39 protein-coding genes and 1 riboswitch (1 of these 40 running past the window's edge) are annotated in these 57,671 nt (G+C 62.4%); of the genes, 19 read left to right on the top strand and 20 right to left on the bottom strand.

Features of this window, described 5'->3' with window-relative positions; all coding sequences use genetic code 11:
• The 3 genes from ABD837_RS07460 to ABD837_RS07450 all read left to right on the top strand — a co-directional run.
• A protein-coding gene (locus ABD837_RS07460) for a hypothetical protein (protein WP_345052333.1) crosses the window boundary here: on the top strand, positions 1–247 show its 3' end. 1,019 nt of this gene lie to the left of the window's left edge; the window shows 247 of its 1,266 coding nt (coding positions 1,020–1,266); its start codon lies off the left edge, out of view; its stop codon occupies positions 245–247.
• A gap of 160 nt (positions 248–407) precedes the next feature.
• Entirely contained in the window at positions 408–965 is a 558-nt protein-coding gene (locus ABD837_RS07455) for a hypothetical protein (RefSeq protein WP_345052331.1), read from the top strand.
• A gap of 230 nt (positions 966–1,195) precedes the next feature.
• A complete protein-coding gene (locus ABD837_RS07450; RefSeq protein WP_345052329.1) occupies positions 1,196–1,615 on the top strand; it encodes a hypothetical protein in 420 nt (139 codons plus the stop codon).
• A gap of 90 nt (positions 1,616–1,705) precedes the next feature.
• Here the strand turns inward: ABD837_RS07450 and ABD837_RS07445 are convergent, their stop codons facing one another.
• From ABD837_RS07445 to ABD837_RS07405, 9 genes are all read right to left on the bottom strand, one after another.
• Positions 1,706–8,107, bottom strand: a complete 6,402-nt coding sequence (locus tag ABD837_RS07445) for a LamG-like jellyroll fold domain-containing protein (protein WP_345052326.1) — start codon at positions 8,105–8,107, stop codon at positions 1,706–1,708.
• A 396-nt stretch (positions 8,108–8,503) separates the two neighbouring features.
• The gene (locus ABD837_RS07440; RefSeq protein ID WP_345052322.1) at positions 8,504–9,763 is read right to left on the bottom strand and encodes a homoserine dehydrogenase; all 1,260 of its coding nucleotides are present in this window, start codon (positions 9,761–9,763) and stop codon (positions 8,504–8,506) included.
• A gap of 97 nt (positions 9,764–9,860) precedes the next feature.
• On the bottom strand, positions 9,861–10,670 hold the full coding sequence (locus tag ABD837_RS07435; RefSeq protein ID WP_345052320.1) for an ABC transporter ATP-binding protein: 810 nt from the start codon (positions 10,668–10,670) through the stop codon (positions 9,861–9,863).
• A 134-nt stretch (positions 10,671–10,804) separates the two neighbouring features.
• Entirely contained in the window at positions 10,805–11,680 is an 876-nt protein-coding gene (locus ABD837_RS07430; protein WP_345052317.1) for an ABC transporter permease, read from the bottom strand.
• A gap of 36 nt (positions 11,681–11,716) precedes the next feature.
• Positions 11,717–12,760 (bottom strand): aliphatic sulfonate ABC transporter substrate-binding protein, encoded by a 1,044-nt coding sequence (locus tag ABD837_RS07425; protein ID WP_345052314.1) that lies wholly within the window; start codon positions 12,758–12,760, stop codon positions 11,717–11,719.
• 69 nt (positions 12,761–12,829) lie between these two features.
• The gene (locus tag ABD837_RS07420) at positions 12,830–13,858 is read right to left on the bottom strand and encodes a homoserine O-acetyltransferase family protein (protein WP_345052312.1); all 1,029 of its coding nucleotides are present in this window, start codon (positions 13,856–13,858) and stop codon (positions 12,830–12,832) included.
• A gap of 290 nt (positions 13,859–14,148) precedes the next feature.
• A complete protein-coding gene (locus tag ABD837_RS07415; RefSeq protein ID WP_345052309.1) occupies positions 14,149–15,528 on the bottom strand; it encodes an O-acetylhomoserine aminocarboxypropyltransferase/cysteine synthase family protein in 1,380 nt (459 codons plus the stop codon).
• A 136-nt stretch (positions 15,529–15,664) separates the two neighbouring features.
• Entirely contained in the window at positions 15,665–16,330 is a 666-nt protein-coding gene (locus tag ABD837_RS07410; RefSeq protein ID WP_345052307.1) for a peroxiredoxin-like family protein, read from the bottom strand.
• Between the two features lie 366 nt (positions 16,331–16,696).
• Positions 16,697–16,812, bottom strand: a riboswitch (SAM riboswitch).
• A gap of 321 nt (positions 16,813–17,133) precedes the next feature.
• Positions 17,134–17,412 (bottom strand): LysM peptidoglycan-binding domain-containing protein, encoded by a 279-nt coding sequence (locus ABD837_RS07405; RefSeq protein WP_345052306.1) that lies wholly within the window; start codon positions 17,410–17,412, stop codon positions 17,134–17,136.
• Between the two features lie 189 nt (positions 17,413–17,601).
• Here ABD837_RS07405 and ABD837_RS07400 point away from each other — a divergent pair, with 189 nt between their 5' ends.
• Together ABD837_RS07400 and ABD837_RS07395 are read left to right on the top strand one after the other, a co-directional pair.
• Entirely contained in the window at positions 17,602–18,021 is a 420-nt protein-coding gene (locus tag ABD837_RS07400) for a hypothetical protein (protein WP_345052304.1), read from the top strand.
• 160 nt (positions 18,022–18,181) lie between these two features.
• Positions 18,182–20,752, top strand: coding sequence for an erythromycin esterase family protein (locus ABD837_RS07395; RefSeq protein ID WP_345052301.1), 2,571 nt, complete (start codon positions 18,182–18,184; stop codon positions 20,750–20,752).
• On the opposite strand, the gene ABD837_RS07390 is transcribed toward ABD837_RS07395, so the two are convergent.
• Both ABD837_RS07390 and ABD837_RS07385 read right to left on the bottom strand, forming a co-directional pair.
• Positions 20,742–21,842 carry a lysylphosphatidylglycerol synthase transmembrane domain-containing protein gene (locus tag ABD837_RS07390; RefSeq protein ID WP_345052298.1) on the bottom strand — a complete coding sequence of 367 codons (1,101 nt, stop codon included), beginning with the start codon at positions 21,840–21,842 and terminating at the stop codon, positions 20,742–20,744. The genes ABD837_RS07395 and ABD837_RS07390 overlap by 11 nt on opposite strands.
• Before the next feature lie 142 nt (positions 21,843–21,984).
• A complete protein-coding gene (locus ABD837_RS07385) occupies positions 21,985–24,921 on the bottom strand; it encodes a TonB-dependent receptor domain-containing protein (protein ID WP_345052295.1) in 2,937 nt (978 codons plus the stop codon).
• A gap of 322 nt (positions 24,922–25,243) precedes the next feature.
• On the opposite strand from ABD837_RS07385, the gene dxs reads away from it, so the two are divergent.
• On the top strand, positions 25,244–27,190 hold the full coding sequence (dxs, locus tag ABD837_RS07380) for a 1-deoxy-D-xylulose-5-phosphate synthase (protein ID WP_345052293.1): 1,947 nt from the start codon (positions 25,244–25,246) through the stop codon (positions 27,188–27,190).
• 67 nt (positions 27,191–27,257) lie between these two features.
• Here dxs and ABD837_RS07375 read toward each other — a convergent pair whose 3' ends face one another.
• From ABD837_RS07375 to ABD837_RS07355, 5 genes are all read right to left on the bottom strand, one after another.
• Positions 27,258–27,893, bottom strand: coding sequence for a transposase (locus tag ABD837_RS07375; RefSeq protein WP_345052290.1), 636 nt, complete (start codon positions 27,891–27,893; stop codon positions 27,258–27,260).
• 48 nt (positions 27,894–27,941) lie between these two features.
• Positions 27,942–28,088: a hypothetical protein gene (locus ABD837_RS07370; RefSeq protein WP_345052288.1), complete on the bottom strand. Its 147-nt coding sequence runs from the start codon at positions 28,086–28,088 to the stop codon at positions 27,942–27,944.
• Between the two features lie 269 nt (positions 28,089–28,357).
• A complete protein-coding gene (locus ABD837_RS07365; protein WP_345052285.1) occupies positions 28,358–28,915 on the bottom strand; it encodes a hypothetical protein in 558 nt (185 codons plus the stop codon).
• On the bottom strand, positions 28,912–30,159 hold the full coding sequence (locus ABD837_RS07360) for an AAA family ATPase (RefSeq protein ID WP_345052283.1): 1,248 nt from the start codon (positions 30,157–30,159) through the stop codon (positions 28,912–28,914). Before ABD837_RS07360 ends, ABD837_RS07365 begins: the two co-directional genes overlap by 4 nt.
• A 91-nt stretch (positions 30,160–30,250) precedes the next feature.
• Entirely contained in the window at positions 30,251–30,931 is a 681-nt protein-coding gene (locus tag ABD837_RS07355; RefSeq protein ID WP_345052281.1) for a hypothetical protein, read from the bottom strand.
• Positions 30,932–31,609: 678 nt separating this feature from the next.
• On the opposite strand from ABD837_RS07355, the gene ABD837_RS07350 reads away from it, so the two are divergent.
• The gene (locus ABD837_RS07350; RefSeq protein WP_345052279.1) at positions 31,610–35,560 is read left to right on the top strand and encodes a cadherin-like domain-containing protein; all 3,951 of its coding nucleotides are present in this window, start codon (positions 31,610–31,612) and stop codon (positions 35,558–35,560) included.
• Positions 35,561–35,677: 117 nt separating this feature from the next.
• Here the strand turns inward: ABD837_RS07350 and ABD837_RS07345 are convergent, their stop codons facing one another.
• Positions 35,678–38,503 carry a bifunctional transaldolase/phosoglucose isomerase gene (locus ABD837_RS07345; RefSeq protein ID WP_345052277.1) on the bottom strand — a complete coding sequence of 942 codons (2,826 nt, stop codon included), beginning with the start codon at positions 38,501–38,503 and terminating at the stop codon, positions 35,678–35,680.
• A gap of 247 nt (positions 38,504–38,750) precedes the next feature.
• Positions 38,751–39,749 carry an SRPBCC family protein gene (locus ABD837_RS07340; RefSeq protein ID WP_345052274.1) on the bottom strand — a complete coding sequence of 333 codons (999 nt, stop codon included), beginning with the start codon at positions 39,747–39,749 and terminating at the stop codon, positions 38,751–38,753.
• Between the two features lie 94 nt (positions 39,750–39,843).
• On the opposite strand from ABD837_RS07340, the gene ABD837_RS07335 reads away from it, so the two are divergent.
• The gene (locus ABD837_RS07335; protein WP_345052271.1) at positions 39,844–40,611 is read left to right on the top strand and encodes an alpha/beta fold hydrolase; all 768 of its coding nucleotides are present in this window, start codon (positions 39,844–39,846) and stop codon (positions 40,609–40,611) included.
• A 3-nt stretch (positions 40,612–40,614) separates the two neighbouring features.
• Here ABD837_RS07335 and ABD837_RS07330 read toward each other — a convergent pair whose 3' ends face one another.
• Positions 40,615–41,340 carry an energy transducer TonB gene (locus ABD837_RS07330; protein WP_345052269.1) on the bottom strand — a complete coding sequence of 242 codons (726 nt, stop codon included), beginning with the start codon at positions 41,338–41,340 and terminating at the stop codon, positions 40,615–40,617.
• Between the two features lie 243 nt (positions 41,341–41,583).
• On the opposite strand from ABD837_RS07330, the gene ABD837_RS07325 reads away from it, so the two are divergent.
• The 6 genes from ABD837_RS07325 (at position 41,584) to ABD837_RS07300 (ending at position 51,259) form a co-directional block, all read left to right on the top strand.
• Positions 41,584–42,336: a hypothetical protein gene (locus ABD837_RS07325; protein WP_345052267.1), complete on the top strand. Its 753-nt coding sequence runs from the start codon at positions 41,584–41,586 to the stop codon at positions 42,334–42,336.
• 95 nt (positions 42,337–42,431) lie between these two features.
• Entirely contained in the window at positions 42,432–45,197 is a 2,766-nt protein-coding gene (locus ABD837_RS07320; RefSeq protein ID WP_345052265.1) for a TonB-dependent receptor, read from the top strand.
• A 4-nt stretch (positions 45,198–45,201) separates the two neighbouring features.
• The gene (locus tag ABD837_RS07315) at positions 45,202–46,353 is read left to right on the top strand and encodes a DUF4249 domain-containing protein (RefSeq protein WP_345052263.1); all 1,152 of its coding nucleotides are present in this window, start codon (positions 45,202–45,204) and stop codon (positions 46,351–46,353) included.
• Between the two features lie 80 nt (positions 46,354–46,433).
• Positions 46,434–47,609 carry a DUF4249 domain-containing protein gene (locus ABD837_RS07310; protein ID WP_345052260.1) on the top strand — a complete coding sequence of 392 codons (1,176 nt, stop codon included), beginning with the start codon at positions 46,434–46,436 and terminating at the stop codon, positions 47,607–47,609.
• Between the two features lie 16 nt (positions 47,610–47,625).
• Positions 47,626–48,807, top strand: coding sequence for a DUF4249 domain-containing protein (locus ABD837_RS07305; protein WP_345052256.1), 1,182 nt, complete (start codon positions 47,626–47,628; stop codon positions 48,805–48,807).
• Between the two features lie 13 nt (positions 48,808–48,820).
• Positions 48,821–51,259 (top strand): MG2 domain-containing protein, encoded by a 2,439-nt coding sequence (locus ABD837_RS07300; RefSeq protein ID WP_345052254.1) that lies wholly within the window; start codon positions 48,821–48,823, stop codon positions 51,257–51,259.
• A gap of 104 nt (positions 51,260–51,363) precedes the next feature.
• Here the strand turns inward: ABD837_RS07300 and ABD837_RS07295 are convergent, their stop codons facing one another.
• The gene (locus ABD837_RS07295; RefSeq protein WP_345052251.1) at positions 51,364–51,978 is read right to left on the bottom strand and encodes a 3'-5' exonuclease; all 615 of its coding nucleotides are present in this window, start codon (positions 51,976–51,978) and stop codon (positions 51,364–51,366) included.
• Positions 51,979–52,249: 271 nt separating this feature from the next.
• On the opposite strand from ABD837_RS07295, the gene polA reads away from it, so the two are divergent.
• The 5 genes from polA (at position 52,250) to ABD837_RS07270 (ending at position 57,398) form a co-directional block, all read left to right on the top strand.
• Complete coding sequence (gene polA / locus ABD837_RS07290) at positions 52,250–55,138, top strand: DNA polymerase I (RefSeq protein WP_345052248.1); 2,889 nt, start codon at positions 52,250–52,252, stop codon at positions 55,136–55,138.
• Positions 55,139–55,147: 9 nt separating this feature from the next.
• Positions 55,148–55,762, top strand: a complete 615-nt coding sequence (locus ABD837_RS07285) for a DUF6915 family protein (protein ID WP_345052246.1) — start codon at positions 55,148–55,150, stop codon at positions 55,760–55,762.
• A gap of 30 nt (positions 55,763–55,792) precedes the next feature.
• Complete coding sequence (locus ABD837_RS07280; protein ID WP_345052243.1) at positions 55,793–56,251, top strand: hypothetical protein; 459 nt, start codon at positions 55,793–55,795, stop codon at positions 56,249–56,251.
• Complete coding sequence (locus ABD837_RS24965) at positions 56,218–56,520, top strand: transposase (protein ID WP_425554312.1); 303 nt, start codon at positions 56,218–56,220, stop codon at positions 56,518–56,520. The genes ABD837_RS07280 and ABD837_RS24965 overlap by 34 nt, the downstream gene beginning before the upstream one ends.
• Positions 56,521–57,005: 485 nt before the next feature.
• On the top strand, positions 57,006–57,398 hold the full coding sequence (locus ABD837_RS07270) for a hypothetical protein (protein ID WP_345052238.1): 393 nt from the start codon (positions 57,006–57,008) through the stop codon (positions 57,396–57,398).
• Positions 57,399–57,671 lie beyond the last annotated feature (273 nt).

Below are 57,671 nucleotides of genomic sequence, written 5' to 3'. Positions count from 1 at the left end.
CTGGCGCCTGGCGGTGATAGCGGCCGGGATGCGGGCGTGGGGGCACCAGCTGGCCGACGTGCTGGCCGAGGTCTGGCAGGAGCAGGAACAAAACCGCGCCCTGGGCTTGCCCGTCACCGGCCCGCAGGTATACGGCGACCACAAGCCCTTTGCAGAGCTGGACTGGACCGAGGAAGACAGCTACCAGCCCAAGTTCATTTTGCGGGGCCGCGAGCTGGCCGGCGAACCGCGCGACTTCAATTTCTGACCGCCGCCGCGCCGCCGGGGCGCTTTGGCCCCCGGCGACGCGGCCACTGCCGGCGGGCACACGGGTTCTGGCTGCGCACTAAAACCCGTGTGTCCGCGTTTCATCACACAGTTTTTCTCGTTTGCCTGAAACCTGTGTGCCCTCCCCTGCCCCTTCTGCCATGAGCTATGCGGCCCAACTGCGCGCCGTGCGCGCCTGTTACGGCTTCAGCCAGCCCGCGCTGGCCCCCTGGCTGGGTCTGGGCCGGGCCCAGGTAGCCAGCGTCGAAACCGGCCGCGAGCCGCTGCCGGCCCACGCCCGCCCCTGGCTGCGGCCCTGGGTGCAGGCCTTAGCCGAGGCCGAGTCGGACGCGTTGCCCACCCCAGCCTCCACGGCCGCGCCCGCCGCCACTGGCCCGGCCCCGGTGCTGGCCCGCGTGGCCGAATGCCACTACCAGGCCCAGCGCCTGGGCCAGCAGCTGGCGGCCCTGCAAGCGGCGCACCGCACGGCTGCCCGCCGCCTGGCCGCCGGCCCACTGCTGCTCGCCGCCCTGCCCGCCCCCGCTGCGGACGAAGCCCCGGCTCTGGCCCTGCGCCGCCGCTGGCTGGCCCGCCTGCTCGAAGAAGCGGCCGATGCCTTGGCCCCCGAAGCCCCTGGCGGCCCGGTGGCCGCCCGGCTGCTGGAGGCCCGCCGCCGGGGCTACCTGCACGAGGCCGCGTGGCTGCTGGCCGGGTTGTAGGGGCGGGGTCGTACCCGGTAGGGCTTGCCCCCGCCCGTTCGTCTGCACCGACCTACCGTTCAACGACGGGCAGGGGCAAGCCCTACCGGGTACGACCCCGCCCCTACCTCGTCTTGTATAAGAATATTTATTGCTGCTGATATATCAGTTAAAAAAGCTTAGGCGTTGGGGGTGAGCAGGCGGAGCCGGGCCGTCCTGTTTTCCTTCCACATTTTTCACCCCCTACCCCCATGAACTACCCCGTAGCTCTATTGCTCACCCGCGCCGACTGCGACGCCGTGAAGGCCGACACCCAGGAGGACATCGACCGCGTGCAGTTCCGCATCACGGCCGCTGCCCGCTCGGCCACGCTGCAAACCAACGAGGCCGAGTCCGACTCGGCCACCATCACTTCCCTCACCGACCAGATTACGCCCCTCGAAACCCGGGTGGCCGGCATGGCCGCCGGCGAGGCCCGCACCAAAGAGGAAATCCGCCTGCGCGGCCTCAAGCGCGAGCGCGAAAAGCTCCAGGACGACCAACTCGGCGGCCAGGGCGGGCGCGGGGCCTTCCGCCGCAGCCGCGAGCTCGACGCGGCCCAGCGCCAGCTAGTGGGCTACCAGGACTGCCTGACCCAGGTACAAACCCGCCACGACGCCCTGCCGGCCTAGCGCCGCCCCACTTCCGCCCCGGCACAAAAAAAGCCCCCAGTCAGCGACCGGGGGCTTTTTTTATTGGGCAACTGAGTGCGGAGGCAATCCCTACTCCACCGTGAGGCGCAGAGCTTTGCTGCCAGCGCGCACCAGATACACGCCGGTGGGCAGCCCGGCCGGCAGCACCAACGCGGCGGTGCCCGAAGCGTCGGCCGTAGCCGAAGTCACGAGTCGGCCCAGCGCGTCGAACACCGTCACGACGGTGCCAGGGAGCGCGCCGGTGAGCGTAGTCGGGCCGTTGTGAGCCGGGTTGGGGTACAGGGCCAGGCCCGCCGCCGCGCCCGTCAGCGCCACGCTGCGCACGGGCGAGTAGGCGAACGTGCCGTTCGCGTCCACCTGCTTAAGGCGATAGTAGAGCAGGGCTGCGCCGGTGGGCAGCTTGGCATCCAGCAGCTCGTAGCTGCGGGCACTGCTGCTGCTGCCGGCGGCGGCCACGGCACCGAGGCGTTCAAAAGACAGGCCGTCGAGGCTGCGCTCGACTTCAAACCAGGCGCTGTTCTTTTCCGAGGCGGTGGCCCAGGCCAGGCGCACGGCCGTGTTGTTCTCGGCCGTGGCCGTGAACGCCGCCAGCTCCACAGGCAGCGGGTTGGTCGAATTGCCCAGGGTCCAGACCGAGAAGTCGGCGATGCCGGTTTTGGTCACCGTATTGCCGGCGGCCGTGGTGCCGCGCTGCGGAATCCAAGGCGTGCCGCCGCTCACCGACTTGAACATCGCCAGGTTGGCCACCGGGATGCCGTTGAGTTCGTGGTCGAAGTAGGCGAAGTTCATCGTCACGTTCAGCCCCGTGTTCACCGTGGGCACAACGTCGAAGCTGCGCAGGATGCTCTGGCTGGTGCCGGCCCCGGCAATGGCCGTGCCGGTGGTACGCGTAACCAGCGTAGCGCCGGGGGCCGTGGGGCCGGCGGCGGGCGTCAGCGTCAGGCCCAGGCCGGCGAAAGACTCAGCCGCGCCAGCGGCCAGCGTGCGGTTCACCACCACTTTGCCCAGCACGTAGCTGGCGTCGGACTCGCTGATGGTGGCCGAGCCGCCCAGGTTCACCTGGAAGCTGCCGGTGGTGGTGAGCGTGCCGCTGCTCAGGGTCAGGGCCGAGTTGATGGTCAGGTTCTGGGCCAGCTGGACCGTGCCGCTGGCTTTGTTCACTGTCACGGTGCTGAAGCCCCCGCTGTTGTTCAGCGTCTGGGTGGCGGCGCTGCCCACGAAGGCAACGGTGCCGCTGAGCGTGGCCGTGCCGCTGTTGGCGAAGTTGCCGTTCACTTGCAGCGTGGCGCCCGCGTTCAGCGTGAGGCTGCCGCTGGGGTTAATGGTCAGGTCCTTGGTGGCCAGCGTGCCAGTGGCCAGGGTGGGGTAGCGGGGCTGGCCGGCCGGAATCACGGCGTTGGTGGCCGCGTCGGGCACCTGGCCGAAGCTCCAATTCTGGCAGGCCAGGGGGCTGACGCTCAGGCTGCCGTTCCAGGTGGTGGTGGGCGTGGCGGGCACGCTCACCGTCACAATGGCCGGCGCCGTGGCGGTGTTGCCGCCGGCATCGGTCACGGTCAGGGTCACGGGTACGCCGTTGGTGACGGGGGCCGCGTCGGTGGTCCAGGTGGGGCCGTTGGTGAGGGTGCCCAGGCTGCCGGCGTTGCCGGTGGCATCGGCCGTGGTCAGGCCGCTGCCTTCGTTGAGGCGGTAGTACGCCACCAGGCCGGCGGTGCCGCCGGGCAGGCCAATGCCTTTAGTGGTGTTGAGCTGGGCGGTCGTGCGGGCCACGTTCCACACGCGCACCTCGTCGATGCTGCCGGGGAAGTACTCGCCGTAGTTGGTGCTGCCAATGCGCAGGTTGTTGGCGTTGGGCACGGCGTGGGAGCTGCCGGGCGTATCAGCGTTGAGCTGCACGCCGTCGAGGTAGATGCGGCGGGTGGTGCCGTCGAACGTGGCGGCCACGTGGTGCCAGGCTCCGGCCAGATTGCCGGTGGCGCCGCTTAGGTCGTGGGCCCACCAGTAGTTATGAATGCCACCGGGGTAGAGGCGCAGGGCATTCACCTGGTCGTTGGCGCCGTAGTTGCCCCAGCCGATGATGCCGTAGTCGCCCATCTGATTCGGCTTAATCCACGCTTCGATGGTGTAGGCGCTGTTGCCCACCGGCACCGCGGCCGTAGCCGGAATGCTCACATACTGGCTGCTACCGCTGTTAAAGCTTAGGGCGCTGGCCACCGTAGCCGGCACGGCATCCACGCAGCTGAAGCTGCTCGGCGACACACTCAACGCACCGGCTGCGGCCGGGCCACAGTTGGCGGTGCTGCCGTTGTTCACGGCGGTGGCGGCCACGGTGGCGTTGCCGTTCACGTCCAGCGTCGCGGGGGCGTTCTGCGCCGTGGCCACCGGCAGGGCGCACACGGTGAAGCTGCTATTGCTGGTAACCGTGCCGCAGGGGCCCGTTACGGTGATGGGCCCGGTGGTGGCACTGGCCGGCACCACGGCGGTGATGGTTGAGCCATTCACTATCGTGAAGGTGGCCGCTATGCCATTGAAGCGCACGGCTGTAGCCCCGGTGAATCCCGAGCCGATGAGCGTAACCGTTACGCCCGGTGCCGCACTGCTGGGGCTCAAGCTGGTAAGCCCGAGCGTGTAGGCCAGCGCATTGCCGGCTACCCAGTTTGAGGTGGCGCCCGTCAGGGCAAACGTGTTGAGCGTGCCCGTATGGCCGGTGCCGGAGTCATCGTTGAGCGTGGTGACGCTGGTGTTGGTGCCGCCGGCCACGCCTTGGTCGAAGGAGTACAGGATGGCCAGCCCGGTTTGGGCGGGCAGGGCCTGGTTGTAGCTGGCCAGCACCTGCGCGTCGGTGCGGGCCACGCTCCACACGCGCAGCTCGTTCAGGCTGCCGTTAAGGAAGCGCTGGGGGCTGCCGCTCAGCCAGCCGCCTACGCTGTAGGGTTGGGCGGCTACGGACGCGGCCGTGGTGTAGGCGAACGTGTTTTGCAGCGCGCCGTTGAGGTACAATTTGACGGTTTTGGCGCTGGCCGAGTACACCACGGCCAGGTGCGACCAGCTGCCGGTGGGCACCGTGAAGGTGGAATACTGGTCGGTGGGGCTGTTGCCACCCACGGAGAATTCCACCCGGTTGCCATTGAACTGCCAGTGCATGGACCCGCCGGTGAAGTTGTCGCTCAGCAGCAGGCCCGAGAAGCCGGCGGGTAGCGCGGTGGGGTTCACCCAGGTTTCGAGGGTAAACTCGCCGGTGGCCGGCAGCGTGCCGGTGGTGTGCACGTAGTCGCTGCCGCCATCGAAGCTCAGCGCGTTGTTGGCCGCCGCCGAGCAGCTCAGCGTAGCGCTGGGTACCGCCACCGTAATGGCGTTGGAGGTAGTGCCCTGGCCGGTTACGCTGGTTTTATCGGCCCGCACGCGGTAGTAGTAGGTGCCGCCGGGCTGGCCACTCACCAGCAGCGTGGTGGTACCCGCCGCCACCGTGAAGGGCGAGCTGCTGATGGCCGAGGCAAAGGTGCTCGACGTGGACACGTCCACGAGGTAGTTGGTGACGGTGCCCACGGCCGGGGCCGTCCAGTTGGCCGTGAAGGCGTTGTTGCTCACGGCGGTGGGCGCCGTGGCGGTGGGCACCACCAGGGCGTAGCTCTCCACGTAATTGCTGGTGGTGTTGCCGCTGGCCAGGGCGAAGCCGGTGAGGGTAGCGGGGGCGGCGCTCACCAGGTCGTAAAGGATGGTCAGGCCGGCATTGTTGCCCGTGCTGGCCGTGGCCGGCGTGCCCTGATCGAAGTTATAAGCCAGCACCAGGCCGGACTCGGTACCCACGGCCGGTGTGGTGCGCGAGGTCAGCGTCGGTACCTGGGCCACGTTCCAGAGGCGCACCTCGTCGAGGCTGCCGGGCCAGAAGAAGCTGCCATTGCCGAACGAGCCCATGCCCAGCGGGGCCGCCGGGCTGGCCGAATTGGCGTTGGTCAGGGTGTTCTGGGCCACGCCGTCCACATAAATGGTGAGCTGCGTGCCATTGCGCACGCCGGCCAGGTGGTGCCAGCGCCCGTCGTTGATGAGGGTGGTACCCGTCACCGCGGTGCCCCCCGAGATAGAAACGGCCGCCCGCTGGTTAGTCATGCCCAGCCAATAGTCGTTGCCGCCCACGCTGCCCACGGCCACGAAGGTGCCGGTGCTGGCCGTGGCGGTGCGCACCCACGTTTCGATGGTGAAGCTGCCCGTGCCAAAGGCCGGGGCCGTCGCCGTCGTGCGTACCTCATCGTCCACGCCGTCAAACGCCAGGGCGTTGCCGGGCGGGGCCATGATGGCAAAAGCCAGGGAGCCCGTGCCGCCGACCGTGGTGATGCTCACGTTGCCGCTGGCCGTAGCGGTAGTGGGCACGCGCACCACCAGGCTGGTGCCGGTGTTGCTGATGATGTTGGCCAGGGCATTGGCCCCGTTGATGGTGAGCGCCGTGGGGCTGCCCAGGCTGGTGCCCGTGAGGGTGATGCTCTGGCCCAGGCCGCCGGGGTTGGGGCTGATGCTCGTGATGGTGGGAGCAGGCACCTGGTTTAGGCGTACGGTCACGGAATTAAAGTTGCCCGTCACGATGTCGAGGTCGCCGTCGGCGTCCATGTCGCCCAGCGCCATGCTCTGGGAGGAGCTCGTGGAGAGGGTAACGGTACTCCCGTAGTTGCCCAAGCCGTCGTTGAAGCTTACGCTCACCGTCGCGTTGCCATAGTTGGTGGTGGCAAAGTCCAGGTCACCGTCGGCGTCCAGGTCGCCTATTGCCAGCCCCCGGTTAGCATAACCGACGGGCACGTCGGAGCCGCCCGAGAAGGTGCCGCTGCCGTTGTTAAGCCGCACGCATACTTTAGAAAAAGTGTCGTTGGCCGTGAGGAAGTCGAGGTCGCCGTCGCTGTCCACGTCGCCCAGCACCAGGTTGAGCGGGCGATTGGCCACGCTCACCTCGGAGCCGCCGGAGAGGGTGCCGGTGCCGTCGTTGAAGCGCACGCTCACCGTGCCGGCCCCGTTGCTGTTGTAGTTCGCCACGAGCACATCCAGGTCGCCATCGGCATCTACATCGCCCAGCGCCACGGTGTATGGGCCGAGGCCGACGGACACGGTGCTGTAGCTGCTGAAAGAGCCGGTGCCGCTGTTGCGGAGCACGGACACCCCCGTGCTGGTAATGAGCACCAGGTCGAGGTCGCCGTCGGCGTCCACATCGCCCAGCGCGGCGCCATTGGCGTAGCTGCTCACGGAGGGATTAGCAATGAAAGGTTGTGAAAAGCTGCCGCTGCCGTTGTTGGAGCGCACGCTTATCGTGCCGTTGAAGTTAGCCGTCACGAAGTCGAGGTCCCCGTCGGCGTTCACGTCGCCCACCGCAATGCTCTGCGGGTTGGTGCCCACGCTCACCTCGGAGCCGCCGGAGAGGGTGCCAGTGCCGTCGTTGAAGCGCACGCTCACCGTGTTGCTGTTGTAGTTGGCCACCAGCAGGTCCAGGCTTCCATCGCCGTTAAAATCTCCCACTGCCGTGCTGCGGATGTCGTTGCCCACGGTCAGTACGGCGGGGCCCGACGGGAAATTTCCCCGGCCCGTGCCGCCCGCGGCCGTTGTGAACTGGTACACCTGCTTGTTCGTCGTGGTGGCCCCGCCCGTGCTGGCTACCGCCGTCGGAATGGTGGTAAACACCGTTTCGCCGGGCTTGAAGTTGGTAGTAGGGTTGAAGGTGACCGTGCCGCCGCTGGTGCTGTAGCTACCTACCTTCTTGCCCTCAGCCTGGGCCGAGTACACCCTGATGTTGCCGGCCGTGGCGTTGTCGATGTTCTGCGAGAAGTTCACCGCCACGTCGGTGGCCAGGGCCGCCGTTCGGGCATTACGGGTGGGTGAGAGGGCCGTCACGGCCGGCGGGTCCACGGTGAAGGCGCTGGACGTGAACTGGGCGTACGCGCCGGTGCTGGGCGGTGTAATGTTGCCCACCAGCACGCCGTCGATGTAGACGTTGAGCTGCTGGTTGTAGGGCGCCCCGCAGCAGTTGGTGCGCTGCGTCGCCTGAAACTTCACCACGTAGGTGCCGGTACCCAGCGTCAGGGTCTGCTGAATGGAGGCCGTTCCTTGCACCAGGGCCACCTGCGCCCCGCCGGGGGGCGTGGGGGGGCTGAAGCCGCTACCGGTCTGACTGATGCCGGATAAGCCGTTGAACGCCCAGCTTCCACCCGTCGGGTTGTATTGAAAGGTGCCGGCCCCCACGTTGGGTGCTTCGAAGCCAGCGTTGGCAACGGCGCTGCCGATAATCGCGCTGTTCGATACCTGCACAATCTGCACCTCGTCAATAAAAGCCGTCACGTCGCCGCCGCCATTGCCCGTGCCTTGTATGAGCAGCACCGGGTTGGTAGCCCTGGCCGCGCCGGTGGCCAGCAGCAGCACCAGCAGTTGGCACCAAAAGGACACGGACACGGACCTACCCACGCGGGCTGCCCACCCGCAGGCAGTGTAAAGGTTTTTCATAAGCACCAAAAAGAAACAGTGGGTTGCATAACTCCGGTTTGCCTACTGTGCAAGAAGGCCTACCGCAGTTATATTTAAATAATTAAGTCAGGCATTGCCGCAAAGGTAAAACTGGGAATACCCCCGCAGAAGGCTTATGGGTTCCTTATTCCCAAAACCCCGGCCACTGGCATGCTTCAGCTTACCAACGGCGCCTGTGGGCCGCCCAATGGCCAGGGCCGCAATAGCCAATGGCCCCATTCCTGCCGTGGCGCCGCATCCAGTTATCCTTACTTTGGCTGATGATAACGGGCCCTTGGCCTTTGGGCAGGCACTTCTCACAGCCTCTAACCACAAGCGCCCGGCCACCGGGAGGCAGCCGGGCGCAAGCCGGTTACTGGCACTGTTCTTTGGCTTCTACGCCAGCGCCTCCGCCTGTAGCGGCTCCGCCACCGCGGCCACGCCGGCCTGCACCTCCCCGCGCCGGGCCACGAACACGCCGTTGGCCCGCAGCTCGTCGCGCCACTGCAGCAGCCGCAGCAGCGGCACCACGCCGCTGGCGTGTACGCCGTGCACGTCGGTGTGCAGGGCCGTGGCGGGCATCTCCAGCCAGGTCAGCACCTCGCGCAGCACGCCTGCGTCGGCGTGGCGCAGGTACACGTCCAGGCTCAGATTCTCGGCCGGCTGCACCGCGGGCGCGGCGGCCTGCTTGGTGTAGCCGTAGCGCAGGCCGCGCCGCAAGGCCAGCACATCGGCCAGCACCGCCGAGCCGGTGGGGTGGCCGCCCGCGCCGCGCCCCCGCAGGAACTGCGGCCCCGCGTACTCCCCTTCCACCACCACGCCGTTGAACTCGTGCTCGACGGTGAACAGCGGCGACTCCGGCCCCAGCAGCTGCGGGGTTACCAGCGCGGCCACGCGGCCGTTGGGCAGGCGCTGCAGGCTGGCCACCACCTTCACCTTCTGGCCCCGCGCGGCAGCATAGGCAATGTCCGCCGCACCTACGGCTTCGATGCCCAGGTTCAGCACGTCGTCGGGGTTCAGCAACACGCCATAGGCATGGGCCGCCAGAATTACTGCCTTCGAGCGCGGGTCAAATGCGCCCATGTCGAGCGAGGGGTCAGTTTCGGCGAAGCCCAACGCCTGGGCCTCGGCCAGCGCCGTGGCGTAATCCGAGCCCTCCTCGCTCATGCGCGTGAGCACGTAGTTGGACGAGCCGTTGAAGATGCCCCGCACCGACCGCAGCGGCTCGTGGCTGAAGTAGGCATCAAGCGTCCGAATGATTGGGATGCTGCCGCACACCGCTGCCTCGTACAGCAGCACGCCGCCGTGTTGCTGCTCCAGCTGCAACAGCTCGGGCAAGTGGCGGGCCAGCATGGCCTTGTTGGCCGTTACCACCCGCCGGCCCTGGCGGAGGGCCGCGCTCACCAGCCGAAAAGCTTCGGCCGCGTCGTCGATTACTTCCACCAGCACGTCCAGCGTGGGGTCGTTCAGCAACTCGTCGGCGTGGTAAGTGAAACGGTCAGCGGACAGAGGCCGGGGCTTGTCGGGGTTCTTCACGGCAATGCTCGCCACGGTCAGGCCCAGGCCGGGATGCTGTTGCAGGATGTCGTAAAAGCCCTGCCCCACGCAGCCAAAGCCAATCAGGCCAATGCGCAGGGGTTGTTTATCAGATGCCATTTGCTAGTTGTTTGTATTCAGTGTTATTGTGTTAGAACGTCATGCAGAGCGCAGCGAAGCATCTCGCTCGCCACTGCTAATTCAATCGATTGAGTCATTATTGCACGCGAGATGCTTCGCTGCGCTCTGCATGACGTGCTTTATTTAGGGAGCCCCCACTCCGGTAGGGAGCCGCCACGCCAGCCCGCACGTCCAGGGCTTCCAGCAGTCGTTGTTTATAAGCCTGAAAATCAGAATCGGTGCGTTGGCGGGGGCGGGGCAGGTCCACCCGCACGGTTTCGTGGATGCGGCCCGGGTGCCCGCGCAGCACCACAATGCGGTCGGCGAGCACCAGGGCTTCTTCCAGGTCGTGGGTCACGAGCAGCAGCGTGGGCTTGTCGTCGGCCCAAATGCGCAGCAGGTGTTCCTGCAAGTCCATTTTGGTGAAGGGGTCGAGGGCGCTGAACGGCTCGTCGAGCAGCAGCAGCTGCGGCTGTGCCACCAGCGCCCGCGCAATGGCCACCCGCTGCGCCATGCCGCCCGACAGCTGCCGCGGCAGCGCGTCGGCAAACTGGCTGAGGCCCACCCGCGCCAGCACGGCATCGGTCCGCGCCTCCTGCTCGGGCCGGGGCCGGGCGGCCAGACCAAACCGCACGTTGTCGCGCACCGAAAGCCAAGGCATCAGCCGCGGCTCCTGAAATACCACGCCCACCGCCGCGTTCGGCCCCGCCAGCGGTTCATCGTTGATGAAGATATAGCCGCCGGTGGGCGCATCCAGGCCCGCGACAAGGCGTAGCAGGGTGCTTTTGCCGCAGCCGCTGGCGCCCACCAAAGCGACTATTTCCGTGGGCTGCACGCGCAGGCTCACGTCGGCCAGGGCCACGATGCCGGTGTCGAACTGCTTGTTGAGGTGGTCGATGCGGAGCATAGTTAGTTGGAGCTAGGAGAATTTCCTACTTAGAGAGTCATGCAGAGCGCAGCGCAGCATCTCGCATGCCACCACTAATTCTGTTGATTGCGTTGCGCATGCGAGATGCTTCGCTGCGCTCTGCATGACGGGTTTTATCCATTGTTTACTTGACCGTGGGTGTCCTGCCAGCGCAGCAAGCGCCGGCCCAGGGCTGCCAAGGCCGCATCGGTGAGCTGGCCCAGCACCGCAAACAGCAGGATGCTGGCCAGGATGGTCTGGGGCCGACCGGTCATCTGCCCATCCACCAGCAGGAAGCCGAGGCCCTTGCTGGCCCCCATGATTTCGGCCGCCACCACAAACATCCAGCCCAGCCCCAGCCCGCTGCGCAGCCCCACGAAGTAGGCCGGCAGCGTGGCCGGCAGAAACACCCGCCGCACCAGCGCCCCGCCCGAAAGCCGGTACACGCGCCCCACTTCCACCAGCTTGCGGTCGACGCCCTGCACCCCGTTCATCAAATTCAGATACACTGGGAAGAACACGCCCACGGCAATCAGCACCACCTTCGAGGTTTCATAAATGCCCATCCAAAGAATGAAAAGCGGCACCCAGGCCAGCGACGGGATGTTGCGCACGCCCTGCAGCAGCGGGTCGAGCAGCTGAAACAGCCGCCGTGAGTAGCCTGTGGCAGCTCCCAGCACCGTCGCCAGCGCTGCGCCCAGCACAAACCCCGCGCCCACCCGCGCCAGCGTGATGCCCAAGTGCCCCCACAACTCGCCGGTGCGCGCCAGCTCGCCAATGGTGGCCAGCACCTTCGAGGGTGCGGGCAGCAGGTTGGCCTTCAGCACGCCGGCCCGGGCCAGCACTTCCCACAGCAGCAGCAGCGCCACGGGCAGCCCCGCCCCCGTGAGCCCGCCCCAACGGCGCGCCCGTCCGCCCGACCGCAACGCCGGAATGGGCGCCGGGGCCGGGCGGGCAGCTAGTGGTTCGGACTGCGCCAAGGGCGCAGCCAGGGAGGTAGTTTCAGCCATCGAAGAGAGGATGGGCACCCATGCTGGGTAGCCCCTTTATTTCAGTGCCGTGGCACCCGTGGCAGTGGGCAGCTTGCTGGCGAAGCTGGTATCGATGAGGTCCTTGACGGTTTTGGCCACGTCGGTGCCGGGCTCAATCACGCCGCTTTTCTTCAGCACGTCGCCGGCTGCCGTGATGGTCGCTACCTGGGGTGCGCCGAAGGTGATGTTGGTAAAATCGGTGCGCTCCAGCTGCCGGGCGGCCACGGCTTCGCTCAGCTTGGCTTCGGTGGCGAGGGTTTGCTTCAGCTCGGCGGGGTGCAGCACGGCCCACTGCCGCGCCTGCTCGTAGGCGGCCAGCACGCGGTCGACCAGCGCGGGGTGCTGCTGAGCAAATTCGGCCCGCACGTTCAGCACGCCGTAGCTATTGAAGTCGGGGTTGCGGTAGAACAGCCGCGCACCCGACTCCAGCTCGGCCTTGGCCATGTGCGGGTCGAGGCCGGCCCAGGCATCCACGTCGCCTTTTTCGAGGGCGGCGCGGCCGTCGGGGTGCTGCAGCGGAATCAGCTCGATGTCCTTTTCGCTGAGCCCGGCCTGGTCGAGGGCGCGGAGCAGGAAGATGTAGGGGTCGGTGCCACGGGTGGCGACCACGCGCTTGCCCTTCAGGTCGGCCACGGTTTTGATGGTCGAATTTTTGCCCGTTACCAGTGCCGTCCATTCCGGCTTCGAGAAGATGTAAATGGCCTTCAACGGATTGCCGTTGGCCCGGCCGATGAGCGCCGCCGCCCCGGCCGTCGAGCCGAAGTCGATGCTGTTGCCGTTGAGAAACTCCAGCGCCTTGTTGCTGCCCTGGCTCAGCACCCATTCCACCTTGATGTTCTGCTGGGCCAGGTCCTTTTCCAGCCAGCCCTGCTGCTTGAGCACCAGGCTGAGGGGGTTGTAATAGGCGTAGTCGAGCCGCACTACTTCCGGAGCTGCGCTGGCGGCCTTTTCGCTGCCCGAACCGCTGCAGCCAGCCATCAGCAGCAAGACCAGTAAAAGGACTCCCTGCCAGGCAAAAGCAAGCGTGGACGACGGGCGAAAAGTGGTTTGCGATTTCATAGGATTAGGCAAAGAGGTACCAACCCGGCTCAGGAGCGAGCCGGAAACAATGCAGCAAAAAGAGAATGATTAGTGCACGAAGGTGGGCGCGTAGAACAGCTCCAGAAAGTGCGTAATGGCCGCCGTTTCCAGCAAAAAGCCGTCGTGGCCGTAGCGGGAGTCCAGTTCGGCATACATAGCTCCCGGGATGTGGGCTGCCAGCTCGCGCTGCTCCGAAAGCGGGAACAACACGTCGGAGCTGATGCCTAGCACCAGCGTGCGCGCCCCGATGCGGGCCAGTGCCGCCGGTACCCCGCCGCGGTTGCGGCCGAGATTGTGGGTGTCCATGCTCCGGCTCAGCGAAACGTAGCTGTAGGCGTCGAAGCGCGACACGAGTTTATCGCCCTGGTAGCGCTGGTAGGTGCTGGCGCGGTGCTCACGCAGCAGCTCGTCGTCGGTCGGGTCGGTCTGGGTTTCGGCGTAGGCCGAGTAGCTGCGGTAGCTAAGCAGCGCTATGGCGCGGGCGGCCCGCAAGCCGTCGTCGCCCCCGCCGGGCTGGCCGGCGGAGTAGGTCGGGTCGGCCTCAATGGCCAGCCGCTGGGCTTCGTTGAAGGCAATGCCCCAGGCCGAATGCCGGGCGTTGGTAGCAACCACCACCAAGTGGTCGAACAAATCGGGCCGCACCACCGCCCATTCCAGCGCCTGCTGCCCGCCCAGCGAGCCGCCAATGAGCGTGTTGATGTCCGTCAGGCCGAGTTCTTCGCGCAGGGCTTCGTGCGCCGCCACTAGGTCCCGAATCGTCAGCAGCGGAAAGTGCTGGAAGCGCCCCTGCCCGGTAGCCGGGTCGGCATCGAGCGGCCCGGTGGTGCCATAGCACGAGCCCAGCACGTTGGCGCACACGATAAACCAATCAGCTGGGTCGTAGTAGCAACCCGGCCCTACCAGGCCCGGCCACCAGGCCAGCACATCGGCATTGGCCGTCAGGGCATGGCATACCCACACCACGTTGTCGCGGTCTTCGTTGAGCTGGCCCCAGGTCTGGTAGGCCACGTGCGCCCCGTGCAGGGTTTCGCCGCTTTCCAGCTTCAGGTCAGGTAATTCAAATATTTGGCTAGTCATTATCAGGATAGTAGTAAGAATTGAGTAGCAAGTAGTAAGACAGTAGCATTTGAGCTTCCACTCTTACTACTTGCTACCAATGTCTTGCTGCTCAAATAACACGCTTTCAGCGCCAGTGAACCGGCCGGGTGTCTGGATTCTCACCCCCATTTCGCTACCCATCACGGAAGCGGTACCCGGCCGGCGCACTGGCCCTGCTTGTAGCTGTCGGTTGCTCGTTGTCAGTTGTCAGAAGCGACTGGTTCGCTGAGACTAATATCTGAAAACGACCAACTAACAGCTGGTAAACTTTACACTTCCAGTGGCTGAGCGTGCTCGAGTTCGGGCTCGCCGACTTCTTCGCCCTCCGTGGGTTGGCTGGCGGTGTTGCCGATGGCGTCGAACGCCGCCTGCAAATCAGCCTTGATGTCGTCGAAGTGCTCGATGCCCACCGACAAGCGCAGCGAAGTCGGCGTCACGCCCGCAGCGAGTTGCTCCTCTTCGCTCAGCTGCTGATGCGTGGTAGCCGAGGGCTGGATGATGAGCGTTTTGGCATCGCCCACATTGGCCAGGTGGCTGATGAGCTTCAGGCTGTCGATGAACTGCGAGGCATTTTCCTTGGTGCCTTTGATGCGGAACGAGAGCACGCCGCCGTAGCCGCGCTTCAGGTACTTGCTGGCGATGGCGTGGTAGGGGCTGCTAGCCAGGCCGGGGTAGTTCACGCTTTCCACCTGCGGGTGCTGCTCCAGCCAGTTGGCTACTTTCAGGGCGTTTTCCACGGTGCGGTCCACGCGCAGGCTCAGGGTTTCGAGGCCGATGAGCAGCTGCCAGGAGTTGAACGGGCTGATGGACGGGCCAAAGTCGCGCAGGCCTTCTACCCGTGCCCGGATGATGAAGGCAATGTTGCCAAACGGCCCGCCCTTGCCAAATACGTCGTTGAAAATCAGGCCGTGGTAGCCCTCGCTCGGCTCGGTGAACTGCGGGAATTTGCCGTTGCCGAAGTCGTAGGTGCCGCCGTCCACAATCACGCCGCCCACGCTGGTGCCGTGGCCGCCAATCCACTTTGTAGCCGATTCCACTACAATGTTGGCGCCGTGCTCCAGGGGCCGAAACAGGTAGCCGCCCGCGCCAAACGTGTTGTCCACAATCAGCGGCAGGTCGTGCTTTTTGGCAATGGCCGCGATGGCCTCAAAATCAGGAATGCTGAAGCTCGGGTTGCCAATGGTTTCGAGGTAAATGGCCTTGGTCTTCTCATCGATGTGCTCCTCAAACGAGGCCGGGTTGTCACCATCCGCAAAGCGCGCCTCAATGCCCAGGCGCTTGAAGGCCACCTTAAACTGGTTATAGGTGCCACCGTACAGGTAGGCTGTGCTCACGAAGTTGTCGCCGGCCTGCAGAATGTTGTTCAGGGCCAGGAACTGGGCCGCCTGGCCCGAGCCGGTGGCCAACGCCGCCACGCCGCCTTCGAGGGCCGCCACGCGCTGCTCGAACACGTCGGTGGTGGGGTTCATCAGGCGGGTGTAGATGTTGCCAAACTCCTTCAGGGCAAACAGGTTGGCGCCGTGCTCAGCGCTCTTGAACACGTAGCTGGTAGTCTGGAATAGCGGCACGGCACGGGCTCCGGTGGTGGGGTCGGGCTGCTGGCCGGCGTGGAGTTGGAGGGTTTCGAAGTGTTGGGGCTGAACGGACATGATGTTGAAATTTAGTTGTTAGTTACTGGTTGTCAGTTGTTAGTTTTTAGCTCCTGGTTTTGGTTGGTAGTTGTCAGTGAGTTGCCATTCATTGCCAGCATTTCTGACAACTGACAACTACCAACTGACAACCAGATTACAATTGGGCCAGGGCTTCGAGCAGCACCGCCGGGTCGGGGCGCTGCTTGAAGTTGGCGTCGGTGGCGGTCCAGGCAATGGTGCTGTCCCGGGCAATCACGAAAGTGCCCGTGAGTGGCAGTTCGCCACTGTCGTCGCCGTTGAACGTGGCCAGGTCGATGCCCACGCCGTGCAGGGTGTGGTACACCGCATCGCCCACCTGGTAGGCCAACCCATACTGCTTGGCCACGGTATTGCCGAGGTCGCTCAGCACCGGGAAGCGAAGCTCTTTTTCCTCAGCCGTGAGGCTGGTCAGGTCCGGCGTCTGGGGCGAAACGGCTACCAGCGTGGCGTTGAAAGCTTTAAAATCGGCCAATGCCTGGTTGTAGGCCCGCAGCTGCACGTTACAGTAGGGGCACCAGTTGCCGCGGTAAAACACCAGCACCACCGGGCCATTCGCCAGCAGTTCGGCCAGCGAAACCGGCTGGCCCACGGCATCGGGCAGGGTGAAATCGGGAGCCGTTTGGCCGGCCCGCAGGCTGTGCTGGGCCAGCCCGGCGGCGTGCACGGCCGCAATGCCGGCATCAATGGTTTGGCTGGCCGTAGCGGGCAGCACGCTGGCCAGGTGTTGGGCCGTTGCGGCCAGTTCATGCTGAATGGATACGGGGGCGGTGAGCGTGGACATGCGAAGTCGAGAAGAATATCTAGTTGGGGGAGAGAAACTTCTTCGGGCGTCTGTATCGGTCAAGGCTACAGTGCGGCGCAGGATAAGCCGGACTGTAGCCGCGCTTAGCGCATTCGATGAACCTGCGTGGCCCCAACGGGCCCCAGGGGCAACGGCATTCCCACGAAGAAGATAAAGGAGGTTGTTAAGCCGAAGTCAGGCTAGCAACAACACGGGCGACAACAGCACATTCGCATTCGCGCGGGGCGCGATGCCACATTTTGGCCGCCATCGGCCGAAACGAAGAAACCCGACACGACGGTGCACAAGGCAGCCGGAGCAGTCGGGAGGAGAAAAGCAGAATTCGAAGAATTTTCCATGGCACTCGAATCATCTGTCCCAGCACGGCCGAAGCGGTGAATGGGTAGGAATTGGCACCTTTCGTTTTGCGAAGGTTGCCAGTGGGTCACGGAGCCTAGTCTCTCGCCACTTCTGTATAAAACTTGAAAACTACCCACCGATAGCGGGGAGTACCTGTTTGGTATCGGCAAATGTACGGGAGAATTTTTGAGATGGGCAAGCGGTAGAGCGAAAATATTTTTTTTCGCCGGTTAAAATCGCCTGTCATCCTGAGTGAAGCGAGGAACCTTACCACACTCGCAGTGGTGTAGTTACTACACACCGTTCTTCGGTGACAAGGTCCTTCGCAAGCTCAGGATGACAGGCGATTTTGGCTCCAACAACTTCAGACCGGCCCCACCAAACGCAAAAAAGCCACCCTGAAACAGAGTGGCTTTTCTCACCTTTTTTCTGCAAAAAAGTACCTAGAGACTAGGTAGGGTTAACACCTGACCAACTTCAATGAGGTCGGGGTTAGTACCGATGGTGGCCTTGTTGGCCTCGTATATCTGATGCCACTTGGCGGCGTCGCCGTAGTGGTGCTTGGCTATTTTTGAGAGAGAATCTCCACTAACAACAGTATAACTGTCGCCGGAAGTTTCTGGTTTTGCATTTCCGAAAAAATCGGTGCCGCCAGCAGCGGGCTTAGCGGGCTCAACGGGTTTTTGCTCGCCTTTGTCGCTGATGAAATCGAAGAGTCCCATGGGATTTACAAAGTTAAATGATGCAACTGATTTCACCGGAAAACCTCGCGGTTGGGCCGGCCGGGTTGCTATACGCACAGGTTTGGCGGAGGTTTCGTTGCCAACTCTTTTGGTTTGATATCGTAAGCCGACGAGCTTCGCATTATGCAGGCTACCACTTTCATTCTTTCACCATTACCCGTTGTGCTCATGAAACTCCAGTCCCTTTTCTCGTTCCGCTATTTTGCTAGCCTGCTCGTACTTGTGTCGCTATTTGCCGCTTCGTGCAGCAACGACAAGGGCAAGGTGGAAGGTGTGAACATGCTGTACGGCACCGACAGCAAGGTGTGGAAAACCTCCAAGCAAACCGATGCCACCGGCGACAAAGTGAAGCAGACCAATGCCCAGGAAGACGAGCAGCTGCGCATCTTCGCCAATGGCACCTACAACATGACCGGCGCCACCGGTGCCGTGAACGGCAAATACACGTTCGACCAGGCCGGCAAAACCATCACGATGACGCCCGACGGTGCGACCACGAGCAACACCTTCGCGGTGGAAACCCTTACCGACGACAAGCTCACGCTGAAGTCGGCCGACGGTGCCGCGCTGATGTTGGAAGCTGAGTAAGCTTCGCAAATTGCTTTTGAAAAGCCCCGAACCGCGTTGGTTCGGGGCTTTTTTTGTAGTCGTATATTTTGATATGGCTGGCTGTAATGTGGAAATGCCAGTAACTTGCGGCCTCCTTCCGTGTGGCCCATTGTGGCCATTCCACTTTTTTCTGCTATTGATGTTTACCAGTTTTAAAGCAGGTGCCCTGGCCGGGGCGCTGCTGCTTACGGTGCCTTTTGCCCGCGCTCAGGCCCCTACTTCCCTGCCCACCCACGCGGTGCGCAGCATCAACCCCACGGACAATGACTTTCGGGATTTGGAGTTTTTGAAAGCCGAAATCGGCCCGGCGCGGGTGGTGATGCTGGGCGAGCCCAGCCACGGCGAGGGCAACGTGTTCGAAGCAAAAATCCGGCTCCTGCGCTTTTTGCGCGAGCAGATGGGCTTTACCACGGTGGCATTTGAGAGCGGGTTTTACGACCTGCACAAGGCCCAGCAGGCGCTGGAGGCCGGCCGGCCGGCGCAGGAGGCCTTGGGCAACAGCGTATTTTCTATCTGGACCAGTACGCAGGAGTTTCAGGCTCTGCTGCCATTGGTGGGCAAAGGCGGCCTGCGCGTAGCCGGCTTCGACCCGCAGCTGATGACCGATGGCTACAGCGGCGATATGGTAGACGACCTGGAGGAATTCCTGGCCCCGGACAAGAGCGCCGCCCTGCTCAACTTCGATTACCTCGACCAAGTCATCAGCTTTATGGGCCAGAGCTTTGCTTTCGTGCCTACTACCACGCTGGCCGAGTTTGAGAAGGAAATGGCCAAAGTGAATAAGCTCGTGGCTAAAGTCGCCACCGGCTCCGATGCCCAGCGCCGTACTGAGGCCGCGTTCTGGCAGCAGAACCTGCGCAGCCTGCTGGCGCAGGCCCGCGACTATGCCGAGCACGAGCCGGAATTGAAGACCAACGAAACCTTCAAGGCCAGCGACAGCAACCCGCGCGATGCCCAAATGGCCGACAACCTGCTGTGGTATGTGAAACAGCATCCGCAGGAAAAGGTGGTGTGCTGGGCCGCCCTGCCGCACCTGGCCAACCGCACCGACCACTTCGACACAGCTGAAATGCAGGCGTACCGCCCCATGGGCCGGGCCGTGAAGGACGGCCTCGGCCCCGACCAGGTCTACATTCTGGGCACAGTGGGCGGCGGCGGCAGCTACGGCCCGTGGTTCCGGGAAATCAAGCCGGTACCCACGCCGGCTGCCGGCTCACTCGAAGCAGAATTAATGGCTCAGCCCGCCGAATACGCCTTTGTCAGCCTGAAGCACGATGCCCCCAGCCGCCTGCTGACCACTTACGCCGTTGACTACACAGCCATGCGTGGCCCGTGGAGCGAGGCAGTGGACGGCTTTCTGTTTTTGCGCAGCGTGCACCCGACCCATAAGGCCGTATTGACTGCGGGAGCGACCGCCCCGGCGGCCGACAGCGCGGTGCTGGCCCGCACCACTCCCGACGGGCTGAATCCGGCCGGCCGGCCCGTGCGCCTGGCAACGGGCACAGCGGCCAACTCGGCCACGGTGCGCGGCGTGGTGCTCGACCGCAAAACCGGCCAGCCGGTGCCCTACGCTTCGGTGAGCGTGCCGGCCCAGGGCGTGGGCACGGTAGCCGACGGGCAGGGCCGCTTTGCGCTGCGCACCACGGGAAGCACGTTGCAGGTGAGCAGCGTGGGCTACGCCGCCATCATGGTAACCGCCACCACCGCGCCGCTGACGGTACGGCTGGCGCCGGCCGCCTACGAGTTACAGGGCGTGCAGGTGCGCGGCGAAAGCCTCGACCCGCGCAAGATTATGAAGAAGGTGCTGGCGGCTCTGCCGAAGAATTACGACCAAGGCGACTATCTGTCCGAAGTATACACCTACCGCCGCATGAGCAATTTCGACTCGCTGAGCTACGAAGGCGAATACGTAAGCCAGGTGCGGGTGCCAGCCGGGCAGAAAAACCTGCACGCAGGTTTTCTGATGATGGAGGACCGGGAGCAGCACCGAATTCGCGAAAAGCACGAAGTCAAGACCCTGGCGAAGGGGCTGAAAACGATTGTTATGCTGGGGTACGGGCAGGGCTTCTACACTGCCGGCGCCGACCCGGTGCGCACATCGCCGCTGTTTAAATCGGGGCGTTGGAAGAAGTATACGCTCCACCTCGACAGCGTGCTGACCCGGAACGGGGAAACGGTGTACCAGATTGGCTTCGTGGCCAAGCGGGCCAACCACCGCACCACCGGTACCTACCTGCAGGCCGGCTACCGGGGCCAGTTTGAAGTGCAGCAACGCGACTACGCCGTGACGCACTACGAAGCGAAGTGGCAGGGTGACACCGTGCTGCAGAACGCCGTGGCGCGCAAGTACGTGGGCAAGCCGGTGTTAACGGCCCGCCTCTATTCTAACCTTTATGCCCAGGAACAATCTGAGCATGCTGTTGACTACCTGCGCGCTGCTAACGGCCGCTACTACGCGTGGCACAGCCGGGGCTTGGGCCTCGAAGCGGGCCGGGTGCTGAAAACCGGGCAACGATTCTATCGGCAGCGCAACTGCGAGCAGTATTTCACGCTGCTGCCAGCCGGCACGCCGTTTCTGCCGCTTAACCCGAAGGCGGACTCACGCTGGGACGGCATGGAAACCTACCAGCTGCAATTCACCGACTTCCACCCCGAATTCTGGCAAACCTACCAGCGCCCGACAGCTGCCGCGACGCAGCCTAAACCGTAGCCGCTTTATCTGGGCGCTTGGCGAACACCCGCGCTACCCAGCGCGGCAGGAAAATGGTGCCGAGCACTAAATAGAGGTAGTAGGTGACCACCCGGTACAGCAGCACCATGAAGCTGGTGAGCGTGGCCGTGCCGATGAACTTGCCGAAGAACGTGGGAAACGCGCCTTCCACGATGCCCGCGCCGCCTGGCGTGATGGCCAGCAGCAGCAGCACTTTGTAGGTGAGGTTGCGGGCGAAAATGAACAGGAAGGTGTCGGTGTCCATCGGCACAAAGGCGGCGATAAGGCAGCCGATAACCATGTAGCGGGCCGTCCAGACGAAGAAGGTGCTGCCCGCCGCGCGCCACCAGTAAATAGCAGGGTTGCCGCGCAGCTGTGCCGAAGCTAAAGCCATTTCCTGCCCGTGGTGATAGGCTTTGCGCCGCCAGCGCTTCAGCACCAGCATGGAGAACAGGCGCACCAGCACCCGTCGCACCGAGCGCGGGTTGATGAAAATGGCGTATAGCATAAGGCCAGCATAAGCCGTGACTCCGATGTAGCTGACCACGAACAGCACCCGCAACGTAGCAATGAAGCCGCCCTGCAAGGCTTCGTGCGGGTAGAGGCCGGCCCCGGCAATAAGCACCACCAGCGGCACCATCACCACGTAGTATACATTGTCCATCAGGGCGGTAACCATCACGTAAGCCATCGATTTACCCAGCGTGATGCCTTCTTTGTGCAGGATAAACGAGGCCACCGCCGTGCCGCCTACCGCCGAGGGCAGCACACAGGAGGCAAACTCCCAAATCATAATCACGTCGAGGCTCTGCCGGTAGTTGAGCTCGCGCTCGGCAATGTGCCGGATGCGGTAGATGTAGCCGAAATCGCGGGCCAGCAGCACCAGCAGCGTAACGAGCAGCCACTCCCAGCGGGCGTGGGCCAGCGGGGCCAAATCGCCCGGCTTGTAGCTGCGCCAGAACATAAACCCCACTACCCCCAGCCCAATCACAATGGGCAGAATAAGCCGCGAAGGCTGCAGGCGCTGCAAAAAGTGCGCGTCGTCGTCGGGGCTGTCAGCGGCGGAAGTAGTTCGGAGCTTATCGGTCATCGAAGCAAATAAAGCGGCCGGGCAAAAGTAGGGCTTCGCCGGCGCGGCGCTGATTAAAAATCTATTACGCTCCCTAAAAGCAAACGTCATGCTGCAACTGGTGCAGCATGACGTTTCCACGTGTAATTATCGAACGAACCGACTAGGGCCGGCCGCCGGGGCTGCCGGCGGGCACCGTGCCGTTGGGCGTGCTCGTACCCGGCGACGGCGCGTTGATGGGCGTGCTGACAGGGCTGGGCACCGGCGCTACCGGCTGGCGGCGCATGGTGTCGGCGGGTTGGGCCGTGGCGGGGCGCAGGCCGGGGTAGCCGCCGGGGCGCTGCTGGCCGGGCATGGGCCGCGCAGTGCTGTCGGTGGCGGGTTTGCCGCTGGTGCTATCGGTAGCCGTCGCTGGGCGCTGCTGGCCGGGATAGCCGCCGGGGCGGGCGCCAGCGGGCGCGCCAGTGGGGGCACCGGTTGCACCGGCCGGGCGAGCGCCGCCCTGGCCGCCGGGGCGACCGCCACCGCCACCCGCTGGGGCACCGCCGCCTCCTCCGCCACCGCCGGCATCGACGCCACCGCCGCCTTCGCCTTCGCTCTTCAGGTCGTCGTTGTTGACGCTCTTGCCGCGGCGCGAGGGGCCCGCCGTGAGCTTGCCAATGCGGTAGCTGAAGCTGACCCGCACGCCCAGGGAGTGCAGTTCGTTGCGGCTGGCCTGGTCGATAAGCGGCGATACCACGTTGTTGCGGATGGTGATGCTGGGCGTAAAGAAGTTATCGAACCCGAAGCCCAGGCTGCCACGCTTCTCAGCAAAGTCGCGTTTGATGCCCAAGGTATAGAAGTAGAAGGCGCTTTGGTCGCCCTGCAGCTGCACCTGGCGGCCCCGGTAGAAGGCAAAGGCCTGCACGCCCCATACGGGCGTAAAATTGTAGGAGCCCCCGAGCCGGCCGCTGAACACGAAGCCTTGGTTGGAGGCGTTGAAATTGCGGTCGGGCACATTGTTGGTGAGCGTGGCGTAGTAAAAGTCGGTACCCGCGTTCAGGTTCAGCTTGGCGCCGTTCAGGTTGGCGTTGATGCTGCCGCCGTAGGCATTCTGCTGGCCAATGTTGGCGTATTTAGTCGCTACCGCATCGGTGCCGCTTACCGTACGCAGGGCCTCAATCGAGTTCGTCGTGTTGCGGATAAATGTGCTAAGACTCAGGTTCACGCGCTTCACTAGCGTGTTGTAACCCAGTTCATAGTTGTTGGTATATTCCGGCGACAATTCAGGATTCCCCTGGCTGGTATTCTTGGGGTTCTGGGCGTTTAGATTGGGGTTCAGGAACTGCAGCGAGGGGCGTTGAATGCGGCGGTTGTAGGCCAGCTTAAGCAGGTTTCCGTTCGAGAGCTTGCGCGACACGTTCACGCTGGGCACGAGCACGCCATAATTCGGGATGTCTGGAGCTTCCGATTTTGCAAAGCTGGCGTCGATGGTGGTGTACTCGTAGCGCAGGCCGGGCTTCAGCGTGAAGCCTTTGGGCAATGCCAGGGTGTAAGCCGCGTAGCCGGCCGTCACATTTTGGCGGTAGTTAAACACGTTGCTGGCCGAGAGCAGACCCACATTTGGCAGTACTTCGCCGTTGGCGCCGTACGAGGTGGTGGCGTAGTCTGAATTTACCAGGCGCAGAATGTTCTTGGCGCCCATTTCCAGCATCTGGGTTTTGCTGAGGGGGTTCTGGTAGTCCAGCTGCACGGTGTATTCCTCGTTGTAGCTGGGGTTGTCGTTGACGATGCGCGACGGGGTGCCGGGGTCGCTCGACTGGAAAATGGTGTTGGTGAAGCTGTTGGTGCGGTCGTTACGGCTGAACAACGTCAGCAGGCTGAGTTCGTGCTGCGGCTTCTCGAAGCTGTGCGTATAGTTCAGGCTGGCATCTACCGTGCCCGACAGGTCTTCGGAATAGGTGTCGCGCAGGTCGGTGCTGTAGGGCGTGCCCGTGGCCGAAGCACCCGCGTAGCTGGTGCGCCGCAGGCCGTCCTGGTAGTTATTGCCGTTGCGCGAGCCGTAGCTCACCGAAGCCTGCAGGGAATTAAACTTGTTGATATCGTAGTCCCAGCCCAGGGAATAGCGTCCAAAAATATTCTGCTGGCGCGAGTCGGCGCTTTGCAGCGTAGTGGTGGCCGCGCCGGTGCCCAGGCTGCGCGTCACCTGTGTGTTGGAAAACTCGCCCGGCGTGTTGTACTGGCCCCGGCCAAAGCCGCCGAGCGAAAAGCCCATTTTGCCGGTGCGCAGGCTGCCTTGCAGGCCCAGTTGGCTGCTGCGCAGGCCCGCGCTGATATTCACGCCCAGCGTGGCGCCGCGCAGGGTATTGGTTTTGGTGATGATGTTGATGATGCCGCCCGACCCCTCGGCGTCATACTTGGCCGAAGGCGAGGTGATGACCTCCACGGTCTTAATCTGGTCGGCCGGAATCTGCTTCAGAGCATCGGCCACGCTGCTGGCCGCAATGGTTGAGGGCTTGTTGTTGATAAGGACCTTGATGCTGGAGCTGCCGCGCAGGCTCACGTTGCCGTCGAGGTCCACGCTCAGCATGGGCACGCGCTTGAGCACGTCGGTGGCATCGCCACCGCGGGTGGTCTGGTCGTTTTCGGCGTTGTACACCGTGCGGTCTACCCGCTCCTCAATAATGGCCTTCTGGCCCGTCACCACTACTTCGCCCAGCTTCTGGGCCGAGGCCGCCATGCCAATGGTGCCCAACGCCGTCGCCTCGCCGGCCGTCACGACGACGCCGGTGCGGGTGATGTTGGTGTAGCCCAGGAAGCTTACCTGCACGGTGTAAGTGCCAGCTGGAATGCCCGCCAGCACAAACTTGCCGTCGTCGCCAGCCACGCCGCCGTTCACGGGCTTGTTGTCCGCATCGAGCACGGCTACCGAGGCGTACGACACGGGCTTGTTGGTAGCAGCATCCGTTACGGTGCCGGTGATGCGGCCAGCCGCGGCGCGCGGCGCAGTGGTGAGAGCGGGCCGCGTGCCAGCCGGAGTTCCTTGTTGCGCGTTAGCGGCAGTTGCAGTGCCCAGCAGGGCCGTTAGCAAAACGGCCGAGGCCGGTAATAGGTGTTTCATATACTGACAATGCGTAGCGGGCAAAGTGCCGCAAATCGTGCCGGAGGTTGCACCCGGCCTCCCTCCGAGGTGTAAAAATCTCTATACTAAAATTCTAACAGCCAACTGGCCGATTTGGCTTGCCGATACGCAAAGGTTGAGGCAGCCGCTGCCGGGCCAGGCAAAAACTAGATTATCGTGGGCCGAACCCCGACCAAACCCCCGATTATGTCGCTCTCAACAACCGCTCTTCGCGCCGCGTCGTACCTTTGTGCCAGCCCAATAATCTTTTAGCGGGTCAGGCGGTTACATCCCCGTCACCAATCCCACCACGCCTGTCCTGATGATAGTTGAACCCGGCCCGCTGCTCGCGGCAATTGACTCGCCCGACGACCTCAAAAAGCTCGCTCCCGAGCAGTTAGTCCAGCTCAGCACTGAGCTACGCGACTTTATCATCGATTCCGTCAGCATCTACGGCGGCCATTTCGGGGCCTCCTTGGGAGTGGTTGAGTTGACCGTGGCGCTGCACTACGTCTTCAATACGCCCCACGACCAGCTCATCTGGGATGTGGGCCACCAGGCGTACGGTCACAAAATTCTCACCGGCCGCCGCGAGCAATTTCCGAACAACCGCCGCTACAAAGGCATGTCGGGCTTCCCGAAGCGCAGCGAAAGCGAATACGACGCTTTCGGCGTGGGTCACAGCAGCACCAGCATCGGAGCGGCGCTGGGCATGGCCGTGGCGTCGGACTACAAGGGCGAATTCGACCGCCAGCACATCGCCGTAATCGGCGACGGCGCCATGACGGGCGGCATGGCCTTTGAGGCCCTCAACCAGGCTGGTGTGGTGAACTCCAACCTGCTGGTTATCCTCAACGACAACTGCATGAGCATCGACCCCAACGTGGGCGCGCTCAAGGAATACCTCACCGACATCACTACTTCCCGCACCTACAACAAGGTGCGCGACGAGTTGTGGAACGTGCTGGGCAAGCTGAGCAAGTTTGGCCCCAACCCCCAGCAGATTGCCCGCAAAGTAGAAGCCGCCATGAAGGCGACCCTGCTCAAGCAGAGCAACCTGTTCGAGGCGCTGAAATTCCGCTATTTCGGCCCCGTCGATGGACACGACGTGCAACACCTCGTCACCATCCTCAACGACCTCAAGTCCATTCCTGGCCCCAAGTTGCTGCACTGCGTCACGGTGAAGGGCAAGGGCTACGCGTTGGCCGAAAAGGACCAAACGCTGTGGCACTTCCCGGGTCTGTTCGACAAAATCACCGGCGAAATCTCGAAGAAAACGCCCGATAAACCACAGCCGCCCAAATACCAGGATGTGTTCGGCCACACGCTGCTGGAGCTAGCCCAGGCCAACGACAAAATTATGGGCGTGACGCCGGCCATGCCCTCGGGCTCGTCGCTGAACATCATGATGGCGGCCCTGCCCGCCCGCACCTTCGACGTGGGCATTGCCGAGCAGCACGCCGTTACGTTCTCGGCCGGCCTGGCCACGCAGGGGCTGGTGCCGTTTTGCAACGTGTATTCCACGTTTATGCAGCGCGGCTACGACCAGGTGATTCACGACGTGGCCCTGCAAAACCTGCACGTCGTGTTCTGCCTCGACCGGGCCGGCTTTGTGGGGGCCGACGGCCCCACCCACCACGGCTGCTACGACTTGGCCTATATGCGCTGCATCCCCAATATGGTGGTGTCGGCCCCCATGAACGAGCAGGAGCTGCGCAACCTGATGTACACCGCCCAGCTGCCCGAAAACGCCGGCCCGTTCAGCATCCGCTACCCGCGCGGCGAGGGCGTGATGCCGCAGTGGCGCACGCCCCTGCAGCGCGTAGCCATCGGCACGGGCCGCGTGGTGCGCGAAGGCGAAGAGGGCGGCGTGGCCATCCTCAGCATCGGCCACATCGGCAACTACGCCGTGAAAGCCACCGCAACCCTGGCTGCCGAGGGCCTCAATACGGGCCACTACGACATGCGCTTCTGCAAGCCCTTGGACGAGGAGATGCTGCGCGACGTAGCCCGCCGCTACCGCGCCATCGTGACGGTAGAGGACGGCTGCCTGCCCGGCGGCTTCGGCTCGGCCGTGCTCGAATTCCTCACCGACCACGGCTTCCACCTGCCCGTCGTTCGCCTCGGCATCCCCGACCGCGTGGTGGAGCACGGCACCCAGGACGAGCTCTACAAAGAGTGCGGCTTTGATGCGGCGGGCATTGCCCAGGCCGTGCGCGAGTTGGGCACTAAAGTGGCGGCCGGTACGCGGGCTACCGTGCTGCGGTAGATTCTGCGTTTTGAGATAATAAGAAGCCCTCGTAGCGGTTGCTGCGGGGGCTTCTTATTGAAGCTGTTTAGAAAGTCGGTTTGGCGTTGATTTTCCGCAAAAAGAGGACGATAAAGGCCAGCCAATGGAAGGCCAGCCAGTTGCCGATGCTGGTTTCATAGCGCACGAGCAGGGTTTTGAAGCTGTCGAGCCAGGCGTTGGCGTGTTCGACCACGGCGCGTCGGCGGTAAAGTTCGGGGTCAAAAAACGTGTCGTTGTCGGTCTGCCAATCGGTGGCGCGGCGGTTGCGGGCAATGTTGGCTTCGATGCCGCGCGTGGCACATGCCTGGCGTAACTCGTTGGTATCAAAGGCGCTATCGGCATTTAAAAACAGTCCGTCCACGGCAATGCCGGCCGCTTCGAGCAGGATGCACAACTCCTCAAACAAGGCGGCCAGCCGGAAGCTGTCGTGGTGGTTGCCCGCCTGTGGGGTCGCGCAGGCCAGGGGCTGGCCCTGGTTGTCGGTCAGAAACAGGGCCGTGGTGGTGCGGGCCTTTTTGCGCCCTTGGTAGCCCACAGCAGCCCCGCCGTTTTTGGCGAGCGTGTGGCTGCCGTCGAGTTGAACGCTGGAACAATCGAGCCAGTGCTTGTTCAGGCGTAAGACGTTGAGCCACGCCTTTTGCCACGAGCCGTCTTTGCGCCACTTGTTGAACCGGGCGTACACGCCCTGCCAGGTCAGGACGGCACCGGTAAAGAACTGTTTAACGGGCAGCTAGCGCCATTGGCAGCCGGTTTTGAGCTTGTACAGCAGGGCTTCGAGCAACTCGACGGGTTCCACCCGGCTGGGGCGTCCGCCCTGGGGCTGGGTCAGGTGGGGCAAAATCCAGGTACGGATAATATCTTTGGGCAGGACTTCCATGAAGCAAGTGAAACGAGGTGGGGCACACCCAGACTAAACGCATTTGAATAAGCTCGACAGTTTGAAAGCGATTTCAAGGCACTTTTTGCTTTTATGAACTCCGCAGTCGCGGCAATCAAATTCAGCAAATGTGCCCGCGCAGCCCCTCTGAATAGTCGAGCTTATTCAAATGCGTTTAGTCTGGGGTCACACCCCAAATTTCGCCTGTATTGTGGGAGTCTTTTGCGTTTCTGTTCACTCTTGCCGACTTTCTAAACAGCTTCATTGTTTTAGGCAAAAGTGGTTTCGTCGCTCACGCGCAATTCCACGGCAATGGGGGCCTTCACCAATAAGTTGAGTTGTGCACTTCGTGCATCGGTTGTGGCGGTGCGGGGCGGAAAGTCCTCGGTGAAACCAACGCAGATAATGGCTTGTACAACGCTACCCGGTGGAATTACCCCTAGGTCGTAGAAGTCGTTAATGGTCGCGGCCAGTTGTGGAATGCACTTTTCGACTCGGGCGGTTCGGCGTCTGAAAACGCCGTGCGAGAACTCTACGAACCGGATTTGCTGCTCGTGGGCCAATGCACAATCGCAGCGGGTACCATCGCCGGAGTGGTAGAGGCAGCAGTCAATCGTAACCAGGTGGACCGGGCTATTGGTCGTATTCTTAACCGTGAAATCGTTGACCTGCACCCCGCCTTCGCGCCTGGCAGTTGGCTGGCGCTTGATGGGGTCCGTAGCGCCCTCTTCGCGCTCCGCCAGTGGCGGGTCGTAGAGGTAGAATTCAGGGTCAGGGTGGCTACTGAGGCACTTCGGGGCGATAAGTGCCGTGAGGCGAACAATCATTTTACAGCAATGCCTTTCGACAGGCGAATGAGGTTGTCGAAAGCATCGGCGGCATCACCGGACAGAGCATCCAGCTCATTATTGTCAATCATCCCCAGCTCGTCGTTCACCAACGACTGCACGCCCCCATTTTCCACCTGGTAGCAGGCAAATTCCTTGGGATTAATCCAACTGGCCTCGGGCACGATGGCCGCTACTTCTTCCCGGCGGTCAGGATGTTGCTCGGCCACCTGGAAAGCGTAGAGCAGCAAGTTGAGGTGCGACAGAATGTAGGGGCTGTGCGTGGTAATCGTCAGGTCGTTTTCGCCCTTCGTGCACTTCTCCACCAGCCAGTTGAGTAGCCCTTGCTGGGCCGTGGGGTACAGGTTCAGCTCCGGCTCTTCGATGATGAAGCTCTGCGCCTGTTCGGTGTTGCGGCTCAGATGCTCCAGCAGCACCAGCAGCGGCGTGACAGATTGGATGCCGCTGGCGGTTTCAAAGAGGCGAAACAGGGTTTCTAAGCCGGGGACTTTAATGAAGTCTTGGCCGTTGCGGTGGAGATATTTAACATTGAGAAAAGGAATGTCTAGCTCGGGGACTTCTTTGCGAGAAAGCGAGAAATTATTCGCGAATCTTAATATGTCCTTCGGCAGGCCAATATCATCCCGCAAAAAACCAGCCCATGAATATTCTACAGTTGGCAGTAAAACTCGATTGGCAGGAAAGAATTGGGGACGTACATCGTAGAGTCCTTGCTTGGTCATGCGAGATATAACACCAATCTTGATTTTTGCATCATTGATTAGTTTATCGATTTGATTCTTAAAAGAATCAGCATCAGACTGTTTTTCTGATTTTGAGAATTCATCTAGGTTGCTTTTGGCCTCAGTCATATCGCGAACAGCTTCTGCAAGTAGTTCACCATTGGTCTTATGCTGAGAAAAACTATGTGCCCCTACAACAAACCCTTTGATAAAGTCAATACCTCTGATTGACTCTTCCTTTGCGAATGTTGCTTCAGACGAAGAATGAATAAAATTTGTCAGTGAAAAGTCGGAAAACAACTTGTGCTTTTGACCTTCTGCATCAGTATGATGTTCGGGGTTAACGTAGAAATTGTAGGAATCCTCTTTGAACACCGCCGCCAGCTTCGCCAGCGTGCTCTTGCCGCCACCCGTGGGGCCGATGAAAACCGTCACGCGCTTAAAGTCCACGGTGGCGTCTTTTATCGGGCCGAAATTCTTGACAACTAGCTGCTCGTTCATGGGATGCTCAACAAAGGGACGGGGCCAAAAGTAACACGCGGCGGCCCCCGTTGCCGGGAACCGCCGCGTGGGCAATGCTACTGCAACGGGCTTAGCGGTACTGCTCGCGCTGGAAGCCGGCGGCGCGCAGCTCGGCCTTGTATTCGGCGGGGTCGGGGTAGTTGGCGTCGAGGACTTTGGCCAGGGAGTAGAGGGTTTGCTCGATTTGGGCGCGCAGGATATCCTTGGTGGCCACGGCTTTCGAAATGTCGCCGTTGGTGTCGGTGAGGAGGCCCTTTAGCTCGTTGTAGCGGGTGGCGATGGGCTGCCAGAAGGCGGTGCCGTGGTCGCCGTCGCCGATTTTTTCGGTGGCCAGGCCGGCCACCAGGGTGGTGAGGGCCGCCGCCCGGCGGGTGCGGTCGCGGTCGATGATGTAGGCGGCCCCGTTTTTCACGATGCCCAGCGTGGGGTAGTAGGCAAGGGCCTTTTTCTTGTCGTACTTGTCCACGAGGCGGGCCTTCACGCGGTAGAGGTTGGCTTCGATTTGGGCATCGAGGTCGAGCAGCTCGTCGGCGGCTACGGGGCGGGCCGAGCCGGCCTGCTGCCGCGAGTCCACGGCGGCCGCGTAGTCGGCGGCCAGCCGGGTAAACTTGGCGGCGGTGGTGTAGCGCAGCGTGAGCCAGGCCTGGCCGGGCCAGTACTGAGCGGCGGCCGTGGCCTGGGCGGCCAACTGCTGGTCGTTGGTAGCCAGCAGGGCGGTTTTGCGGGGGTTGGGTTGGATAGTGGGTTCCATTATGTGGTTGGAGAATGGGAATTGATGAGTGGCTAAAGTACTGAACCGGCGCGTAGTTCCAACCCAACGCCCCCGGCGGGTCCGCAGTACTTCGCAAATGACTTTTGTGCCGTCAAAAGAGGTTTGCGCAGCTTCGCAACGGTGTCCGGTGCGAGCAAAACCGGCTTGCGAAGCTTCGCCAGGCATTCTGAACACCCGGCAGGGCTTTGCGAAGCTGCGCAAGGCCGTTTTGGGCGCGCAAAACAGGTTTGCGAAGTGTAGCGCGAACTTTTAGTTCGCGGCCTCGCGCCGGTGAAGCAGTCCCATATCGTGCGGGGACGCGAACTAAAAGTTCGCGCTACTCCACCAAACGGCCCCAGTTGCGGGGAGAACCGGGGCCGTTGGTAACGCAGGCGAGCAGCTGCTACTGCAACGGCGGCAGAGCGGCCTCGGCGTTGTTGCCGAGGGTAAGGCGCCGGTGCGGGACCCTACCCAGGCAGGCGGCTGGACGAATAATGAACTATTAATTATTGTTATAGCACCAGGTTTGAAGCTAATGTTCTAACTTTGCTTGCTTTAAGCCTATTATCAGTTTAACTAACAGCGCTGCATGAGGGCTGTTGATGACGGGCTCAATTCAAGGCACAACGATTTTCGATGCCTTGGCTAACGCTTTCTTTTCCCTCATTTCCAAACTTTATGCAAACACGAATATCCAGGCCTCTTTATGTCCTGTTGCTGCTGACCCTGTTCCTGGGGAACGCGGCTACTGCCCAAAATCTGCTTACAAACCCCGGTTTCAGCGCGGGCAACACGGGCTTTATTTCCACCTATCTATTCGTGACGCCGCCCGGTACCGACCCCGGCGCGGGCTCGTACACCATCGGCTCCGACAACCGGGCCTACAACGCCAACTTTCTGGCCAGCTACGGCGACCACACCACCGGCACCGGGCAGTACCTGATAGTGAACGCGGCCACCACGCCCCTCGTGGTATGGGAGCAAACGGTGACCGGCCTGACCGCCAATAAGCCCTATCAGTTTTCGTTCTGGCTGCTCAACACCTACCCAACCAGTAAGGCCCGCCTGCAGGTGTCGGCCAATGGCGTAGACGTGGGTTCGGCGTTCAGCAACCCCAACGACGGCGGCAACTGGCAGCTGAACACCTTGACCGTGAACCCCGGGGCCGGCACGCGGCTCGTGCTGCGCCTGCGCGACCTGAACCTGGATGGCAACGGCAACGATTTCGGCCTTGATGACCTGTCGCTGACCGCCCCGATGGCCAACAAAAAGCTCGCGGTGAACCCCGTGACGACGGCGAGCATCAGCACGTCGGCCACCATCAACGCCACGGCTATCAGCCCGCTCAGTGCCACCATTACCGGGCCGAACGGGGCCACGGTCGACTTGTTCACGCTCGTGACGGTGCCAGCGGTGGGCGTGCTGCGCATTGGCAGCACGGGGCCCGCGCTGGCCGCCGGCCAGGTGCTGACCGCGGCCCAGGGCAGCCAGCTCTACTACTCGCCGGCGGGCAGCACCACCCAAAACACGACGTTTACCTACACGGCCACCGACAGCAACGGTGATTTCAGCGACAATACGGCTACCTATACCATTCCGCTGGTGGCCCCGGCGGCCCCGGCGGGCTGCGGCCCGGCCTACGGCGGCGGGCCGTCGATGAGCGGTTTGGCGGCAAACTACTACCCCGGCTATTTCAACGACAACTTGGCCTTTTTCGGCAATACCACGTCGGGGCTGACGCGCATCGACCCGCAGCTGAACTTTACCAGCAGCACCACCACGGCCGCCACCGGCTGGGGCTCGATTATTCCGCCTGCTACCGCCGGGGCCACCGCCACCGACCCCGACCAGTTTTCGACCCGGCACCGCGGCAGTGTGTACATCCCCACGGCCGGGGCCTACACCTTCTACCTGACTTCTGACGATGCCTCCTACCTGTGGCTCGATGGTGCCGCCTTCGCTCCAACCATTGCCAATGCCACCATCAACAATGGCGGCTTGCACGGTCCCAACACGGTGCAGGCAACGGCAACCCTGTCGGCTGGCTTGCACAACCTGCTGGTATATTTCGGCGAGCAGGCCCTGGGCAACGTCCTCACGCTGGAGTATAGCAGCACAGCCGGGGCGGGCATCAGCCGCCGCATTGTGCCCAACGCTGCGCTGTGTGCCGGGCCCAGTGCCCTGCCACCCGTGGCCACGGCCGTGAGCAACGCGCCCGCCATGCCAAATACCAATGGCCCGACGGCCATTGCCTCGCTGGCCGGCACCGACTCCAACGCGGGCGGCGCGGTGACGGGCTACCTCGTGAGCAGCCTGCCCGCAGTCGCCAGCGGCATTCTGTACGTCGGCCCCAACCCCGTACTCGCCAACCAGACGCTGACGGCAGCCGAAGCCGCCACGCTCAACTTCGACCCGGCCCCGGCCTATTCCGGCAACGCCACTTTCCTGTTTTACGCAGTGAACAACGCGGGCATTGCGTCGAACCAGCCCGCCACGTACACCATTCCGGTGGTGGGCGCGGTCGCCGACGTGACCACGGCCCTGAGTGGCCCGACCACGCTCGGCGCGGGCCTGTCGTCGGGCACGTTCACGGCCACCTTCACCAACAACGGCCCGCAGGCCGCCACGCTGCTCACGCAAACCGTGCGCCTGCCCACCGGCGCCAGCATGACGGCTGCCCAGCAAGCGGCGCTGCCCGCCTCGGCTTCGTATGATGCCGGCACCCAGACCATTGACTTTGGCACGGTGCCCGTAGTGAACAGTGCCACCACCAACACCTACACGTTCAGCTTTATCGTGCCCACGGCGCAGGGCCCGAAGTCGTTGGTGAGCACGGCTGGCACGAGCACGAGCCAGGGGGCCAACGCGGCGGCCGACCGGTTTACGCTGGCCGTGAACGTGACGCCGGGCAACTTCTTCGTTACCAACGACGACAGCAACGAGGTACCCGGCAACGCCACCAAGTCGGGCAACATCATCCTCAACGACGCCAACCCCGCCAACCTGGCCAATTCCGCTTTCGATGCGACGCTGGTTACCCGCCCCGCGCATGGCACCATCACCTTCAATGCCAACGGCAGCTACAGCTACACGCCGGCCAGCGGCTACCTGGGGCCCGACAGTTTCACCTATAAGGTGTGCGTACCTGGCACCACGCCTCCCTGCTCAAATGTTTCGACCGTGCACCTGAATGTGTACGACGCCGGCTTAGTGTGCACCATCGGCACGGGCACCAACCTGTTGGCCAACCCCAGCTTCACCAACGGCAACCGGGGTTTCACGTCGAGCTACGGGTACGTAGCCGATGACCCCAACAGCACCAGCGAGCTGATACCAGAGGCGTTGTATTCGGTGGGCCCCGACGCCGCCGACCTCCATCCCCGCTTTGCGGGCACGGGGCGCCACGGCAGGGGCGATGATTTCATGATGGTCAACGGCTCGCAGAACCTGTCGGTGGTGTATCAGCAAATCATTACCGTGCGCGCCAACACCTACTACAGCTTCTCGGCCTACGCCAACAGCATCAACCCCGGCAGCCCCGCTCAGCTCGGCTTTGTTATCAACGGCAAGTCCACTTCGACGGTCACGACCCTCGACGGCACCACCAACTACGTGCGGATTTCGGACCTGTGGTTTTCGGGCAGCAACACCACCGCTGTGTTCGAAATTCGCGACGTGAACAAGGCCTATGGCGGCAACGACTTTGGCCTCGATGACCTGTACATCGGGACTTGCGCCAAGGGCCTGGTGGCTAACAATGTCACCACCCCGGTCATGCGGAATAATAGGTCGGTCACCAATATTCCGCCCCTAAGCGCCACCGTCACAGCGGGCCCGCCCTTGGATTCGTTTACCATCCAGACGCTGCCGTCGTCTACAGCCGGGGTACTCTATTTGATAAACGACCCTGTTATTCCGGGGCAGGTCATTCCGAAGCGCAGGGCCAACCAACTGTTCTTCGACCCCGTGGCCGGGTATACGGGCACGGGTGCGTTCACCTACACGGCCACCGACGAAAGTGGGGCGGGCAGCAACAACACGGCCACCTACTCCATGCCGATTGACCGCCCCCTGCCCGTGGAACTAGTCGGCTTCACGGCCAAAGCGGTGCGCGCTGTAGATGCCCAGCTGAGCTGGAATACGGCCAGCGAGGTCAACAGCGCGTACTTTGAGGTGCAGCGCAGCGCCGACGGCCTCAGCTTCGCCAGCCTGACCCGGGTGACCGCCCAGGGCAACAGCACCGCGACTACGACCTACGGCTACACCGATGCCGGCATCGGCACCACCGCCACCGGCACGCTGTACTACCGGCTCCATCAGGTCGACCGCGATGGAACAGCCAGCTTCTCGCCCGTGCGCGCCGTGCGCTTCGGCCAGGCCGTGGCCCCCGGCATCGCGCTGTTTCCGAACCCCACCGCCACCACCACCCACCTCGACCTAAGCCGGTTGCCCATCGACACCTACCAGGTGCGGGTGCTCGACAACGTGGGCCGTGAGGTGCTGCGGACTACGGGCGAAGGCGGCAGCATTGGCGAGCTTGATACCCATGCGCTGGCCAACGGCATCTACCTGGTGCAGGTGCAAGGCGCCAATGGACAACACTTCATCAAGCGCCTGTTGAAAGAATAGGCCCCAAGGCTCCGTCAAATCAAAAGCCCGGCTTCTCCATTTTGGAAAAGCCGGGCTTTTTTACTTGATGCGTAACTCAACTGGTGGGAGCAATTCCCTAAGTGCTCCCCACCGCTTTTAGAACGCGGTTTGTAGGGCAGCCAGCATGGTTTTCAGGCCGGCCTCGGCGTCGTGGCCGAGGTTCACGCGGAGGGTGCGGCGGCCATTGTCGCGCAGGGCCTGCAAGTCGCCAAGCGCCTGGGCATTTTTGAAGGTGCCGAAGGTGTAGGAGCGGCCGGGCAGGGCCAGGTCCTGCGGGTTATCGTCGGTGAACTGGATGAATAGGCCCGTGTTGGGGCCGCCCTTGTGGTACTGGCCGGTGCTGTGCAGGAAGCGCGGACCGTAGCCGGAGGTGGTGGCCAGGTGCAGCTCCTGCTGCACCCGCTGGCGCAGGGCCAGCAGGCTGGCGCTCACGGCGGGCGTTTCGGTCAGGTAGGCTTGCAGGCACACGAAATCGCCCGGCTGGGCCTGGGCGAAGAAGGCTTTGAACACGCCGGCGGCACCTTCGCCGTGGGCGGCGGTGTAGTAGTCCACGCCGTTTTCGCTAGCGGCGGGGGCTTGACCCTCGGGCAGCTTGCCTTCTGTTTCCACGGCCTTCATCAGCTGGTCGGTTGCCGTTTTGGCGGCCTGCACGTTGGGCTGGTCGAAGGGGTTAATCTGGAACACGGCGCTGGCCACGGCCGTGGCCACTTCCCAGCGGTAGAACTCCTGGCCGAGGTCGAAGGCGTCCTTCATCAGCAGGGTGATGACGGGGTGGCCGGCGGCGGCGAGAGCCTGCAGCTTGCTGGTGTTGGCCTCGTCGGCCTGGCCCTGGTAGCCCACGTACACGAACACGCGGTCGGTGCCGTAGATGCTGGGGTCGCCCAGGGGCTCGCCGGCCACGGGCAGGATGCCTTTGCCTTCCTTGCCGGTGCTTTCGGCGATGAGCTGCTCCAGCCACAGGCCGAGGTCTTGCAGCGACTCGGGCACCACGAGGGTAAGCTTGTCGCGGCCCTGCCCGGCCAGCACGCCGAGGGCGGCACCCAGCTCCAGGCCGGGGTTGCTATCGGTGGGGCCGTAGGCACCGCAGGCGCGCATCATCAGGATGGCTCGCTCCAGAATCTCGCCGATGGGCAGGCCGTAGAGAGCCGCCGGCACCAGGCCGAAGTAGGTGAGGGCCGAGAACCGGCCGCCCACCTCGGCGAAGTTGAGGAAGATGCGGCGGTACTTGGCGGCCGTGGCATCCTTCACGAATTTGGAGCCCGGGTCGGTGATGGCCACGAAGTTTTCGCCGGCTTGGTCGCCTTTGATTTCTTTGACTTTGGCGTAGAAATAGTCGCCGAAAGCCAGCGGCTCGGCCGTGGTGCCGGATTTGCTGGCCACGATGAACAGCGTCTCGGCCAGCGGCAACCCGGCTTCGATGGCGCGTACCGCGCCGGGGTCGGTGGTGTCGAGCACCGACATCGGCAGGCCGTTTTCGCCTTTCTCAAACGCGGATTTGAACACGATGGGGGCCATGGTGCTGCCGCCCATGCCCATCACCACCACGTGCCTGAAGCCGGCGGCTTTCACCTCGTGCACAAACTGCTCGATTTCGGGTACCGCACCCACCATCGTTTCGGCCACGCGCAGCCAGCCCATGTAGCTGCGAATGCTGAACTGGCCGGCTTCGTCGCCCGTCCACAGGTCGGCCTTCTTGTCCCAGAAACCGGGCACGAAGTTGTCGGCGTTGAATTTGGCAATCTGGGCATCCACGGCCGCCTGGTACTGGCCCAACTGCATGGTGGCTTCGTCCACCTTGTCTTTCACGGCAAGGGCGCGCTTCTTTTCGATGGACTGCATGAGCTTGGCGAAGGGCTCCTTGAACTTGGCCGCGCCATCTTCTTCGAGGTGCTGGGTCAGCTCATCGAGGTTCAGGCCGAGCCCGGGCAGGCGGGCGAGCACCTCTTTGGTGTGCTCCAGGTTGTCTTCGAGGGTGACGGCCACCTTGCCGCTTTTGCCGAACAGGTCCAGCGTTTCCACCGGCACGGTGTTCACCGTGTGCGGGCCGATGAGGCCGTCGACGTAGCGCAGGTTGTCGTATTTGGGGTTTTTGTTGCCGGTGCTGGCCCACAGCAGGCGCTGGGTTTCGGCCCCCTGGGCGGCCAGTTCCTCCCAACGCGGACCGGCGAAAATCTGCTTGTACATCTGATAGGCCTGCTTGGCGCTGGCAATGGCTACCTCGCCCACGAGGCTTTGGGCCAGGGCAGCTTTCTCGCCGCCTTCGGCCGCGATTTTCTCCAGCTGCGGGTCAATCAGCACGTCGATGCGGCTCAGGAAGAAGCTGGCCACCGAGTCGATGCGGGCCAGCGGCTCGCCGGCCTTGGCGCGGTCCTCAAGGCCGGCGATGAAAGCTTCGGCCACCAGGCGATAGCGCTCCAGACCGAAAATCAAGGTCACGTTCACATTCACGCCTTCCGAAATGAGGCGGCGGATGGCGGGTAGGCCTTCGAGCGTGGCCGGCACCTTAATCATCACGTTGGGGCGGTCCACCGCTTTCCACAGGGCCAGGCCCTCGGCGATGGTGCCGTCGGTGTCGTTCACCAGCTCGGGCGATACTTCGAGGCTCACGTAGCCGTCGGAGCCGTGGCCTTCGCCGTCGTACAGCGGGCGGAACAGGTCGCAGGCAGCCTGCACGTCGGCCACAGCCAAGCTGGTATAGATTTCGTCGGTGGTTTTGCCCTGCAGCGACAGGGCCTTAATGGCCGAATCGTAGTCGGCCGTGTCGCCGATGGACTTGGCAAAGATGGCCGGGTTCGAGGTTACGCCGCGCAGGGCTTCGTCGCTGATGCGGCGCTGGAGCTTGCCGTCGATGATGATGGGACGGCTGATAAAGTCCAGCCACAGGCTTTGGTCGAACTGACGGATGTCAACGAGAGGGTTCATGGAGTCGCAATTGGTTCAAGGGCCCAAAGGTCAGGCACGATGGGGGTTGTTTTCAACCGGTGTACGCTAAATAGTGAGAAAGAGGGCGGGCATGGTTGGGGCATGGCTAAAACAGAACGTCATGCCGAGCGCAGCCGAGGCATCTCGCTTGGGGCAGTAATCATGAACACACATGCAGTTGGATTACTATTGCACGCGAGATGCCTCGGTTGTGCTCGGCCTGACGGCTTGAGGCCCAAATCTGCTGCTACCGTTGTACCGCCACGGCCTCGGCCGCCTCGCAACGCTGCTTGAGCACCATCAGAATCCGGCCCTGGATTTCGCTCATCACGTAGCTCGTCCACAGCCCGGCATACCAGTTGAGGTGGGTGCTCAGGCGCTGTTGGCTGTGCAAGAGCAGTCGGGTGCGGCCGGGGCCGAGGGGCTGCAATTCGTAGGTGCCACGCAACACATCGAAAAACTTGCCGCCTACGATGACGTGCTCATCAAATGTGGTGGGCGGAATGGTGGCCGTGTTGGGCACGATGCTGAACGAGAGGCGCTGCTGCGGCACCCACTCATCCACGGTTTCAATAAACTCGACGCCCCGCTCGAAGGTGGCGTGGCGCACACCGCCCACGCCCTCGTGCGTGAGCGTGGCTTCGACGGGACGCGGAAAGCCGATATCGTCAATCACACTGTGGCCCAGCTGCTGAGCGGGAATGGGGGCTACGCGAATAACGTGCTGCCACACCACGGCCGCCGGCGCGTTGATGATAAGTGCGTTTTCGACGCGGCGGAAGTCGTTGGGGTTATTCAGGAGGTTTTCGAGGGGCGCGGCGATAAATGGCAGAATGGCGAAGGCGGCTACAACGAGGGTTTTGTCGCCGCGCTTGGGCAGTTTAGCCGTCAAATCAATGTAGAGGTTAGCCCCGAGGTAGACCATCACTAAATAAAGCGGCGTGATGATGAGCACGCAGATAATTCCTTCCAGATGAAACAGCAGCGCACTGCCCAGAAAAGTAAAAACCACCAAGTAGGGAGCCCACAGCATTCGCCACCATTTTGAGGCAGTAGCTGGAATGAAGTGTGCCGTGATGGCCCCCAGTGCCAGCGGCATCACAAGCAGGAAGCCCCAACTCAACAGGCCAGTATCGAAGATGGTGCGGAACGTACCGGCGGCAAACAAAAAACGGGTAGCCAGGGAATAGGCCAGGCCGACTCCAAGCGCCAGCAGAAACGGGTAGCGTTGCCGTGGAATGTTCATGAGTAATTTTGATGAAATTGAAACAGTTGGCGCGGGCTTGCCAGAGCTTCTTCTGGCATGGCCGCGCCAACTGTTTCGCAAGGTACCTGCCCGCATGACGCCCACTACTACGCCGCCCACCATCGTTTTCCTGCACGGCTTCGCCGAAAGCCGCGAGGTCTGGTCCGACTTCACCCGCGCTTTCCCCGACGGCTACCGCCTGCTGGCTCCCAACTTGCCCGGCCACGGCACCAACCTGGCGCCCGTGCCCGATTTCTCGATGGAGGCCCAGGCGCGCTACGTCATCGACTACCTCAACCAAAAAGGCTGCCCCGAGCCGGTGCTGCTTGTCTGTCACAGCATGGGCGGCTACGTGGCCCTGGCCCTGGCCGAGCGCTGGCCCCAGCGCGTGGCCGGCCTGGCCTTCATCAACTCCTCGGCGCTGGCCGACACCGACGAGAAGCGCCAAAACCGCGAAAAGAACATCACCTTCGTGCAGAAGCACGGCGTGGGCAAGTTCATGGAGTCGTTCGTGCGGCCGCTGTTTGCCCCCACCAACCGCGACCGCCTTACCGAGGCGCGCGGGCTGCTGGAAGAAATTGGCAAAGCCACCCCCGAAAACACCATTGCCGGCGCGTTGCGCGGCATGGCTGCGCGGCCCGACCGTACCGCCGTGCTGGCCAAAGCGTCTTTCCCAGTATTAATGGTGGCCGGCAAGCACGACGTGGCCGTGCATTTCGACGAAGCCGTGCGCCAGGCGGCGCTACCGCCCATCGGGTCGGCGCTGTTTCTGGAAGGCAGCGGGCACCTCGCGTACCTGGAGCAGCCTGAGCCCACGCGCCGGGCAGTGTTGGCGCTGGCGGCCGCGGTGTTTGGGCGGTAGCGGCTACATTATTTTGAAGGTGAGCGGCAGCACGTAGCGCACGCGCACCGGCTGCCCGTGCAGGTGCGCCGGGGCGGAGGCAGCCGGGAGCACGCGCAGTATCTCTTTGTCGAGGGCGGGGCCGACACTTCCCAAAATTTCGGGGTGCTCGATGACCCCGTTTTCGGCAACTTCGAAGCTGGCGTAGCCCGTGCCCTGCTCGTGCGCCCGCAGGGCCGCGGGCGGATACCGGACCTGCATCTGGCAGAACGCCACCAGCCCCCGCACCGACGATTGGAAACGGGCCCGCTTCTCGGGGTCGGCAGCCAACTGCTGCAAGTAGCTTCGCTGGCGTTCCGGCAAAAGTTGGGTGAGCGTGCCGAACACAGGGTTCTGTTCGGCATACTCATAGACTTGCGCAGTGGGTAGCACGGCAAAATCAAGCACCAAACTCACCCGGCTGAATTTATCACCCGGCTTGGCATCGGGGTTGGGCGGGGCGGGCTGCCAGGCGAGCATGTGGCCCTCCAGATAGTTGAGGGCCAAAGCCGTGGCATCGACTAAGGGTTTGGATATCGGGTCGGGCGGGCGCACGATGGTGTATTTGGTGGGCTTGCCATCCGGCATCAACTCGAACTGCACCAGCGCGTGGCCGGCGGGCGCGGCCCCGGCCTGCCGGGTGCTGCGGTACACCAGCGCCCGCAGCGAGTCGGGACCACCGGGGTAGCGCGGGCCAGTGTAGTCGGCCAAACTAGTTTCAGTGGGTTGAGCGTGCAGTGCTGCAGGAGCCAGTAGGCCGAGAGCAAGTAGTGCTAGGCGTAGTTTTCGGATGAAGAACATGGGAGGAAGGCAAGATTAGCGCGAAGATACCGTTATGCCCTACCCGGAATACGGCCCGCTGAACACTTTATTTTAAGTTGTTTAGTACGATTGTATCTTCAGATATTACCTTAGCTGCAGTGCAGTGTTGTCTGCATCCTCATTTTCTCCCGAATGAAACAAACGAGCACCTTCCTGCTCCTGATTGTGGCGTCTCTGCTGGCGGGGCCACCAGCCCGCGCCCAAGTGGCCGGCCCCGAAGCCCGGCTGCCAGCGGCGGCCGAAACGCTACGGCGGGAATACGCCTCCGAGTCGGTGAACTACCCCTACCTCTACAACGGGCCCGAGTACGCGGACTACACCCGTAAGTACCACACCAGTACGGGCCACCAGTTTTTCCTCAAGCCGGAGATGATGCTTGGCTCGGCGCATTACAACGACCGCGAGTTTAGCAATGTGCGCCTGCAATACGACCTGCTGCTCGACCAGGTGGTCCTCTCGCAGCCCGGCAACCCGCTCAAGCTGCGCTTTATTGACGAAAAAGTGCGCGCCTTTTCCGTGGATGGTCACCAGTTTGTACGCCTGGCAGCAGATAGTGCCAACGCCGACATTATCCGGACCGGCTACTACGAACTGCTGGCCGATGGCCCGGTGCAGGTACTGGCCAGGCGCACTAAAGCCATGTACGAGCACCTCAACAAGCCCTACGTCGACGTCTCTTTTTCGGAAACTACCCGGTTGTATATGCAGAAGGCCGGGCGCTACTATGCTGTGCACAGCAAGGGTGCGGCCCTGCGCCTTTTTGCCAACCACAGCAAAGAGATGCAGCAGTACCTGAAGGAGCACCGCCTGAGCTTCAACCAAGCCCACCGCGAAGAGTCTCTGGTGGAACTGACCCGTTACTACAACGGGCTGCCCACATCGTAGGGCTGGCCTGCTCGCACGCTTCCTGTTATTATCCCGCCTTCCACTATCCCGCTTTCCATTCGCCGGGCTTTCCGCGCTTTTCTACTGCACCTTTCATGAAGCACGCGTATTCGCTTTTTCTGTTGGGCGGCTTCCTGCTATTCAGCTTGACCGCCTATTGCCAGCAAGGGGCCGACAAGCTCATTAGCGGCACCTTTTCGCACCTACCCTTCGAAGAGTTTGCGCGCCAGGTCGAAGCCCAGACGCCGGTGCACTTCTACTTCGACCCCAAAGCCGTCGACAGCCTGTTTGTGACGCTGCAGGTGCAGGCGCAGCCCGTGCAAGTGGTACTGGAGCGTGCGCTGGCCAACACCCGCTTCCACTACGTTATCGACGACGAGAACCGGGTGATTGTGACGACCGGGCCGGTGCTGTCGACCACCCTGCCGGGCAGCTTTTTCCGGGCGGCGACGGCGGCCGATGCCCTCGCCGATGCCGACGAGGCAACTACGCCGGCCGCCCGCTCGCGCCTCGTGAGCGTGTCGGAAGCGCGGGTGTACACCATTGGCACGGGAGGCGGCACCGGCAGCCGCGCCACGCTGGCCGGGCGCATTCGCGACCACAAAACGGGCGAGCCGGTTATCGGGGCCTCGATTTACTCTGAAGCCACCAAAATCGGGGCCAGCACCGACCAGTTCGGCGGCTACTCGCTCACGCTGCCGGTGGGTACGCACGAGCTGAAGATTCGCGGCGTGGGCATCAAGAACACGCGGCGCCAAGTGGTGTTGCGGGCCGACGGCAAGCTCGACATTGAAGTGGAGGAAGACGTGGTGACGCTGAAAGAGGTAGTGGTGGAAGCCGAGAAGGACAAGAACGTGGCCGGCATGCAGATGGGCCTGGAAAAGCTCGACATCAAGACCATGAAGCAGGTGCCCACGGTGTTCGGCGAAACCGACATTCTGCGCGTGATTCTGACGTTGCCGGGCGTGAAATCGGTGGGCGAAAGCAGCACGGGCCTGAACGTGCGCGGCGGCGCCACCGACCAGAACCTGATTCTGTTCAACGACGCCACCATCTACAACCCGTCGCACCTGTTTGGCTTTTTCTCGGCTTTCAACCCCGACATTCTGCAGGGCGTGGAGCTCTACAAAAGCGCCATTCCGGCCAAGTTTGGCGGGCGCCTGTCGTCGGTGCTCGACATCAGCACCCGCGAGGGCAACAAGAAGAAGTTTGGCGGCTCGGGCGGCATCGGGCCGCTCACCAGCCGCCTCACGCTGGAAGGCCCCATCCTGAAGGATAAAAGCTCGTTCATCCTGAGCGGGCGCGCCAGCTACTCCGACTGGCTGCTGAAGTCGCTGTCGGACAAAAATTTCTCGCAGAGCGCGGCTTCGTTCTACGACGTGACGGGCCACCTCAGCCACGAGTTCAGCGAGAAGAACTCGCTGTACGCCACGGGCTACTTCAGCACCGACCGGTTCCGGCTGGCCAGCGACACTACCTACCACTACACCAACCAGGCGGCCAGTATTAAGTGGCGCCACAACTTCACCAACCAGCTGTTCAGCGTGCTCACGGGCACTTACAGCAGCTACAACTACGATGTGACGAGTAGCAAAAACCCGGTTACGGCCTCGTTGCTGAAGTATTCCATCAACCAGTCGGGGCTGCGGGCCGACTTCAGCTACTACCCCAACTCGCGCCACAGCATCGACTTCGGCGGCAGCACGCTGGTTTACAACATCTCGCCCGGCAGCTACACGCCGCAGGGTGCGGCCTCGCTGGTGAAGCCGGTGATTCTGGGCCGCGAGCGGGCCGTGGAAAGCGCCTTGTACGCTTCGGAAAAATTCGATATCTCGCCGCGCTTTTCGGTGTCGGTGGGCTTGCGCTACTCGTTTTTCCAGGCGCTGGGCCCGCGCGATGTGTACCAGTACGCCCCGGGCGAAACGCGGGCCGAGTCCAGCATTACCGACACGGTGCACTACGCCAACAACAAAATTCTGGCCCACTACGAGGGGCCAGAATACCGCGTTTCGACCCGGTTTTCGCTTTCCGACAACTCGTCGGTGAAGGGCAGCTACACCCGCACCCGGCAGTACATTCACCAGCTTTCGAACACGGCGTCGGTGTCGCCGACCGACGTGTGGAAGCTTAGTGACGCCAGCATCCGGCCGCAGGTGGGCGACCAGTTTTCGGTGGGCTACTACCGCAACTTCAAGAACAACACCATTGAGACGTCGGTGGAGACGTACTACAAAACGCTGCACGATTTCGTGGACTACAAGAGTGGGGCTACGCTGGTGCTCAACCCACACATTGAAACCGACATCATCAATGCCCGGGGCAAGGCCTATGGCGTAGAAGTGTTCGTGAAAAAACTCACCGGCAAGCTCAATGGCTGGGTGGGCTACACCTACTCGCGCTCGCTGGTGCAGGTGAACGGCGCCACCACCGCCGACATGATAAACGGCGGCAACTACTACCCCAGCAACTTCGACAAGCCCCACGACTTTACCCTGGTGGGCAACTACCGGTTCAGCCACCGCTTCAGCACGTCGGTCAACTTCACCTACAGCACGGGCCGGCCCATTACGCTGCCCATTTCGAAGTATTACCTGAACAACTCGCTGCGCGTGTTCTACTCGGACCGCAACGCCTACCGCGTGCCCGATTACCTGCGCCTCGACCTGGCCCTGAACATTGAGGGCAGCCACAAGGTGAAGAAGCTGGCTCATAGCTCCTGGACGGTGGGCGTGTACAACCTCACCGGCCGCCGCAACCCGTACTCCATTTACTTTAAGTCGGTAAACGGCCAGATTAAAGGGTACCAACTTTCTATTTTCGGCAATCCCATCCCCACGGTCACCTACAACTTTAAGTTTTAGGGTTATGCGCCGCTTCCTCTCCCGACCTGCCGGCTGGCTGCTTTGCTGGACGCTGCTCCCGCTGCCGGGCTGCATCGACCCGTTCATGCCGCCCTCGGTGAGCACGCCCCCGAGCTACCTGGTAGTCGATGGCTTCATCAATAGCCAGGGCATCAGCACCATCAACCTTTCGCGCACCTACGCCATTGCCCTGGCCGCCAGCCCGCCCACCGAAAACAGCGCCACCGTATTTGTAGAGGCGCAATCTGGCCGCCAGTACCCCCTGCGCGAAAGTGCAGTGAAGGGCACCTACGTTTCGGATGCGCTGACCTTGAACCCCGCCGACACCTACCGCCTGCACCTGACTACGGCCACGGGCAAAGAATACGCCTCGGCCTTTGTGCCCGTCAAAACCACGCCGCCCATCGACACGGTCGACTGGCGCGTTACGGGTAGCGAGGTAGACATCACCGTGAGTACCCACGACCCGGCCAGCGCCACGCGCTACTACCGCTGGGAATTCGCCGAAACCTGGGAAATCGTCTCGCCTTACATCCCGAGCCTGGAGTTTTCGGGCGGCCGCCTGCGCCCCCTCAGCGCCCCCTACCCGGCCTTGTGCTGGCGCACCACCCGCGGCACAACCGTGCAGCTTGCTAGCACTGCCGCCCTCAGCCAGGACGTGGTGGCCGCGTACCCGTTGCGGCAGCTGCCGAGCACGGCGCCCCAGCTGTTGCGCCGGTACAGCCTGCTGGTGCAGCAACACGCCCTGACCAAGGATGAGCACCAGTACTGGGAGCTGCTGCGCAAGAATACGGAGAGCATCGGCTCGCTTTTCGGCCCGGAACCCGTGCAGCTTACCGGCAACGTGCGCGGCCTGGGCAGCAATGCCGCGGCCATTGCCCTGGGGTATGTTGGCGCACACTCGCTCCGTGAAAAGCGCATTTTCATTGCCCGGCCGCAACTGCCCGCTGCCTGGCGCCCCCTCACCGGCTACGAAAGCTGCCTGCCACCGGACACCGTGCGGCCCGGTACAGAAAGCTATTCTTTTGGCTCTAATTATTTACCCATTTACGCGACCTACAAAAATGGTGGCTTGGTCGGCTACCTGGCTGCTACTGCCGACTGCATTGACTGCCGTAGGCGTGGAACCGCCACTAGGCCTGTTTATTGGCCATAACTCAGCAGGCTTCAGCACCCGACCCTTGCGGTGGGCGGCCCCTTTCGTATGCACCAACCTTCCTTTTTTAATCCTTGCTGATGAACTCGATTCTGCTATTGACGCACCGGCTGCGCTGGGTCCTGTTGCTGCTGCTGCCGGCCTGCACGGACCCATACCTGCCGGAGGCCGTCAAGAACTCGCCGAGCTACCTGGTAGTCGACGGCTTTCTCAACAGCAAGGGGGTGACGACCATTAAGCTCTCGCGCACCTACGCCGTGGGGGCCAAAACCGCACCGCCGGCCGAAACCAAAGCCACGGTGTACCTGGAGGAAGAAGCCGGCCCGCGCACACTGCTGCGCGAAGCCCCCGCCGGCATCTACACCTCGCCCACGGCCCTCACCCTGAACCCTGCCAAACGCTACCGGCTGCACCTAAACACGCTGGCCAATCAGGAATATGCCTCCAACTTCGTACCGGTAAAGAATACGCCCCTCATTGACGATTTTAGCTGGCGCGCCGAAAACAACGGTGTTAATATCCGCCTGAGCACCCACGACCCGGCCAACGCCACGCGCTACTACCGCTGGGACTACGTCGAAACCTGGGAAATCAACCCCATCTACCGGCCCCAGGTGGAATACAGCGCCGGCACAATTAACTTTCCCGACATTACGGTGCCGTACCCAACCAAGTGCTGGGGCACCGCCCCTTCCACCACCGTGCTCCTGGCCAACACCACGCCCCTGAGCCAGGACGTGGTCGCCGACCGCCCGCTGCGCCAGCTGCCGCCCTCTTCGGAGCGCCTAAACACCCGCTACAGCGTGCTGGTGCAGCAATTTGCCCTCACCAAGGAGGAGTTTGACTATTGGGAGTTGCTCCGTAAAAACACGGAGAGCATTGGCTCGCTTTTCGACGCGCAGCCGGCCCAGCTCATCGGCAACGTGCACTGCCTGAGCAACAGCGCCGACCTGGCCCTGGGCTTTGTCGGCGCCCATTCGGTCACCGAGAAGCGTCTATTTGTCGACCGGCGCGACCTGCCCCGCCACTGGCCCACGCCCAGCGGCTACGAAGCCTGCTACCCGCCCGACACCGTCTGGCTGAGTAAGCCACCGCTCAAATACCCTCAGGAGGCGCTGAAATCTTATTTTGCCAGCGGAGAATATATACCCATTGAGCACATAACGCTTTTAGGCATTGGCTATACGGGTAAATCGCGCGACTGCGTGGACTGCCGCACGCGCGGCTCGGCCATTAAGCCCAGCTTCTGGCCCTAACCTTTTGCCTACCGCCATGCCCCATCCCCCTTCTTCCGGCTTTCGACCAAGCCTGCGCGCGCTCAGCACCCTGCTGCTGCTGGCGGCCGGCGGCTGCACGGACCCCTACCTGCCGGAGGTGGCCAAAAGCCCGCCGAGCTATTTGGTGGTCGACGGCTTCCTCAACAGCCAGGGCCCGACCAGCGTCAAGCTCACGCGCACCTACGCCATCGGCGCGGCCGGCCCGGCCCCCGTCGAGGCCAGGGCCGCCGTGTACGTCGAGGAAGAAAACGGCCCGCGCACGCTGCTGCGCGAGGCCCCGGCCGGCACCTATTCCTCGCCCACGGCCCTGACGTTCAACCCGGCCCGGCGCTACCGCCTGCACCTGAACACGGCCGGCGGCAAGGAATACGCCTCCGATTTCGTGCCCGTCAAGAACACGCCGCCCATCGACGAGCTGAGCTGGCGAGCCGACGCCGACGGCCTCAGCATTAGCCTCAGCACCCACGACCCGGCCAATGCCGCCCGCTACTACCGCTGGAACTACGTCGAAACCTGGCAAATTGACCCGATATACAGTCCCCAGGTCGAGTACCGTCCCAACACGCTGCCGCTGCCCGACATCACCGTTGTATTCCCGACCAAGTGCTGGGCTTCGGCCCCTTCCACCACCGTGCTGCTGGCCAACACCACGCCCCTGAGCCAGGACGTGGTTACCGACCGCCTGTTGCGCCAAGTGCCCTCCACTTCCGAGCGGTTACACAGCGGCTACAGCATCCTGGTGCAGCAACAGGCCCTGACGAAAGAAGAATTCGCGTACTGGGAACTGTTGAGGAAAAACACGGAGAACATCGGCTCGCTTTTCGACGCGCAGCCGGCCCAGCTCACCGGCAACGTGCACTGCCTGAGCAACAGCACCGAGCCGGTGCTGGGCTTTGTCGGCGCCCATTCGGTCACCGAGAAGCGCTTGTTTGTGGCCCGACGCGAATTGCCAGCTGCTTGGCTGGCCCCCAGCGGCTACGAGGCCTGCTACCCGCCCGACACGCTGTGGCTTGCAATGGACCCGTTGATATCCCTACAGTCCTTCTTTGGCAATGGCAGCATTCTGCCAATTGAAAAAGTTTCCGACCATAACGAGACCGGCTACACTGCCCAAACGCGCGACTGTATTGATTGCCGTACCCGTGGCACGTCCGTCAAGCCCAGCTTCTGGCCCTAATCATTTCCCGCTTATGCCTTTCCTGCCTTTCCTTCGCGCTACTTCTGCCCGGCCGGCTGGCCGTCTTCGGTGGCTTATGTTGTCGGGTCTGTGGCTGGCGCTCGCCGGCCCCGCCGTTGCCCAGGCTCCGGCCGACTCACTCGACCGCATTGGCCGCCAGGTGCGGCGGCACGAGCAGCGCGACCCCCACGAAAAGCTCTTTCTGCACCTCGACCGCCCGGTGTACCTGAGCGGCGAAACCATGTGGTTCAGCGTGTACGCCGCCGATGGCACCACCGCCCGGCCGCTGCCGCTGAGCAGCGTGGCCTACGTGGAGGTGCTCGACACCAAGCACCAGCCGGTGCTGCAGGGCAAAGTGGCCCTGCGCGAAGCCACCGGTCAGGGCTCGTTTGTGCTGCCGGCTGCGCTGCCCGCGGGCCGCTACACGGTGCGGGCCTACACCAGCTGGATGCGTAACTTCGGCCCCGACACGTATTTTCACACCGCCGTCACGGTCATCAACACCTTCACGGCCTCGGGCACGGCTGCCAAGGACTCGGCTACGGCCGATGTGCAGTTTTTTCCGGAGGGCGGCAACCTCGTGCGCGGCCTGCGCAGCCGCGTGGCGTTTAAGGTAACCGACAAAGCCGGGCGTGGCGTGGCGGCCACAGGCAAAGTACTGAACCAGCGCGGCGCGGTGGTGGCTACGTTTCAGACCCTGCACCGCGGCATGGGTTCGTTTGCCTTTACCCCGGCCGTGGGCACCGATGCCTACACCGCGGTGGTGCTGTTGCCCAATGGCCAGCCCGTGACCCGGCCCCTGCCCCGCGTGTTCGACCAGGGCTACGTGCTGCACCTCGAGCAGCCCGACCCAGCCCACCTGACCCTGACGGTAAGTGCCAACCCGGCCACCAATGCCACCGTGTACCTGCTGGGCCATTCGCGCCAGCAGGTAGCCATGGCTAAGCGCCTGATCTTGGTGAACGGCCAGGGCACACTCGCCGTCGACCCCAGCACGCTGCTTGATGGCGTGTCGCACTTCACGGTTTTCACGGGCGCGCAGCAACCGGTGTGCGAGCGGCTGTACTTCCGGGCTCCGCAGCGCACGCTGGCAATTGCCGCTCGCGCCGACAAGCCGCAGTACTCGGCCCGCGAAAAAGTGCAGGTGCAGGTGAGCGCAGCCGACCAGCAAACTCCCCTGGCCGCCAACCTGTCGATGGCCGTGTACCGGCTCGATTCCTTGAACACCACGCCCCTGCCCGGTATCGACCGCTCGCTTTGGCTGACTTCGGAGCTGGCCGGGACTGTCGAAGACCCCGACTATTACTTTACCGCCAATAGCCCCACGGCTCTCGAAGCCACCGACAACCTGCTGCTGACGCAGGGCTGGAGCCGCTTTAAATGGGAAGACGTGCTGGCAGCCACGCCCAAACCGATGGAGTTTCGGCCGGAGCCGCATGGCTTGGTGGCCCGTGCCCAGCTAGCGCAGGCCGGCAGTGGCCAGCCCCGCCCCAATGTTACCACCTTCCTGGCATCGCCTAGCCTCGTCACGCGGCTCAGCAATGCCCGGAGCAACGACCGGGGCATCGTACAGTTCGAGCTGGCCGACTTCAGCGGCCCGCGCGACCTGGTGCTGCAAGCCGACCCCAGCCAGGACAGTACCAGCCGCCTGACGTTGCTCGACCCGTTCTCGGCGCGCTATGCCAGCACGGCGGGGCCGGCCGTGGGGGTGCTGCCCCGCTTCGAGCGCGACTATACCCGGCGGCACCTGCAGGCGCAGGTACAGCAGGCATTTGCAGGCAAATACCGCAGCCGCTTTGCAGTGGAACCCGTCGACAGCCTGCCTTTTTTCGGGCGGCCCAGCGAGTCCTACCTGCTCGACAAGTTCACGCGCTTCAAAACCATGGAGGAGGTAATGCGCGAGTACGTTCCGGGCGTGTTGGTGCGCATCAGCAAAGGCAACTATCACCTGCTGGTGGTTGATAAAGTGAACAAGACGGTGCTCGAAAACAACCCAATGGTGTTGCTTGACGGGGTACCGGTGTTCAACATGAATAAAATAATGGCCATCAACCCATTGAAAATCAGAAAGCTGGAAGTGGTGGACAGCCGCTACTTCCACGGCAGTTCTATGTACGACGGTATTGTGAACCTGAGCACCTACAAGGGCGACCTCGAAGGCTTCGAGCTCGACCCGCGCGTGCTGGTGCAGCAGTACGAGGGAGTGCAGCGCCAGCGCGAGTTTTACGCGCCGCGCTACGACACGCCCCAGTCGACTCAAAGCCGCCTGCCCGACCTGCGCAACCTGCTGTACTGGAACCCTGCGATTCGGACTACCGCTACCGGTGTGGTCCCACTGGAATTTTACACCGGCGACCAGGCCGGGCGCTACCTCGTGGTGCTGCAGGGCCTGGCCGCCAATGGCCTGGCCGGCAGCCATAGCTTCGTGCTCGAAGTGAAGCCCGCCTTGTAACTGTTGTAAAACTTTTGTAAGTCAGTGACCGACCGCAGGCCGGGCTTTTCCCGCTTCAGACTGAAGCAGGAAAGGCCCGGCTTTTTTTCCAGTCTTTTACTTGTTCAAGCCAACTCGCCGGGCTGCGGTTGTACTTGCTTGTACCCCGGCAACTCGTAGAACGGCCGCAGCAGGCGCACCACGTCGAGGGCATCGGCCAGGGCTTCGTGCGCTACTTCGCGGCCCAGGCCGGCGCGGGCCTTGCAGATGCTCATGCTGGGCAGGCGCGAGTCTTTGTGCCAGTTGAGGTAAAACGCGGCCGGGTCGAGCATGGCAGGCTCGGCGCGTACGAGGGAGCCATAGCCGGGCAATTCTTTTAGAAAGCCCAGGTCGAACACCGCAATGTTTTTGCCGGCCATCGTCACCGAAACGCAGTCGGCTTTATCGGTTTTGAAACCGTGGGTCAACAGGAACTCCCGCAGCTGGGGCAGCAGTTCAGCAGGTGTGCAGAGCTCGGGATTGAACTCTTTGCGCGCCAACTCCTCAAACAGGCGGGCATTGAGGGCAATGGCCCCAGCCGAGCCCGCATACTCCGAATGGCGCACCACACGGCGGAAGGCGGGCAGCTCGGCCAGCGGCAGCGGGTGGCGGCTGTCTTCGATAACGGCGGCCAGCTCCAGTACCTGGTGGCGGGTGGGGTTCGAGCCGGAAGTTTCGAGGTCGAGGGAAACGTAGCGCATTGGCTGGGCATACGGGAGCGGCCTATTCAGGGCTATTTTTCGGGACACCAAGCGGAACCAAGTGCACAGCTGGCAACCGAGAGGTGGACAACTACCTGGTCGGCACGAAGCTGGAAACATTGAAAACGGGCCTCCATGAATCGGCAAACTCAGCCGCCAGACCCTGCAATTCGTAGCATTATCGACCACCGGGCCGCCTTGTACGGCAGCTGCCAGCATTCGTCAGTTGCACCGTGTGGCCCCGCCAAGCCCGTTCCGTACCTTCGTCCTTATGTCCGACACCGCTCCCGCCGCTCCCAAGAAGCTCTTCCTGCTCGACGCTTTCGCCCTGATTTACCGCTCGCACTTCGCATTCAGCAAAAACCCGCGCATCAACTCCAAAGGCATGAACACGGGGGCCGTGCTCGGCTTCACCAACACCTTGGTGGAAGTGCTGCAAAAGGAAAAGCCCACCCACATCGGCGTGTGCTTCGACGGGCCGAAAAAGACTTTCCGGCACGAGCAGTTTGCCGCTTACAAGGCCCAGCGCCAGGCCATGCCCGAGGACATCGGCATCGCGCTGCCCTACATCAAGAAAATCATTCAGGGCTTCCACATCCCCATGCTGATGATGGACGGCTTCGAGGCCGACGACGTGATTGGCACGCTGGCCCAGAAGGCGGAAAAGGAAGGCTTCGAGGTATTTATGATGACGCCGGACAAGGACTACTGCCAGCTGGTGACGGAGAACATCAAAATCTACCGTCCCGCTTTCATGGGCAACGCGGCCGAGATTCTGGATGTGGCCCACGTGCTGGCTCGCTTCGAGATTGAGCGCGTGGAGCAGGTGATTGACATTTTGGGCCTGCAGGGCGACGCCAGCGACAACATCCCCGGCATCCCCGGCATTGGCGAGAAGACGGCCAAGACGCTGATTCAGAAGTATGGCTCGGTCGAAAACCTGCTGGCGAATGTGGACGAACTAAAGGGCAAGCAGCAGGAAAACGTGCGCAACTTTGCCGAGCAGGGCCTGATGAGCAAGGAGTTGGCCACCATCCACGTGAACGTGCCACTGGATTTTGAGGCCGACAAGCTGTTGCTGGATGCGCCCGATGAGACGGTTTTGCGCGAGCTGTTCGACGAGCTGGAGTTTCGGCAGCTGTCGGCCCGCATTTTGGGGGGTGGCCCCGAGCGCACGCCGGCCCGCGTGGCCGCGCCCGGCAGCACGCCAGTGCGCCGGCCCAAGCTGGTGCCCGGTGGCCAGGCCTCGCTGTTTGGCAACCCCGGCGATGAGGCCGTGGCCATTGGAGCCGAAGAGGGCGAAACCGGGAGCCACGGCGCACCGGCCGGCCCGCGCAAGCGGCTCGAAGACGTGCCCTATAACTACCACCTGATGGACACGCCCGAGCTGCGCCAGTCGCTGCTCAGTTTCTTGCTGCAGCAGGAGGAAGTGAGCTTCGACACCGAAACCACCGGCCTCGACACCATGACCGCGCGGCTGGTGGGCCTGAGCTTTGCCTGGCTGCCGGGCGAGGCCTACTACGTGCCCGTACCGGCCGACGACCAAGCCGCCACCCAGGCCATTGTGGACGAGTTTTGCCCATTTTTTGAGTCGAAGACGATTCTGAAAATCGGTCAGAACATCAAGTACGACCTCACCATTCTCAAGCACTACAACGTCAACATCTCGGGGCCGCTGTTCGACACCATGCTGGCCCACTATCTCATCGAGCCCGACATGCGCCACAACATGGACGTGCTGGCCGAAACCTACCTGCACTACTCGCCGGTGCCCATTACGGACCTCATCGGGCCCAAAGGCAAAAAGCAAATCACGATGGCCGACCTGGCGCCGGCCGCCGTGAAGGACTATGCCTGCGAAGACGCCGACGTGACCCTGCAGCTCAAGCACGTATTCGAACCCATGCTGAAGGACTTGGGCCTGCTGGGTTTGCTGAACGACGTGGAAAACCCGCTGGTGCCCGTGCTGGCCGACATCGAGTACGAGGGCATTCGGATTGATTCCGGGGCCATGAACGAGTATTCGGCCGAGCTGCAGGGCTACATTACGGAGCTGGAAACCCAGATTTTCCGCGAGGCTGGGCAGGAGTTCAACATCGGCTCGCCGAAGCAGCTGGGCGAGGTGCTGTTCGATAAAATGGACATCGGCAAGGGAAAAGTCAAGAAAACCAAAACCGGCCAGTACGCCACCGGCGAGGAAATCCTGAGCCAACTCGCCGCCGAAAACCCCATTGCCGCGCTCATCCTTGAGTACCGCCAGCTCACCAAGCTGCGCAGCACCTACGTGGAGGCCCTGCCCCAGCTCGTGAGCGTGGTAGACGGCCGCGTGCACACCAGCTTCAACCAGGCCGTGGCCGCCACCGGCCGCCTCAGCAGCACCAATCCCAACCTGCAGAATATCCCCATTCGCACGGAGCGGGGCCGCGAAATCCGCAAAGCCTTCGTGCCGCGCGACGAAAACCACGTGCTGCTGGCAGCCGACTACTCGCAAGTGGAGCTGCGCATCATGGCCGATTTCTCGGGCGATAAAACCATGATTGAGGCCTTTCGCCTGGGCCAGGACGTGCACACCAGCACCGCCAGCAAGGTTTTCAAAGTGCCCATGGATGCCGTCGATTCGGAGATGCGCCGCAAGGCCAAAACCGTCAACTTTGGCATCATCTACGGCATTTCGGCTTTTGGGCTGGCCCAGCGCATCGGCATCAGCCGCAAGGAAGCCACGGAAATTATCGAGACCTACTTCCAGGAATTCCCGTCGGTGAAGGCGTTTATGGACGACAGCATCAACCGGGCCCGCGAGCTGGAATATGCCGAAACGCTGCTTAAGCGCCGCCGCTACCTGCGCGATATCAACTCGCGCAACGCCACGCTGCGCGGCTACACCGAGCGCAACGCCATCAACGCCCCCATCCAGGGCACGGCCGCCGACATCATCAAAATGGCCATGATTAACATCCACCACTGGCTGCGTGAGGAGAAGCTGGGCACCAAGATGATATTGCAGGTGCACGACGAACTCGTGTTTGATGCTGTGACGGAGGAAGTGGAGTACATTACCCCCAAAATCAAGGAGCTGATGACGACGGCGCTGTTGCTGCCCCGCGGCGTGCCATTGGAAGTAGAAGTGGGCAGCGGGCGCAACTGGCTGCAGGCGCATTAAGGCCGGGCAATGAATATCTGGAAGCACTGTTTGCTGTCGCAGCACAAGTTTGGCGGGCAGCCGACCGACTTCCTGCCCGTGCATCGGTTTCTGGATAGTAGCAAGCTGTTTTGCTACCACCCGCGCCACCGGCTGCTACTGCACCACACTACAGGCATCGAGTGGGCCACCGAACTGTTAGGTGATATCCTCACCACCAGTGATAACCGCCAGGTATTGGTGCGCGATGTGGCCGCCGCCCACTGTCAGGAAGACCTGTCGGGCCGGGTGCCCACCCTGGCCGAGTGGCTCGCCGACCCTGGCCCGGAGCTGCTGGCTGCACTACCCATCAGTAGCCCCGACCAACTGCCCGCCACCCTCTCGCCCCCCCTGCGGCAACTGGTGTTACGCCCATACCTGCGCACCGGTTATTCAGCCGCATTGCTGTTGACCACTAGCACGTTTGGGCTTTATCTGGCCGAGCAACTGCTGGGCCTGCCGGCCGCCGAGGAACTATTGCGCTGGCAGCCCACCCCGATACCCGTAGCGCAACTGCTAGCGCATATTACCTTGCGTTATCCCTGGCAGTATCGCCCTGACCCCAAGGCATTGGCTTGGCTGCAACAGCAGGAAAAAGCGGCTTAAACCACTTCCTATCAGTTGATTTTCTAAAAAATGGGCACTCCCTCAAACGCTGCTGAAATTCAGATTGCTAAAACGCTGCAAGCCGGCCACAGCCTTACCGTTCGCTGGGATTGTGGCGGCGATGAGAGCTTCGTTTACACGCGTTTGAACGACCAGGAATTGCAGACTGATTATGAGGCCGAGAACGATTTATCTTTTCTGCTCGACCAGTACCTGACTGACCGGTTGGAATTGCCGGGGGTAGGAGAGTTTTCGATGGAAGGCACCGGCCGCATCTTTTTGGAAGGGGCTGATGTGATAATCGACTACAAATCCGAAGCCTTTTCCGATGACAGCTGGATGCTGGATATGACTGACGCGCAACTGGCTGAGATGGGCCTTACCCGTCCCGAGCCACCCAGCCCCGATGATGAAGAATCAGATAACTATCCACCCGACGAAGGGATGAGCGAGCAATACACCGGTCGGATGGTGCTGTTTCAGGTTTAGCTGATGACGACGGCGCTGCTGCTGCCCCGCAGCGTGCCATTGAAAGTGGGCAGCGGGCGCAACTGGCTGCAGGCTCACTAAAGCGTGAGGACAATCGCCTTTGCTGCGGCGTAACGGCCAAAGACAACCGACTTTTTTTCAATGCTGTAGTTTGGCTCATACATACGGTAATGTATTGGGCCGACTTGCCCGAATGGTTCGGCAAGTCCACTTCCGCCTGCCGGTGCTTCCGCCGACTGACGCAAAAAGCGTGTAGACATAGCTGTTAGAGGCTTTAAAAGCTTCCGAATTTGGACTGGGTGATGCTCGAATCGACCGCCTTGCGACCGGAACAAAGTCGAGCGCTTTTTAGCCGCCTCAAGCAGTATCGCCGCTTGGCCAACCGCTGCGACAAGACGGCTGTTTCCTTCCTTACCTTCTGGCATATCGGTGCCGCAATAGACTGAATTAGATAAATAGTTGACTTTTTAATTCTCCCGACGTCAGTTTTTTTTCCACTCGGAACAATTTTTTTTACCCCCCGCTACAGTCCGCAACTGGGTTTTGCTACTTCTCCCCTCCGAAAAAGGATGTTTTTGACGCTCCGGCCCTGCTCAAATTCCCTTTCCGGGAATTACTGTTCTTACTTTCGTGTGCCCTTTCACCGGGCCGCTTATTCAGGAGTGGCCGAGGCAAGCCGGGGTGGGACTGTGCTATCACTACCGCTGATGCAACTTCCCAATCTTTCACTACTGTTTTACTTTTCCCTCCTTCCATGAAAAAGTTTGCTTACCTACTGCTTAGCTGCGCGGCCCTGACCACTGCTAGCAGCTGCTCCAAAGAAAAAGAGGTGGCCCCCACCGGGCCGAAGGAATACCAAGTAGAGTACAAGGTCACGTCGAACGCCTCGGTGGCGGATTACCTCAGCTATGACAACGAAAGCGGCGGCTCAACGACGCTGAGCAACGTGGCGTTGCCAGCAACTTACTCGTTCAAGCGGACGATGAAGCTTGGCGACCACGTGGGCATCTTGGCCAGTCTGCCCAGCGGGTCACCGGCCACGTCAGAAATTACGGCCTCTATTTCTCTCGACGGAAAAGAGGTGAAGAAGGAAACCGGCCGGGGCAGCAGCGCGCAAGCCGTGCCAGTGTGGGTAATCGGGCAATAGAGGTTCTTTTTTTTGCAAAAGGGCGGAGTTACACACCAAGCGTGTAGCTCCGCCCTTTTGCAAAAGAACTCCCGTAAATGGCTGCTCAGTTGGCAAAGATTTACCGGCGTTTTTTTGGATTCGGCGTCAGGCCACAGCGCCCCTACATATCTCATTTAAGGAGCCCCTGATGCCGTGAATCCGCCCGTGTAGAGCTCAAAGGGATTCATTGAGGTGGTCTAGGTAGGCCGGACAGAAGGAGGACGTATATTTCTTCTGTCATGACAGCAAAAA

It is taken from the genome of Hymenobacter glaciei (assembly GCF_039539585.1).
Taxonomy (GTDB): Bacteria; Bacteroidota; Bacteroidia; order Cytophagales; family Hymenobacteraceae; genus Hymenobacter; species Hymenobacter glaciei.
Note: the sequence above shows the minus strand (reverse complement) of the source record. Positions and strands in the feature narration are given on the sequence as shown.

Bases quoted from the DNA above. Each gene is read 5' to 3' on its own strand.
- ABD837_RS07455 (WP_345052331.1), top strand. From the start codon at position 408: ATGAGCTATGCGGCCCAACTGCGCGCCGTGCGCGCCTGTTACGGCTTC.
- ABD837_RS07450 (WP_345052329.1), top strand. From the start codon at position 1,196: ATGAACTACCCCGTAGCTCTATTGCTCACCCGCGCCGACTGCGACGCC.
- ABD837_RS07445 (WP_345052326.1), bottom strand. From the start codon at position 8,107: ATGAAAAACCTTTACACTGCCTGCGGGTGGGCAGCCCGCGTGGGTAGG.
- ABD837_RS07440 (WP_345052322.1), bottom strand. From the start codon at position 9,763: ATGGCATCTGATAAACAACCCCTGCGCATTGGCCTGATTGGCTTTGGC.
- ABD837_RS07435 (WP_345052320.1), bottom strand. From the start codon at position 10,670: ATGCTCCGCATCGACCACCTCAACAAGCAGTTCGACACCGGCATCGTG.
- ABD837_RS07430 (WP_345052317.1), bottom strand. From the start codon at position 11,680: ATGGCTGAAACTACCTCCCTGGCTGCGCCCTTGGCGCAGTCCGAACCA.
- ABD837_RS07425 (WP_345052314.1), bottom strand. From the start codon at position 12,760: ATGAAATCGCAAACCACTTTTCGCCCGTCGTCCACGCTTGCTTTTGCC.
- ABD837_RS07420 (WP_345052312.1), bottom strand. From the start codon at position 13,858: ATGACTAGCCAAATATTTGAATTACCTGACCTGAAGCTGGAAAGCGGC.
- ABD837_RS07415 (WP_345052309.1), bottom strand. From the start codon at position 15,528: ATGTCCGTTCAGCCCCAACACTTCGAAACCCTCCAACTCCACGCCGGC.
- ABD837_RS07410 (WP_345052307.1), bottom strand. From the start codon at position 16,330: ATGTCCACGCTCACCGCCCCCGTATCCATTCAGCATGAACTGGCCGCA.
- ABD837_RS07405 (WP_345052306.1), bottom strand. From the start codon at position 17,412: ATGGGACTCTTCGATTTCATCAGCGACAAAGGCGAGCAAAAACCCGTT.
- ABD837_RS07400 (WP_345052304.1), top strand. From the start codon at position 17,602: ATGAAACTCCAGTCCCTTTTCTCGTTCCGCTATTTTGCTAGCCTGCTC.
- ABD837_RS07395 (WP_345052301.1), top strand. From the start codon at position 18,182: ATGTTTACCAGTTTTAAAGCAGGTGCCCTGGCCGGGGCGCTGCTGCTT.
- ABD837_RS07390 (WP_345052298.1), bottom strand. From the start codon at position 21,842: ATGACCGATAAGCTCCGAACTACTTCCGCCGCTGACAGCCCCGACGAC.
- ABD837_RS07385 (WP_345052295.1), bottom strand. From the start codon at position 24,921: ATGAAACACCTATTACCGGCCTCGGCCGTTTTGCTAACGGCCCTGCTG.
- dxs (WP_345052293.1), top strand. From the start codon at position 25,244: ATGATAGTTGAACCCGGCCCGCTGCTCGCGGCAATTGACTCGCCCGAC.
- ABD837_RS07370 (WP_345052288.1), bottom strand. From the start codon at position 28,088: ATGGAAGTCCTGCCCAAAGATATTATCCGTACCTGGATTTTGCCCCAC.
- ABD837_RS07365 (WP_345052285.1), bottom strand. From the start codon at position 28,915: ATGATTGTTCGCCTCACGGCACTTATCGCCCCGAAGTGCCTCAGTAGC.
- ABD837_RS07360 (WP_345052283.1), bottom strand. From the start codon at position 30,159: ATGAACGAGCAGCTAGTTGTCAAGAATTTCGGCCCGATAAAAGACGCC.
- ABD837_RS07355 (WP_345052281.1), bottom strand. From the start codon at position 30,931: ATGGAACCCACTATCCAACCCAACCCCCGCAAAACCGCCCTGCTGGCT.
- ABD837_RS07350 (WP_345052279.1), top strand. From the start codon at position 31,610: ATGCAAACACGAATATCCAGGCCTCTTTATGTCCTGTTGCTGCTGACC.
- ABD837_RS07345 (WP_345052277.1), bottom strand. From the start codon at position 38,503: ATGAACCCTCTCGTTGACATCCGTCAGTTCGACCAAAGCCTGTGGCTG.
- ABD837_RS07340 (WP_345052274.1), bottom strand. From the start codon at position 39,749: ATGAACATTCCACGGCAACGCTACCCGTTTCTGCTGGCGCTTGGAGTC.
- ABD837_RS07335 (WP_345052271.1), top strand. From the start codon at position 39,844: ATGACGCCCACTACTACGCCGCCCACCATCGTTTTCCTGCACGGCTTC.
- ABD837_RS07325 (WP_345052267.1), top strand. From the start codon at position 41,584: ATGAAACAAACGAGCACCTTCCTGCTCCTGATTGTGGCGTCTCTGCTG.
- ABD837_RS07320 (WP_345052265.1), top strand. From the start codon at position 42,432: ATGAAGCACGCGTATTCGCTTTTTCTGTTGGGCGGCTTCCTGCTATTC.
- ABD837_RS07315 (WP_345052263.1), top strand. From the start codon at position 45,202: ATGCGCCGCTTCCTCTCCCGACCTGCCGGCTGGCTGCTTTGCTGGACG.
- ABD837_RS07310 (WP_345052260.1), top strand. From the start codon at position 46,434: ATGAACTCGATTCTGCTATTGACGCACCGGCTGCGCTGGGTCCTGTTG.
- ABD837_RS07305 (WP_345052256.1), top strand. From the start codon at position 47,626: ATGCCCCATCCCCCTTCTTCCGGCTTTCGACCAAGCCTGCGCGCGCTC.
- ABD837_RS07300 (WP_345052254.1), top strand. From the start codon at position 48,821: ATGCCTTTCCTGCCTTTCCTTCGCGCTACTTCTGCCCGGCCGGCTGGC.
- ABD837_RS07295 (WP_345052251.1), bottom strand. From the start codon at position 51,978: ATGCGCTACGTTTCCCTCGACCTCGAAACTTCCGGCTCGAACCCCACC.
- polA (WP_345052248.1), top strand. From the start codon at position 52,250: ATGTCCGACACCGCTCCCGCCGCTCCCAAGAAGCTCTTCCTGCTCGAC.
- ABD837_RS07285 (WP_345052246.1), top strand. From the start codon at position 55,148: ATGAATATCTGGAAGCACTGTTTGCTGTCGCAGCACAAGTTTGGCGGG.
- ABD837_RS07280 (WP_345052243.1), top strand. From the start codon at position 55,793: ATGGGCACTCCCTCAAACGCTGCTGAAATTCAGATTGCTAAAACGCTG.
- ABD837_RS07270 (WP_345052238.1), top strand. From the start codon at position 57,006: ATGAAAAAGTTTGCTTACCTACTGCTTAGCTGCGCGGCCCTGACCACT.